This window comes from Frigidibacter sp. MR17.24 (assembly GCF_037095655.1).
Classification (GTDB): Bacteria; Pseudomonadota; Alphaproteobacteria; order Rhodobacterales; family Rhodobacteraceae; genus Frigidibacter.
Map to the genome: position 1 here is coordinate 239175 of NZ_JBAWKE010000005.1, position 42264 is coordinate 281438.

The 42264-nt window shown below is 70.0% G+C and carries 40 protein-coding genes and 1 pseudogene (1 of these 41 cut by a window edge); 19 read left to right on the plus strand and 22 right to left on the minus strand.

Going from position 1 to position 42264, the window contains the following annotated elements:
* From V8J39_RS16910 to V8J39_RS16945, 8 genes are all read right to left on the minus strand, one after another.
* Positions 1-457: the 5' end (the start) of a LysR family transcriptional regulator gene (locus V8J39_RS16910; RefSeq protein WP_336462122.1), read on the minus strand. 518 nt of this gene lie to the left of the window's left edge; 457 of the gene's 975 nt are visible here — the first part of the coding sequence; its start codon is at positions 455-457; the stop codon falls past the left edge of the window.
* Positions 458-1123 carry an aspartate/glutamate racemase family protein gene (locus tag V8J39_RS16915; RefSeq protein ID WP_336462123.1) on the minus strand — a complete coding sequence of 222 codons (666 nt, stop codon included), beginning with the start codon at positions 1121-1123 and terminating at the stop codon, positions 458-460.
* The gene (gene hydA / locus V8J39_RS16920) at positions 1123-2577 is read right to left on the minus strand and encodes a dihydropyrimidinase (RefSeq protein WP_336462125.1); all 1455 of its coding nucleotides are present in this window, start codon (positions 2575-2577) and stop codon (positions 1123-1125) included. The genes V8J39_RS16915 and hydA overlap by 1 nt, the downstream gene beginning before the upstream one ends.
* A 32-nt stretch (positions 2578-2609) precedes the next feature.
* Complete coding sequence (locus V8J39_RS16925) at positions 2610-3536, minus strand: N-carbamoyl-D-amino-acid hydrolase (RefSeq protein WP_336462126.1); 927 nt, start codon at positions 3534-3536, stop codon at positions 2610-2612.
* Positions 3537-3561: 25 nt separating this feature from the next.
* Entirely contained in the window at positions 3562-4230 is a 669-nt protein-coding gene (locus V8J39_RS16930; RefSeq protein WP_336462127.1) for an amino acid ABC transporter permease, read from the minus strand.
* Between the two features lie 9 nt (positions 4231-4239).
* On the minus strand, positions 4240-4908 hold the full coding sequence (locus V8J39_RS16935; protein ID WP_336462128.1) for an amino acid ABC transporter permease: 669 nt from the start codon (positions 4906-4908) through the stop codon (positions 4240-4242).
* Positions 4908-5645 (minus strand): amino acid ABC transporter ATP-binding protein, encoded by a 738-nt coding sequence (locus V8J39_RS16940; protein WP_336462163.1) that lies wholly within the window; start codon positions 5643-5645, stop codon positions 4908-4910. The genes V8J39_RS16935 and V8J39_RS16940 overlap by 1 nt, the downstream gene beginning before the upstream one ends.
* Positions 5646-5739: 94 nt before the next feature.
* Positions 5740-6621, minus strand: coding sequence for a transporter substrate-binding domain-containing protein (locus V8J39_RS16945; RefSeq protein WP_336462129.1), 882 nt, complete (start codon positions 6619-6621; stop codon positions 5740-5742).
* Positions 6622-7155: 534 nt separating this feature from the next.
* Between V8J39_RS16945 and V8J39_RS16950 the strand changes: the two genes are divergently transcribed.
* The 14 genes from V8J39_RS16950 (at position 7156) to V8J39_RS17015 (ending at position 21614) form a co-directional block, all read left to right on the plus strand.
* Positions 7156-7980, plus strand: coding sequence for an ABC transporter substrate-binding protein (locus tag V8J39_RS16950; RefSeq protein WP_336462130.1), 825 nt, complete (start codon positions 7156-7158; stop codon positions 7978-7980).
* Positions 7977-8831 carry an amino acid ABC transporter permease gene (locus V8J39_RS16955; RefSeq protein ID WP_336462131.1) on the plus strand — a complete coding sequence of 285 codons (855 nt, stop codon included), beginning with the start codon at positions 7977-7979 and terminating at the stop codon, positions 8829-8831. Before V8J39_RS16950 ends, V8J39_RS16955 begins: the two co-directional genes overlap by 4 nt.
* Complete coding sequence (locus V8J39_RS16960) at positions 8831-9595, plus strand: amino acid ABC transporter ATP-binding protein (protein ID WP_336462132.1); 765 nt, start codon at positions 8831-8833, stop codon at positions 9593-9595. The genes V8J39_RS16955 and V8J39_RS16960 overlap by 1 nt, the downstream gene beginning before the upstream one ends.
* Positions 9596-9625: 30 nt before the next feature.
* Entirely contained in the window at positions 9626-10507 is an 882-nt protein-coding gene (locus V8J39_RS16965) for a polysaccharide deacetylase family protein (RefSeq protein ID WP_336462133.1), read from the plus strand.
* Between the two features lie 25 nt (positions 10508-10532).
* Positions 10533-11906: an amidohydrolase family protein gene (locus tag V8J39_RS16970; protein ID WP_336462134.1), complete on the plus strand. Its 1374-nt coding sequence runs from the start codon at positions 10533-10535 to the stop codon at positions 11904-11906.
* Between the two features lie 36 nt (positions 11907-11942).
* Positions 11943-12842: a LysR family transcriptional regulator gene (locus tag V8J39_RS16975; protein WP_336462135.1), complete on the plus strand. Its 900-nt coding sequence runs from the start codon at positions 11943-11945 to the stop codon at positions 12840-12842.
* 143 nt (positions 12843-12985) lie between these two features.
* A complete protein-coding gene (locus V8J39_RS16980; RefSeq protein ID WP_336462136.1) occupies positions 12986-14056 on the plus strand; it encodes an ABC transporter ATP-binding protein in 1071 nt (356 codons plus the stop codon).
* Between the two features lie 72 nt (positions 14057-14128).
* Positions 14129-15250 carry an extracellular solute-binding protein gene (locus tag V8J39_RS16985; RefSeq protein WP_336462137.1) on the plus strand — a complete coding sequence of 374 codons (1122 nt, stop codon included), beginning with the start codon at positions 14129-14131 and terminating at the stop codon, positions 15248-15250.
* Between the two features lie 59 nt (positions 15251-15309).
* Positions 15310-16152 (plus strand): ABC transporter permease, encoded by an 843-nt coding sequence (locus V8J39_RS16990; protein WP_336462138.1) that lies wholly within the window; start codon positions 15310-15312, stop codon positions 16150-16152.
* On the plus strand, positions 16152-16925 hold the full coding sequence (locus V8J39_RS16995; RefSeq protein WP_336462139.1) for an ABC transporter permease: 774 nt from the start codon (positions 16152-16154) through the stop codon (positions 16923-16925). The genes V8J39_RS16990 and V8J39_RS16995 overlap by 1 nt, the downstream gene beginning before the upstream one ends.
* 16 nt (positions 16926-16941) lie before the next feature.
* Entirely contained in the window at positions 16942-17703 is a 762-nt protein-coding gene (locus V8J39_RS17000; protein WP_336462140.1) for a DUF1028 domain-containing protein, read from the plus strand.
* A gap of 596 nt (positions 17704-18299) precedes the next feature.
* Positions 18300-19106: an NADPH-dependent oxidoreductase gene (locus V8J39_RS17005; RefSeq protein WP_336462141.1), complete on the plus strand. Its 807-nt coding sequence runs from the start codon at positions 18300-18302 to the stop codon at positions 19104-19106.
* A gap of 56 nt (positions 19107-19162) precedes the next feature.
* Positions 19163-20473: a hydantoinase/carbamoylase family amidase gene (locus V8J39_RS17010; protein ID WP_336462142.1), complete on the plus strand. Its 1311-nt coding sequence runs from the start codon at positions 19163-19165 to the stop codon at positions 20471-20473.
* A gap of 130 nt (positions 20474-20603) precedes the next feature.
* Positions 20604-21614, plus strand: coding sequence for an IS30 family transposase (locus tag V8J39_RS17015; RefSeq protein WP_336462164.1), 1011 nt, complete (start codon positions 20604-20606; stop codon positions 21612-21614).
* Between the two features lie 145 nt (positions 21615-21759).
* Here the strand turns inward: V8J39_RS17015 and V8J39_RS17020 are convergent.
* From V8J39_RS17020 to V8J39_RS17080, 13 genes and pseudogenes are all read right to left on the minus strand, one after another.
* A pseudogene (locus tag V8J39_RS17020) lies at positions 21760-23109 on the minus strand (ISNCY family transposase); the annotation flags it as partial.
* 208 nt (positions 23110-23317) lie between these two features.
* Positions 23318-24853, minus strand: a complete 1536-nt coding sequence (locus V8J39_RS17025) for a fumarate hydratase (RefSeq protein ID WP_336462143.1) — start codon at positions 24851-24853, stop codon at positions 23318-23320.
* Positions 24853-25989 carry a zinc-dependent alcohol dehydrogenase family protein gene (locus V8J39_RS17030; protein WP_336462144.1) on the minus strand — a complete coding sequence of 379 codons (1137 nt, stop codon included), beginning with the start codon at positions 25987-25989 and terminating at the stop codon, positions 24853-24855. Before V8J39_RS17030 ends, V8J39_RS17025 begins: the two co-directional genes overlap by 1 nt.
* A 119-nt stretch (positions 25990-26108) precedes the next feature.
* Complete coding sequence (locus V8J39_RS17035) at positions 26109-26906, minus strand: glucose 1-dehydrogenase (RefSeq protein WP_336462145.1); 798 nt, start codon at positions 26904-26906, stop codon at positions 26109-26111.
* Positions 26899-28368 carry an aldehyde dehydrogenase family protein gene (locus tag V8J39_RS17040; RefSeq protein ID WP_336462146.1) on the minus strand — a complete coding sequence of 490 codons (1470 nt, stop codon included), beginning with the start codon at positions 28366-28368 and terminating at the stop codon, positions 26899-26901. Before V8J39_RS17040 ends, V8J39_RS17035 begins: the two co-directional genes overlap by 8 nt.
* Positions 28365-29042: an ABC transporter ATP-binding protein gene (locus V8J39_RS17045; RefSeq protein WP_336462147.1), complete on the minus strand. Its 678-nt coding sequence runs from the start codon at positions 29040-29042 to the stop codon at positions 28365-28367. Before V8J39_RS17045 ends, V8J39_RS17040 begins: the two co-directional genes overlap by 4 nt.
* On the minus strand, positions 29035-29793 hold the full coding sequence (locus tag V8J39_RS17050; RefSeq protein ID WP_336462148.1) for an ABC transporter ATP-binding protein: 759 nt from the start codon (positions 29791-29793) through the stop codon (positions 29035-29037). Before V8J39_RS17050 ends, V8J39_RS17045 begins: the two co-directional genes overlap by 8 nt.
* Positions 29790-30779, minus strand: coding sequence for a branched-chain amino acid ABC transporter permease (locus V8J39_RS17055; RefSeq protein WP_336462149.1), 990 nt, complete (start codon positions 30777-30779; stop codon positions 29790-29792). Before V8J39_RS17055 ends, V8J39_RS17050 begins: the two co-directional genes overlap by 4 nt.
* Positions 30779-31684, minus strand: coding sequence for a branched-chain amino acid ABC transporter permease (locus tag V8J39_RS17060; RefSeq protein ID WP_336462150.1), 906 nt, complete (start codon positions 31682-31684; stop codon positions 30779-30781). Before V8J39_RS17060 ends, V8J39_RS17055 begins: the two co-directional genes overlap by 1 nt.
* A gap of 87 nt (positions 31685-31771) precedes the next feature.
* Positions 31772-33094, minus strand: a complete 1323-nt coding sequence (locus tag V8J39_RS17065; RefSeq protein ID WP_336462151.1) for an ABC transporter substrate-binding protein — start codon at positions 33092-33094, stop codon at positions 31772-31774.
* Positions 33095-33310: 216 nt separating this feature from the next.
* Positions 33311-34300 carry a LysR substrate-binding domain-containing protein gene (locus V8J39_RS17070; protein ID WP_336462152.1) on the minus strand — a complete coding sequence of 330 codons (990 nt, stop codon included), beginning with the start codon at positions 34298-34300 and terminating at the stop codon, positions 33311-33313.
* Between the two features lie 59 nt (positions 34301-34359).
* Positions 34360-35073, minus strand: coding sequence for a class I SAM-dependent methyltransferase (locus V8J39_RS17075; protein WP_336462153.1), 714 nt, complete (start codon positions 35071-35073; stop codon positions 34360-34362).
* A gap of 4 nt (positions 35074-35077) precedes the next feature.
* Positions 35078-36217 carry a CaiB/BaiF CoA transferase family protein gene (locus V8J39_RS17080; RefSeq protein WP_336462154.1) on the minus strand — a complete coding sequence of 380 codons (1140 nt, stop codon included), beginning with the start codon at positions 36215-36217 and terminating at the stop codon, positions 35078-35080.
* A 417-nt stretch (positions 36218-36634) separates the two neighbouring features.
* Here V8J39_RS17080 and V8J39_RS17085 point away from each other — a divergent pair, with 417 nt between their 5' ends.
* The 5 genes from V8J39_RS17085 (at position 36635) to V8J39_RS17105 (ending at position 41902) form a co-directional block, all read left to right on the plus strand.
* Complete coding sequence (locus V8J39_RS17085; protein WP_336462155.1) at positions 36635-37528, plus strand: MBL fold metallo-hydrolase; 894 nt, start codon at positions 36635-36637, stop codon at positions 37526-37528.
* 150 nt (positions 37529-37678) lie between these two features.
* Positions 37679-38497, plus strand: a complete 819-nt coding sequence (locus V8J39_RS17090) for an HpcH/HpaI aldolase/citrate lyase family protein (protein ID WP_336462156.1) — start codon at positions 37679-37681, stop codon at positions 38495-38497.
* Positions 38494-39858, plus strand: coding sequence for an MmgE/PrpD family protein (locus V8J39_RS17095; protein ID WP_336462157.1), 1365 nt, complete (start codon positions 38494-38496; stop codon positions 39856-39858). Before V8J39_RS17090 ends, V8J39_RS17095 begins: the two co-directional genes overlap by 4 nt.
* A gap of 23 nt (positions 39859-39881) precedes the next feature.
* Positions 39882-41042 (plus strand): acyl-CoA dehydrogenase family protein, encoded by a 1161-nt coding sequence (locus V8J39_RS17100; protein WP_336462165.1) that lies wholly within the window; start codon positions 39882-39884, stop codon positions 41040-41042.
* An 11-nt stretch (positions 41043-41053) separates the two neighbouring features.
* The gene (locus V8J39_RS17105) at positions 41054-41902 is read left to right on the plus strand and encodes an FAS1-like dehydratase domain-containing protein (protein WP_336462158.1); all 849 of its coding nucleotides are present in this window, start codon (positions 41054-41056) and stop codon (positions 41900-41902) included.
* 270 nt (positions 41903-42172) lie between these two features.
* On the opposite strand, the gene V8J39_RS17110 is transcribed toward V8J39_RS17105, so the two are convergent.
* The coding region (locus V8J39_RS17110; RefSeq protein ID WP_336462166.1) for an electron transfer flavoprotein subunit alpha at positions 42173-42264 on the minus strand (92 nt) is incomplete at its 5' end.

Consider the following 42264-nt stretch of genomic DNA (forward strand, 5'->3'; position numbering starts at 1 on the left):
CGATGTCCGCCTGCCCCGTCTGCACCGCGTGCAGCACGTTCTCGAGCCGGCGCACGTCATAGCTGACCGTCACGTCGGGCCGTCCCGCCAGAAAGTCGCGCAGCGCCACCCGCGCGATCGAATAGCCCGGCGGCGGCGTGGCGATCACCCGCAGCCGTCCCGACCGCCCCGACCGCAGGTCGCGCGCCCGCATCGCGACCGACCGCACGATTCCGAACAGGGGCCGGATCTCTTCGTAAAGCGTGCGCGCCTCGGCGGTCGGTTCGAGGTGACGGCTGGTGCGCTCGAACAGCGTCAGCCCCAGCTGGGTCTCCAGCTGCCGCAACCCCGCCGAGACCGCGGGCTGCGAGATCCCAAGGCTTTCGGCCGCGGCGACGGTGGTGCGATGGGTCATCATCGCCGCGAAGATCTCGAGCAGTCGCAGCGAGGCCTGGGGCAGGCGGTCGCCCTCGCTCATCTAGCGGCCCTGCACGACCGCAAGCGCCATCGCCGCCGCCGCGCAGACCGGGTCGACCACCGCGAGCCCGGTGTCCGCCGCCAGCCGCGCCCGGATCGGCGCCATGCCCGCGCAGCCCAGCACGATCGCGCCCGCGCCGCGCCGCCCCAGCTCGGCCGCCGCCTCGCGCACCAGCGCATAGACCGCCTCGTCGCGGCCCGAGGCCTCGGCCGAGACGCCGGGCAGCGCCAGCTCGTCGGCAAGGCGCGACCCGACGCCCATCTGCGCGATCTTGCGCAGGTGGCGCGGGATCGAGCGTTCCGACAGCGCGATGATCCCGAAGCGGTCCGCCAGCGCCAGCGCCGACAGGATCCCCGCCTCCTGGCAGCCGATCGCGGGCGGGGCGCCCGGCTCGGCGCGCAAAAGGTCGAGGCCGGGGTCCGAGAAGCAGGCGGTGATCACCGCGTCGGGCCGCGGTCGCGCGCGCAGGTGTTCGAGCACCCCGATGCCGCCGCGCGCGACATCCTCCTGGGTCGAGATCGTCGCCGGCCCCTCGGGCAGGCCGACGCAGGTGAAGGTGACACCGGGCGGCGTCATCGGCGCCACCGCCGCCGCGATCCCCTGGGTCACCGCGACCGAGGAGTTCGGGTTGATGATCAGGATCTCGGCTGGCGTCGTGGCGGGCATCAGCGCAGCTCCGTTCCGAAGTTCTGGCCCGGGTCGAATTCCTTGACCGGGGCGCCCGGGCGCGCGCGGTCGTCGACCGGGGCGCGGCCGAAGAACCGGCCCTGTCCCTCGGTCGCCTTCAGCACGCCGTTCTCGACGATCACCGCGCCGCGGGTCATCACGATCTCGGGGCGGCCGGTCAGCTCGGCCCCCTCGAGCGGGGTGTAGTCCATGTTGTCATGCTGGTCGGCGACGGTGACGGTATAGCGCGTGTCGGGGTTCCAGATCGCGATGTCGGCATCCATGCCGGGCGCGATCCGGCCCTTGGTGGTGCAGCCGAACACCCGGGCGGCATTGGTCGAGCCCAGCCCCACGAATTGCTCGAGCGTGATGCGGCCCTTCAGCACCCCTTCCGAGAACAGCCACGGCAGCCGCAGCTGGATCCCCGGCATCCCGTTCGAGATCTTCGGATAGGGCGCCTCGGCACCGTTGAGGAACTTGCCCGTCGCATCGGCGCGGTAGGGCGCGTGGTCCGAATTCACGCCGACAAAGGTGCCCATGCGGATGTGGTGCCACAGCGCCTCCTGCGTGCCGGCGTCGCGCAGGGGGGGCGAACAGATGTATTTCGCACCCTCCATGCCCGGCCGGTCGAGGTCGTCGCGGGTCAGCGACAGGTATTGTGGGCAGGTCTCGGCATAAAGCTTCGCGCCGTTGAACTGTTCGCGCCGCACGATCTCGGCCCCGCCGGCGGTCGAGACGTGAACGATGAACAGGCTCGCGTCCGCGAGCTTGGCCAGCTGAACCGCGCGGTTGATCGCCTCTTCCTCGGCCAGCTCGGGGCGCGAGATCGCGTGATAGCGCGGCGCGGTCAGGCCGCGATCCGCGAGCCGCGCGTTCATCCACTTCACCATGTCGTTGTTCTCGGCATGGACCATGGTGATCGCGCCGTGGTCGCGCGCGACCGTAAGGATGTCGAGCATCCCGCGGTCGCCGATGTTCATCAGGTCGTAGGTCATGAAGACCTTGAACGAGGTGATGCCGCGGGCGAAGGCGCGCGGCAGCTCGTCGTGCAGGACCTTCTCGGTCGGGTCCGAGATGATCAGGTGATAGCTGTAGTCGATGACCGAGCGCGCGCCGCGCGCGTCGTAGGTGGCGATGACGTCGTCGACCGACTGGCCGCGCTGCTGGGCGGCGAAGGGGATGAAGGACGAATTGCCGCCGAAGGCCGCCGAGATCGAACCCGAGAGGTAGTCGTCGGCGGTCATCACGCCGCTGGAGCTTTCCTGCGCGATATGGGCATGGGTCTCGATCCCGCCGGGCATGACGATGCGCCCGCCCGCGTCGATGCGGCGCGCACCGCCGGGGATCGTCTCGGCCACGGCGGCGATGCGGCCGTCCTTGATGCCGATGCAGCCCTTCGCCGTGCCTTCGGTCGTGGCGATCTCGCCGTCGTGGATGACGATGTCGAAGTCCATCGGGGACCTCCCTTGCTGTGTGTCTGGCCGCCTCACTCGGGCTGGCTGGCGCCGGTCTGGGCGGTGATGCGCCCGTAATGCTCGATCCGGCGGTGGGCTGCAAAGTCGAACACTGTCGAGGCGCCGAAGGCGCAGCGGTCGAAATCGGCCTCGGCCACGATCAGCTCGTCGCCTTCGCCCGTCGCCCGGGCCACCACGTAGCCGTCCGGGTCGACGATCACCGAACCGCCGATCATGTGGTTGCCGTCCTCGGTGCCGCATTTCGCCACCGCGATCGCCCAGGTCGAGTTCTGGTAGGCACCCGCGCACATCGACAGCTCGTGGTGGTAGATCCGCCGCGCGGGCCCCTCGTCCTTCGACAGGTTGTTCTGCGAGGGCGTGTTGTAGCCGATCGCGACCAGCTGCACCGACTGCAGCCCCAGCACCCGCCAGGTCTCGGGCCAGCGACGGTCGTTGCAGATCGCAAGGCCCATGTTCACCCCCTGCATCTTCGTCACGTTGAAGCCGGTGTCGCCGGGCAGGAAGTAGCGCTTTTCCAGGTGCTGGTGGCTGCGCTCGGGCTCGTATTCGGCATGACCCGGCAGGTGGGTCTTGCGGTAGGTCAGCCGGATCTCGCCCTCGGGCGAGACGAGGATCGCGGTGTTGTAGTGCAGCCCCTCGGGCGTCAGCTCGCAATAGCCGAAGGTGAAGCCCATGCCATGGGCCTTCGCCCGCGCGAACAGCGGGGCCGTCGCGGCATTTGGCATCTCGGTCTCGAACCAGTGGTCGAACTCGGCCCGGTCCTCGACGTAGAAGCGCGGGAAGAAGGTGGTCAGCGTCATCTCGGGATAGGCGATGAACTGGACGCCCTGCGCATGCGCCTCGTCCATCAGCGCGAGCATGCGCGCGACGACGGCCTCGCGGCTTTCGTCCTTCTGGATGCCGCCGATCTGGGCGGCGGCGATCTTCAGCTTGGTCATGGGGTCAGCTTCCGGGAATGAGGGGTCAGTGGATCGCCAGCCCGCGCTGGAAGCGCGAGATGACACGGACCAGCGGCCACAGCACCACGAGGTACATCGCGGCCGCGAGGATCAGGGGCGAGGAATTGTAGGTCACCGCCCGGGCCATGTTGGCCGAATAGAGCAGCTCTCCCAGCGACACGACCGACGCGAGCGAGGTCAGCTTGACCACCTCGACCACGTTCGACATCAGGTCGGGCAGCACGTTGCGGATCGCCTGCGGCAGGATCACCGAGGCCATCGCCTGGCCGCGCGACAGGCCGGTGGCGCGCGCAGCCTCCATCTGGCCGCGGGGGATCGAGTTGATGCCGGCGCGGAAGATCTCGGCGAAATAGGCCGAGTTGTTCAGCAGAAACGCCACCGCGACCGCGCCGAAGGGCGACAGCCGCAGCCCGGCAAAGGGCAGGCCGGAATAGACGAAGACCAGCAGCACCAGCGGCGGCAGCGCGCGGAAGAGGTCGATGAAGCCAAGCGCCGGCCAGCGCAAGGCCCGGGTGCGCGCGCCGGTGGCCAGCGCCAGCGCGAGCCCCCCCGCCAGCCCGAGGCCGATCACGACGGCGCAAAGCTTCAGCGTCATCGCCGCGCCCTTCAGCAGCAGCGGCAGCGCCTGACGCATGATGTCGAGGTTGAAGAAGGCGTCGAGGAAAGCGTCCATGTCCGGGCCTCAGGGCTGGTAGGCGAAGCGCCGCTCGATCCGCCGCGAGGCGATCATCGCGGGCACCAGGATCACGAGATAGGCGAGCGCGGCCATGGTCAGCGGCGTGGCCGACCCCGAGGTCGACTGTGCCGAGCCGGCGACCGAGACGACCTCTTTCACGCCGATGACCGACCCGAGCGCGGTGGTCTTCGAGATCGTCAGCGCGCGGTTGACCAGCGACGGGATGCCCATCCGCAGCGCCTGCGGGAAGATGATGTGCGCCAGCACCGCCGGGCGGCCAAGCCCGGTGGCCGCGCCCGCCTCCCACTGGCCGCGGGGCAGGGCGGTGATGCCGGCCCAGAAGATCTCCTCGGCGAAGGCGGCAAGCACCAGCGACAGCACGATCCACAGCACCGCAAGCGCCGGCAAAGTCAGCCCCAGCGAGGGCAGGCCGAAGTACAGGATCAGGATCAGCACCAGCGGCGGCAGCGCGCGCAAGAGGTCGGCGAACAGGATCACCGGCCAGGCCAGCACCCGCAGCCCCGTGGTGCGCAGCGCCGCCAGCGCCGCCCCCAGCACGAGGCCGGTCGCGGTGATCACCACCGACAGCCACACCGTCACCCACAGCGCGCCGAGGATCGCGGGCAGGTACTGCGCGATCACGTCGGGGTTGAAGAAGATCGTGCCGAAGCCCATCAGGCGGCCTCGCCCTGCACGCGCGACAGGAAGGCGCGCAGCCGCTCGGACTTCGGCGCGCCGAAGATCTCGTCGGGTGTGCCCTGCTCGACGATGACGCCCCCGTCCATGAACACCACCCGGTCCGCGGCGGCGCGGGCAAAGGCCATCTCGTGGCTGACGACCAGCATGGTCATGCCGCGCTCGCGCAACTCGCGCATCGCCTGCAGCACCGAGCCCACCAGCTCTGGGTCGAGCGCCGAGGTCGGCTCGTCGAACAGCATCACCCTGGGGTCGAGCGCAAGCGCCCGCGCGATCGCCACCCGCTGCTGCTGCCCGCCCGAAAGCGAACCGGGCATCGCCTCGGCCTTGTGCGCCAGGCCCACGCGCTCCAGCTCCTGCAGCGCGCGCCGGGCGGCCTCGGCCCGGGGCCGCTTCAGCGCCTTCATCTGCGCCAGCATCACGTTGCGCTGCACGCTCATGTGCGGGTAGAGGTTGAAGCCCTGGAACACCATCCCGACCTTCAGCCGCATCTGGTCCAGCATGCGCTGGGGAATGCCCAGCATCGGCTGGCCCTCGACCAGGATCGCGCCGCCGGTCGGTTCCTCCAGCCGGTTGCAGCAGCGCAGCATCGTCGACTTGCCCGACCCCGAGGGGCCGATGACGAACACCAGCTCGCCCTTGGTCACCTTCAGGTCGATGGCGCGCAGCACCGTGTTGTCGCCGAAACGCTTTTCCAGCGCGACGATCTCGAGCATGGGCGGAGGGGATGCGGTCATGTCGGGGTCCGGATCTGCGGGGGACGTGAATCGCGGGCGGCCGGCGCCCGCGATCGATCGGTTGGCGGGCGGCTCAGCCGAAGGTGCAGCCGACCTCGTGCGCGGCGTCCTGATACCCCTCGAACTCCGGCACGCCGTAGCCCTTCGTCGGGGTCACGATGGTCTCGCCGGCCTTGGGCGTGATCTTGAACCACTTCTCGGACAGGGCGGCCATGGTGCCGTCGGACTTCAGGCACTCCAGCACCTTGTCCATCAGGTTGCGCGTGGCGTAGTCGTCGCGCCGGAACGCGAGCGACCAGGTCAGGCCGGTCGGCACGTCGAAGGCATAGTCCAGCGCCGGGTTCTGCTGCCCGGCCCAGGCGGCGACGGTCATCCCCGCAAGGCTCGCGTCGGCGCGGCCGCTGGTGACGGCCTCGAAGGCGTCGGCCTGGGTGCCGAAGACCAGCACGGTCAGGTCCATCTCGGCGGCGTGGTCGTTCAGCCAGGTCTCGTAGACCGAGCCCTTGTTGGCGCTGATCGTCTTGCCCTTCAGGTCGTCGAGGCTGGTGAGGCCGGCACCGGCCTTGGTGGCGACGCCGAAGTTCGAATCCATGAAGCCCTCGGTGAACAGCATGGTCTTCGCGCGCTCTGCCGTCACCGTGGTCGGCGCGCCCATGTAGTCGAGCGTTCCCGCCGCCATCGCCGGCACCAGCCCCGAGAACTGCATCGCGCTGATCTTGATCGGCACGCCCAGCTTCTCGGACATCGCGGCGGCGAGGTCGATGTTGAAGCCCTGCACGCTGCCGTCGAGCTTGGGGAAGGCATGCGGCGCGAAGGTGCCGTCGACGCCGGCGACATAGCCCTCGGCCTTGATCGGCGCGACCTCTGCCGCGGGCTCCTCGGCGCGCAGGGGCGCGGCAAGGGCCAGCGCGGCACCGGCGATCAGGGCGAGGGAGGCGAAGTTCGTGGTTTTCATCTGGCTCTCCTGTTGGGCGGTGCCGGGGGAGGACAGCCGCAGCGCCAACCGGCGCCGGTTTTGCGGCTAGGCGCCACATAAACCAGCATTATCAGTCGAATATTTATATAATCAGGTATAATAGTATAAGCGCCTCGCAGTCGAACGGCCATTGCTCACATCCGGCAAGCGATTGTTAATAAATGAAAATGCCGATCTCGTTCAGGGCGGGACTGCCTGGCGCGGGCCACGGTGCGGCTGCACCTCGTCGACGGCCCGCCACCTCGTTTGCAGGCAGGTCGCGCAAGAAATGGGCCGATTGAAAACCCGCGGCCGGGCACGGGCGAGTCGCACCACCGATCCGGGCGGCGGCAGGGCAGGGCGGCGCATTCGAATAACATGGCATTATTCGATGGCCATGTTTTTTTATTTCACTCTGAAGTTGGGCCATGGTGCTTTTCCCCTGCCGAACGGACAGCACGCGGCGGCCCGCCGCAACATCGCGCCGCAAGATCCGCCGGGACAAAGAAAAACAGCGATAGACAGGGTTTTTTCATGCTCAACAAGGCTCTTCTCGCCGCCGGCGCGACGGTGCTGATCGGTGCCGCCGCGCAGGCCGCCGATCTTCCGGCGCAGATCACGGATCGCGGCCATCTCAACCTGACGGTGAACGGCACCTATGCGCCGATGGAATACACCGACCCGGCCACCGGCAAGCTCACCGGCCTCGACATCGACCTTGCCAAGGCCATCGCCGCGAAGCTGGGCCTCGAGATCGAGTTCAGCGACACCGCCTTCGCCCAGCTGATCCCCTCGCTCGAGACCGGGCGGACCGACTTCATCATCAGCGGCCTGTCCGACCGCGCCTCGCGCCGCGAGACGATGGACTTCATCGACTACCTGCGCACCGGTGCGCAGTTCCTCGTCGGCGACGGCAGCGAGATCACCTCGGTCGAGCAGCTCTGCGGCAAGAAGGTCGGCACCACGCGCAGCACCTCGTTCCCCGAAGAGATCCAGAAATGGAGCGCGGCGAACTGCGAGGCCAAGGGCGCCCCGGCGGTGGTATATGTCCCGGCCGAGAACAGCATCGACGCCCGCACCCAGCTGAAGCAGGGCCGCATCGACGCCGCGGTGCAGGGCAGCGAGACCATCCCTTACGCGATGCAGAACGAACCCGACACCTTCCGCGCCGTCGGCGAGCCCTTCACCCTCGGCTATCAGGGCATCGCCTTCCGCAAGGCCGATACCGAGCTGCGCGCGAAGATCCAGGAAACGCTGCAGGCGCTGCTCGACGACGGGACCTATCTGAAGATCCTGACCAGCTACGGCCTGCAGGCCAACGCGGTCGAAGAGCTCAAGATCAACGCGGCCCCGCAATGACTGCACGCGGCGGCGTCACGCCGGGCTTCCCCGATCTCGGCGGCCTTGCCGTGGCCCGTCGCCCCTTCTGGGGGCGGTGGATCGCCGCGGCGGCGGTCCTGACGGCACTGGGGCTGATCCTGAAGGCCTTCGCCGAGGGCCAGATCGAATGGAGCTATGTGGCGCGGTTCCTGACCGCGCCGACGATCCTGTCGGGCATCGTCAACACCGTCGTCATGGCGGTGCTGGCGATGGCGCTTGGCACGGTGCTGGGGATCGTGGTCGCGCTGATGCGGCTGTCGCAGAACCCGGTGCTGGTCGCCTGCGCGGCGGGCTACACCTGGCTGTTCCGCGGCACGCCGCTGATCCTGCAGCTGCTGTTGTGGTTCAACATCGCGCTGATCTTCCCCACGATCGGCCTTCCCGGCATCTGGTCGGCCCCCGCGGTCGAGGTGATGACGCCCTTCGTCTCGGCGCTGCTGGGGCTGGGCCTGAACCAGGGCGCCTACACGTCCGAGGTGATCCGCGCCGGCATCATCTCGGTCGACGAGGGCCAGCACGACGCCGCGCGCGCGATCGGCATGGGCCGGCTGACCGCGCTGCGCCGCGTGGTGCTGCCGCAGGCGATGAAGGTCGTGCTGCCGCCGCTGGGGAACGAGTTCATCTCGATGATCAAGACCACCTCGCTCGCCAGCGTGATCCAGTTCCCCGAGGTGCTGCACAGCGCCCAGAACATCTACTACGCCAATTCGCGGGTGATCGAGCTGCTGATCGTCGCCGGCTTCTGGTACCTGGCCGTGGTTTCGGTGCTGACCCCGGTGCAGATGCTGCTCGAGCGGCACTTTTCCCGCGGCTCCGGGAGGACGCGCTGATGAACACCCCGATGGTCGCCTTCCGCGGCGTCCACAAGTCCTTCGGCAGCTTCGAGGCGCTGCGCGGCGTCTCGCTCGACGTGATGCCGGGCGAGGTGATGTGCCTGATCGGCGCCTCGGGCTCGGGCAAGACGACGCTGCTGCGCTCGGTCAACCAGCTGCACCCGATCGACGCCGGCGGCATCTGGCTCGACGGCGAACTTCTGGGCCTGCGCGAGGAGGGCGGTCGCCTGCACCGGCTGTCCGAGGCGGAGATCGCCCGCCAGCGCTCGGGCACCGGCATGGTGTTCCAGCGCTTCAACCTGTTCCCGCACATGACCGCGCTCGGGAATGTCGTCGAGGGGCCGCTGCGGGTCCAGCGCCGGCCGAAGGCCGAGGTGCGGGACGAGGCGATGGCGCTTCTCGAACGGGTCGGGCTGGGCGACAAGGCGGGCAGCTATCCCGTCGCGCTGTCCGGCGGCCAGCAGCAGCGTGTCGCCATCGCCCGCGCGCTGGCGATGCGCCCCAAGCTGATGCTGTTCGACGAGCCGACCTCGGCGCTGGATCCCGAGCTTGTGGGCGAGGTCCTCGCGGTGATGCGCGAGCTGGCCGCGAGCGGCATGACGATGATGGTCGTCACCCACGAGCTTGGCTTCGCGCGCGAGGTGGCCGACCGGGTCATCTACATGGACCGCGGCGCCATCGTCGAGGCCGGCACCCCCGCCGAGGTGCTGGGCACCCCGCAGGAGGAGCGCACGCGCGCCTTCCTCTCCAAGGTCCTGTGACGGGCCGCTTCCTGCTGAACGGATCAGAAGATGACGAAGATCGAAACCCTCGACGACCTGCCGCTCCGGCCCGCGAACATGGCCGACCCGGCGCCGGTCCTGCCCTGGCCGGGGGCCAGGGGCGCGGCGATGTTCCTGTCCTTCGACGTGGACGCGGAATCGGCCTGGACCGCCAAGGACCCGGCGCATTACGAAAAGCTCGTGACCATGAGCTTCGGCGGCTACGAGGCCCGTGTCGGCACCGGCAAGTGCCTCGAGCTGCTGGACCAGCTGGGCATGAAGGCCACCTTCTTCATCACCGGCTGGACGGTCGAGGCCCATCCCGCGATGTGCGAGGCGATCCTGCGCGCGGGCCACGAGATCGGCCACCACGGCTATCACCACCTGCTGCCCGATCCCGGCTCGCCGCGGCTGGTCGAAGAGGTCGATCGCGGGCTCGAGGTGCTGAAGGCGCGGCTCGGCGTGGTGCCGCAGGGCTACCGCGCGCCGTCGGGCGAATTCTGCGAAGAGCTGCGCGTGCTGTTGCGCGACCGCGGGCTGGTCTACACCTCGTCGTTCCGCGACGACGTGCGCCCCTATCGCCACCGGCTGGCCGACGGCAGCCGCGGCACGGTCGAACTGCCCGTGACGGCCAGCTACGACGACTGGATGCTTGGGCTGTCGGCGCGCTTCAGCCCGCGGCCGATCTTCCCGCGCGAGCATGTGCTGTCGATCTGGCGCGACGAGCTTGACGAGATCCGCGACTGGGGCGGGATGGTGACCACCGTGCTGCACCCGCAATGCTCGGGCCGCCCGATGCGGCTGCGGCTGCTGCGCGAATTCCTGACCTATGCCGCCGGATGCGACGACCTGTGGATCGCCACGGGCGCCGAGATCGCCGCGCATTTCACAGCCCACGAACCGGCCGCCTGAGCGCGACCCGGAAAGGATCATCCCCATGCAGACAACCGCGATCTTCGGCAGCCACGTCGTCGTCCCCGGCGAAGCCGGCCCCAGCCTCCTGCGGGACCGCTGGGTGCTGCTGGAGGGCGACCGCATCGCCGCGATCACCACCGGCCGGCCCGCGGCGGACATCGTGTCGGACCGGCCCGGGCGGATGATCCTTCCCGGCCTCATGAACCTGCACAACCACTGCTTCAGCGAGGCGGTGGCGCGCAGCCATTCCGAGGACGGCAACGGGCGCAAGAACAACCAGAGCATCGTCTACACGGTGCTGCTGCCGCTGACGAAGACGGGGCTTGAGATCCTGTCGCCCGACGAGCGGATGGCGGTGGCGCGGCTGGGGATCCTGCAGCTGCTGAAGGGGGGCGCGACGACGGTGATGGAGCCGTTCCGCGCCGGCCTGACCGAGATGTTCGACGCCGCCGCCGAGATGGGGCTGCGCTTTTATGGCGCGCCCTACCTGTTCTCGACCGCCGATGCGCAGGCCGGGGCCGACGGCGTCGTGCACTATGCGGGCGACGACGGCGCGGCGGCCCTCGCGGAATGGGACGGGCTGCACGCCCGCTGGGACGGACATGCCGACGGCCGGATCCGGCTGGCGATGAGCCCCCATGCCACCGACACCTGCGGCCCCGACCTGCTGCGCGCCTGCGCGGCCCGCGCGCGCGCGCTTGGCGTGCCGATCACCACCCACCTCGCCCAGAGCCAGCGCGAGGTCGACACGATCCGCGCCCGCTACGATGGCCGCACGCCCGCGGAATACCTCGACTGGCTGGGCCTACTCGGCCCCGATCTGCTGGCGGCGCATTGCATCGCCTGTTCCGACAGCGACCTTGCGCTGATGGCCGCGCGCGACGTGACGGTGCTGAACTGCCCGCGCGTCTTCGCCCGCGCCGGCACCACGGCCGCCTTCGGCCGGTTCGCGGGCCACGGCCTGCGCACGCTGGTCGGCACCGACGGCTACAACATGGACCTGCTGGGCGAGGTGAACGCGGCCAGCATGATCTCGAAGGTGGTGGCCGGCCGCGCCGATGTCGCGACCTCGCCCGCGCTGCTGGACGCGGTGACCGCCCGCGCGGCCGAGGCGATCGCGCGCCCCGATCTGGGGCGGATCGCGGTGGGGATGAAGGCCGACCTGACGGTGGTCGACATGGGCCATCCGCACCTGCAGCCGTTCCACGACCCGCTGCGCGCGCTGGTGGCGCTGGCCAACCGCGCGAATATCGACGAGGTCTATGTCGACGGCCACCGCCGGATCGCGGCCGGGCAGTTGACCGGCGGCGACGAGGCGGGGATTGTCGCCGCCGGCGCCGCGGCGATCCAGAAGATCTGGGACCTGCCAGAGGCGCGCGCGGCCTTCGCGGGCTGACCACCGGCCCCGGGGCCGAGATGCGGGAAGACACGGATGATCAGCGCTCGCCAGCTCGAAGTGCTTTGCGCGGTGATCGAGGTCGGCACGACCTCCGGCGCGGCCGAGGTGCTGTCGGTCAGCCAGCCGGCGGTCAGCAACATGATCCGCCACATGGAGGACCAGATCGGCCTGTCGCTGTTCGTGCGCGAACGCGGCCGGCTTGAACCCACGCCGGAGGCGCTGCACATCGCCCAGGAGGCGCAGCACCTGTTCATGCAGCAAAAGCGCGTGGACAAGATCATCATGGGCCTCAAAGGCGGCACGATCGGCCGGCTGAACATCGTGGCGACGCCCTCGATCGGCTACGGGATCCTGCCGCAGGTGCTGGCCGAATTCATGAAGCCGCGGCCGCGGCTGCAGCTGTCGGTCGAGCTGGGCAGCGTCGACGAGATCGTCGAGCGGCTGGTCAGCGGACGCTCGGACATCGGCCTGTCGATCACCCGCCCGCGCCACACCGGCCTGTCGACCCGGCCGATGGCCGAGGGGCAGATGGTCTGCGTCTGCCCCGCCGGGCACGAGCTGGCGCTGTCGCAGCAGGTGCGGGTCGTCGATCTCAACCATGTCCAGCACATCTCCTATGCCGCGCACACGCCTCTCGGGCAGATGGTCGATGCCGTCTTCGTCGAAGCCGGGATCGAGCGGCGCTTCTTCTGCGAGGTCCGCCACACCTCGACCGCGCTCGAGATGGCGGCCAGCGGGCTCGGGGTCGCGCTCGTCGACAGCTTCGCCGTGCTCGGCCGCCACCGGCCCGAGATCGCCATTCGCCCGACGCATCCGCGCCTGCCGGTGACAGTCCATGCCGTCACCTCGAACCTGTTCCCGACCGCCAACATCGCGATCCGCTTCCAGCAATTCTTCAGCGAATTCGTGCAGGGCGCGACGCCCCCGGCCTGAGCCGCACCCGGCAGCGCAGCGAATAACCCTGGATTATTCCACCGGCCGGATTCTTTATTTCCTGAATGGGATCGGGCGTGGTCAACCTAGGGAAAGACCCAGCGCCAGCAACCTGTGCGCGACAAGTCAGGGACCCCGAGCGCATGAGCGAACCGATCCTTTCGATCCGCAATTCCGTCAAGGCCTACGGTCCGGTGACGGCGCTCGACCAGGTCGATCTCGACGTGCGCGAGGGCGAATTCCTGACGCTGCTCGGCCCGTCCGGGTCGGGGAAGACCACGCTGCTGACCGCGATCGCCGGCTTCTCGCCGCTGACGCGCGGCACGATCCGCCTGCGCAGCCGCGACATCACCCACGAGCCGCCCGAACATCGCGGCTTCGGCATGGTGTTCCAGGGCTATGCGCTGTTCCCGACAATGACCGTGCGCCAGAACGTCGCCTTCCCGCTGAAGGTGCGCAAGCGCCCCGCCGCCGAGATCGCGGCGCGGGTCGAGGAATGCCTCGGGCTGGTGCAGATGCAGGCCTTCGCCGACCGGATGACGACGCAGCTGTCCGGCGGCCAGCAGCAGCGCGTGGCGCTGGCGCGCGCGCTGTCGTTCTCGCCGCAGATCCTGCTGCTGGACGAGCCGCTCTCGGCGCTGGACAAGAAGCTGCGCGCCGACCTGCAGTGGGAACTGAAGGCGCTGCACGAACGGCTGGGGGTGACCTTCATCTATGTCACCCACGACCAGGACGAAGCGCTGTCGATGTCCGACCGGATCGTGATCCTCAAGGACGGGCGCATCCAGCAGCAGGGCACCCCGGACGAGCTGTACAACCGCCCCCGCACCCGTTTCGTCGCCGACTTCCTGGGCAAGTCGAACTTCATCGAGGTCGAGCTTCTGGGCCGCGACGGGCCGTGCATCGCCTGCCGCGCGGGCGGGGCGGTGTTCACGGTCGCCGCCGGCGCCGACGCGCCGATCCGCGGGGCCGGCAGCGTCGCGCTGCGCCCCGAACGCATCCGCCTGGCCGCGCCCGGCGTCGAGGCGATGCAGGGCACGATCCGCCAGGTCAGCTATCTGGGCGAGCGCTGCCAGGTGATGGTCGCGCACCCGGTGCTGGGCCAGATGCTGATCTCGCAGCCGACCTGGCAATCCGCCGTCGAGCCGCACCCCGGCACCGAGGTCAGCTTTGGCTGGTCGCCCGAGGCGGGCGTCCTGCTGGCCGCCGGCTGACGGGCTTTTCCGACGAAACCGCCTGCAAGCGGGGGCGCAAGATCCCCGTCGCACCCCAACACGGAGACTGAGATGAGCGATACCGACTTCAAGCGCGACCTCGCCGAGATCGCCGCCGAGCGTTTCAAGCAGGGTCGGCTGACCCGCCGCGGCTTCGTCACCGCGATGACCGCGCTGGGCGTGCTGCCCGCGCTGAGCCGGGGCGCGATGGCGCAGGCAAGCGAGATCGTGGTCGCGAACTGGGGCGGCCAGGGGTCGGTCGTCGTCGACGAGGTGCTGGGCAAGACCTACACCGAGCTGACGGGGATCAAGGTCTCGGTCGACGGCGGCGGCCCCTCGCCGGGCAAGGTGCGCGCGATGGTCGAAAGCGGCGCCGTGGTCTGGGACCTGTGCGACAGCGGCGCGGGCTCGGCCATGGTGATGAACGAGGCCGGCGTCATCCAGCCGATCGACTATTCGATCGTCGACCGCACCAAGGTGCTGAAGGGCACCGACCTGCCGTTCGGCGTGGGCAACTACGTCTTCTCCTACGTGCTTTGCTACAATCCGCAGATGCTGGACGGCAACGTGCCGAAGACCTGGGAAGACGTCTGGAACGTCAAGGACTTCCCCGGCATGCGCACCTTCCGCAAGTCGGTCCGCGGCCAGCTTGAATGCGCCGCCCTCGCCATGGGCATCAAGCGCGAGGAGGTCTATGACTTCCTCGACGAGGACGGGATCAAGGCCGCGCTCGAGAAGTTCCGCTCGATCCGCGACGACATCATCGTCTGGGGCTCGGGCGCGGACAGCGAGAACCTGTTCCTGCAGGGCGAGGTGGCGATGGGCAACATCTATTCGACCCGCGCCTTCCTGCTGAAGGACAGCATGGAAGAGGGCACCTTCGCGACCACCTTCGAGGGCGGCGTGGTGCAGCCCGGGATCTGGGTGGTGCCGAAGGACAACCCCGCCGGCACCGAGGCCGTGATGAAGTTCATCGCGCATTGCCAGGACCCGCAGCTGCAGGTCGAATGGTTCAAGGCGATGGGCAACGCGCCGATCAACCCCGAGGCGGCGTCGATGGTCCCGGCCGAGCTGGCGGCCTACAACCCCTCGTCGCCCGAGAACCTTGCCGTGCAGGTGATCTACAACGACGAGTGGTACGCCAAGAACCAGGTGTCGGCGGAAGAAGCCTACATCAACGCGCTGATCAACTGATCGTCTGATCGCCGGGGCGGAGGGCCAGCCTTCCGCCCGTCTCGACCGGGGGAGTTCCCATGCCGCGCCTCACCGACCGGGTCCGCTACTGGATGCTGGTGCTGCCCGCCCTGGCGATCATGATCGTCTTCTACATCTTCCCGGTGCTGGGCATCTGGCAGATCGCGGTGACCGAGCCGGAGACCGGCCTTGGCAACTTCGTGCAGATGTCCGGCTCGCCGGCGATCCGCACCAGCTTCTGGCTGACCTTCAAGATCGCGGGCATCACCACGCTGGGTTGCCTGGTGCTGGGCTATGTCGTGGCCTATGCGATCAGCAACTTCGCCCGCCGACTTCAGCCGCTGATGCTGGCGCTGGTGCTGCTGCCGTTCTGGATCTCGGTCCTGGTGCGGTCGTTCGCGTGGATCGTGCTGCTGGGCCGGTCGGGCATCGTCAACGGCGCGCTGCGCGACGCGGGCCTGATCACGCGGCCCCTGCCGCTGATGCACAACGAGACCGGGGTCCTGATCGCGATGATCCACGTCATGCTGCCCTTCGCCGTGCTGCCGATGCTGACCAACATGCGCGGGATCCCGGCGACCTACACGCAGGCCGCCCGCGGCCTTGGCGCCGGCGAATGGTACGCTTTCCGCCATGTCTACTTTCCGCAGACGCTGCCGGGCGTGATGTCGGCGGCGCTGCTGGTCTTCGTGCTGTCGCTGGGCTTCTACGTCACGCCGGCGCTGCTGGGCGGCGGGCGGGTGATGATGATCTCGGAATACATCACCTACCAGATCCAGGAATTCCTGAACTGGGGCCTCGGCTCGGCGCTGTCGGTCGTGCTGCTGCTGGCCACGGCCGCGGTGATCGCGGTCGCCGCGCGCTTCGTCAACCTTCGCTCGACCTTCCTGGAGCGTCGCTGATGACCGCCTCTCCGTTCCGCATCCTGTTCTCGACCGGCGCCTGGGCGGTGCTTGCCTTCCTGGTGCTGCCGATCCTCGTGGTGATCCCGGTGTCCTTCACCGACACGAGCTTCATCGGCCTGCCGCGCGACCATTTCTCGCTGCGCCATTACGAAACCTTCTTCAGCTCGCCCGAGTGGCTTGCCTCGGCCTGGACCAGCATCTGGATCGGCGCGGTGGTGGCGCTGGCGGCGACCGCGCTTGGCACCGCCTTCGCGATCGGCTGCTGGTTCCTGTCGGACCGCGCGGCGCTGGTCGCGCGCTGGGTGCTGATCACGCCGATCCTCGTGCCGCCGGTCGTGCAGTCGCTGGGCTTCTACCGCTTCTGGGTGCAGCTCGACCTGATCGACACCTCGTTCGGCGTGATCCTGGCCCACACGCTGCTGGGTCTGCCCTACGTGACGATCTCGGTCTTCGCGGCGCTGGCCAATTTCGACCGCCGCATCCCGCAGGCGGCGCGCAGCCTCGGCGCCTCGGTCTGGCAGACGGTCTGGGCGGTGGTGCTGCCCGCGGCGCGGCCGGGCATGATCACCGGCGGCATCTTCGCCTTCATCGTCAGCTTCGACGAGATCGTGGGCGTGCTGTTCCTGACCATGCGCAACGTCGAGACGCTGCCGAAGAAGATCTGGGAAGGCATCCAGGAAAGCATCGACCCGGTGATCGCGGTCGTGGCCACCGTCCTCGTCGCGATCACGCTGCTGCTGACCGCCGCCTTCGCCCTGAAACGCTCCTGACCCCGCGGGAGGACCCATGACCTTCTCCATCATCGCGCGCTGCGACCGGACCGGCGCCTTCGGTGCCGCGATCACCACCTCGGACCTCGCCGTCGGCTCGCGCTGCGTGCGGCTGAGCCATGGCCGCGGCGCGTTCCTGTCGCAGCACCGCACCGACAGCCGGCTGGGCGACCTTGGCATCCGCCTGATCGAGGCGGGCCAGTCGGCCGCGGATGCGGTCAGCGACGTCGTCGCCTCGAGCGGAACGATCGACTGGCGCCAGCTCGGGGCGATCGACGCGCAGGGGCGGGTCGGCGTCTATCACGGGCGGCGGATGTATTCGATCTATACCCATGCCGCCGGGCGCAACTGCCTCGCGCTGGGCAACATCCTCGCGAATGCCGAGGTGACCGAGCACATGGCCGGGGCGTTCCAGGACGCACCCGACCTGCCGCTGGCCGAGCGGCTGATGCGCGCGCTCGAGGCCGGGCGCGACGCGGGCGGCGAGATCCTCGGACCGCTGCGCTCTGCCGCGCTGCGGGTGACGGGCGAGCACGGGATCGACACCTGCGACCTGCGGGTGGACATCGCGCGGGCCTGCGCCGTCGCCGACCTGCGCGCCCTGCACGAGGCCTGGGGCGAACGCGCCGGCGCGCTGCGGCGCGTCGCGCTCGAACCCGACAGCGTCCCGGTCCAGCGCGCGCTGTTCGAAGCCAGCATCGACCGGATCAACCTGCTCGGCCTGTCGCGCCGCTTCCCGACCGAGGAGCACCGCGACAGCTGGACCGTCATCGGCTGATCCGGGGAGCGCGGGCCATGCAGTTCGACACCGTCACCCCCCGCGGCACGATCGTCACCGCGACCGAACGCGCCGCGGGCGACGCGGGCCCCGTGTCCGGCCGGATCGCCGCCCAGCGGTCCGCGGCGCTGTCAGCGATCCCTGTCGCGACGACCTTCGGCGCGCCCCGGGGCAGTGGTCATCGACCCTGGCGCGCTGAGGGGGCGGGAAGGGAAGGGTCATTTCGGCGCCCGGATCGCGCCCCGGGACCGTGACCATGCGCGCCGCTCCTGTGACCGACCCCGATGCTTCGGCCCGGATCACCGACGGGATCCGCACGGCGCCGCGGCCCCTCGGCGCGGGGATCGCGGTCGCCTGCCACACCAAGGGCCCGGCCCGGATGCGGACCGACGGGGATGCCGCGGCGGTCGGACCCGTCCCGCCCCTCGCCGGCTCTCCGGTGACAGACCCGGGCGGCGCCGGGGCGACGGGCGGTCCGGGCTGACGCCGCGGGGCCGGGGTGCGGGATCGCATCTGGACAAGGCCCGATCGAGGGCATTCTGGTTCGGGCATCCGCCGTCGGTGACGGGAATGGCCCGGCGGGAGAGATGGGGAAGATGAAACAGCTGTTCGAAAGCCGGGCGACCGATACACCCGCGCCCGATGTCGCGATGAACGAGGTGCTGCGCGGGCTGCTGGGCCGCAGCTCGTGCCGCGCCTATGCCGACCGCCCGGTGCCGCCCGGGACCCTGCAGGCGCTGGCGCTGGCGGCGCAATCCGCGCCAAGCTCCTCCAACCTGCAATGCTGGAGCGTGGTCGCGGTGACCGATCCCGGGCCCAAGGCCGCGCTGAACGCGGTCAGCGGCCAGCAGCGCCATGTCGACGAGGCGCCGGTGCTCCTGTGCTTCCTTGCCGACTTGTCCCGCGTCGAAACCCTCGCCGACGATGCCGGCATGCCCACCGACAGCCTCGCCTATCTCGAGATGTTCCTGATGGCCGCGATCGATGCCTCGCTCGCGGCGCAGAACCTTGCGACGGCGGCCGAGGCGATGGGGCTTGGCACCTGCTGCATCGGCGGGATGCGCAACGACATCGACACGGTCGGCGCGCTGCTGGGCCTGCCGCGGCGGGTGGTGCCGGTCTTCGGCATGACGCTCGGCTATCCCGACCCGGCGCGACCGGCCGCGGTCAAGCCGCGGCTGCCGACCGCCGCGGTCCTGCACCTCGGGCGCTACCGGACCGATGACCTTGCCGACCAGATCCGCACCTACGACCAGCGGCTCGCGGGGTTCGACCGGGAGCAGGGGCGACCCGTCGCGCCCTGGACGCAGCGCAGCGCCGAGCGGATCTCGGACCCCGCGCGGATGCAGGGGCGCCAGGACCTGCTTGCCAGGCTCGCCGCGCGGAGGCTGGCCTGCCGATGACCCTCTCTCACCCGTCCGCAGTCCCCCTGTTCCAGTCCGATGCGAAAGTTGGATCCATGGCATCCAAAGCCCAAATCACGCCCGCCCAGATCCGTGACGCCATCCTGGCCCAGCGCGACTTCGCCACCGGCTTCTTCGCCGATCTGGCCGCCGACAGCACCGACCCCGCCGGCGGCATCACCCGCGACACCTATGGCCGCGGCGAGAACCATGGGCACGCGGTGATGCGCGCCGCGGCGCGCGACAGCGGGCTCGACGTCACGGTCGATGCCGCCGGCAACACCTATGCCAGATGGCGCGCGGCCGGACCGGGGCAGACGGTGCTTCTGGGCTCGCATCTCGACAGCGTGCCCTCTGGCGGCAATTTCGACGGCGCGGCCGGGGCGCTCGCGGGGCTCGTCTGCATCCGCGCGCTGCGCGCGCTGGGGCTGGTGCCGCGGCTCGACATCTGCGCGATGGGCATCCGCGCCGAAGAAAGCGTGTGGTTCCAGACCTCCTACATCGGCTCGCGCGCGGCCCTCGCGACGCTGCCGGCCGAAACCTACGACACCGCGCGGCGGATCGACACCGGGCGCACGCTGGGCGAGCACATGGCCGACTGCGGCTGCGACGTCGCGGCCCTGCGCGGCGGGGCGCGCGCCCTTGATCCCGCCACGCTCGCGGCCTTCATCGAGCTGCATATCGAACAGGCGCCGTCGCTGGTGAAGCTCGGCCGGGCGATGGCCTCCTGCACCGCGGTGCCGGGCAATTTCCGCTACCCCGACGTGCGCATCATCGGCGAGCAGGGCCATGTCGGCACGCCGCGCCGCTTCCGCCGCGACGCCGCGATGGCCGGGGCAGAACTGGCGGCGCGGATGGACCGCTTCTGGGCCGAGCACGAGGCGGCGGGCACGCCGATCGCGATCACCTTCGGCCGTTTCCATACCGACGACAGGATCCACGGCCTCACCTCGGTGCCGGGGCTGTTCCACTTCTCGATCGACCTGCGGGCCTATGACGAGGAGATCCTCGCGCAGGCCGAGGCCTTCTTTCTCGCGCAGTGCAGCCAGATCGAGGCCGAACGCCAGGTCCGCATCGAGCTTGGCCCGCGCAAGTCGGCGCCGGTCGGCCATGCAAGCCCGGAGATCCGCGCGCAGCTGCAGGCGGCAGCCGGCTGGCTGGGGCAGGAGCTGATGACGATGGGCTCGCCCGCCTCGCACGACGCCGCCGCCTTCGCCGCAGCCGGGGTCCCGATGGCGATGCTGTTCATCCGCAACGCCAACGGCAGCCACAATCCGGACGAGGCGATGGAGATCGACGACTTCCTCGAAGGCTGCACGCTGATCGCCGCCCACCTGGCGCGCCAGTACGCCTCCGTCGGCACCTGACGCCCCGGACCGCCGATGACGGCAAATACATAATGCGAGTTATCCGGGGCCGCGGGGTGACAAGGGTGGATTCAAGTTGGAACTGCGACTTTGTCGTAAGATCAATGTCTTGCACAAAGGAGGAGTTCGCATGCCAGCCCCTTACCTGCATATCGGCCTCGACGAGCGGCGCAAGATCGCGCGCTGGCGTGAGGCAAAGGTGCCTGCGACCGAGATCGCAGCGCGGCTTGGCCGTCACCGCTCGACGATCTTCCGCGAGCTGCGGCGCAACCATTTCCATGATGCCGAGTTGCGCCACATCTCCGGCTATTACGCTGCCAATGCGCAGGCGATGGCCGAGGCCCAGCGTGCCAATCAGCGCAAGCTGATCCGCGATCCCGCGCTGCGCACCGCGGTCGTGGACCGGTTGCATGCGGGCTGGACACCCGAACAGATCTCGGGGCGGCTGAAGGTGGAGCGCGCCACAACCAGCGTCAGCCATGAGACGATCTATCAATATGTCTATTCAAAGGATGGTCATTCGATCGATCTCTGGCGCCACCTCCCCGACCATCGCCGCAAGCGCCGCGGCCGCGGTCGGCGCAAGCCGCAACACGCGAGGTTTGCTGACGAAATCTCGATCCGGCACCGCCCGGCCGACGTGGCGGCTCGGACTGTCTTCGGATCATGGGAATGCGATCTGATCCAGTTCCGCAAAGAGTTCGGCGGCACCAACCTGACCTCGCTGGTCGAGCGCGTCAGCCGGTTCACCGTGCTGATGAAGAATGCCGATCGCCGCTCGCGCCCGGTGATGGACGGGCTGATCGGCAGCCTCTCGCCGCTGCCGGCCCATGCCCGCCGCTCGATCACCTTCGACCGGGGGCTGGAGTTCTTGGCCTGGCCCTATCTGCAGGCCGGCCTTGGCGTCGAGACCTGGTTCTGTGACCCGCAGGCGCCCTGGCAGAAAGGCACTGTCGAGAACACCAACGGCCGGGTCCGCCGCTGGCTGCCGCGCGAGGTCGATCCGAAGACGCTCACTACCCGGCAGGTCAACGCGATCTGTCAACAGCTGAACGCGACGCCGAGAAAGTGCCTCGGCTATCGAACACCCGCCGAGGTCTTCCGCGACAAACTCATGGAAGGTGACACCGCCCTGCCCTAACCTCGCCAGCGACCAAGTCGCCCTTCAGCGTGAAACCACAACGCAAAGCTGAAACGTCAGCGTAGCTGCAAAGCGAAACTGTCACCGGAGCGATGTCGGGAGCGGCTGGGCAGGCCGGAGATCTCCACCAATCGCAGGTCTGTCCAGCCGCGGCGGCAGGGGTTCCGGTGAGTTTGCGACGGCGCGTCGGTGTCCGGTCGAGGCTGGTGCGACCGGTCTTCTTGTATCCGTTCTTCGCGCTCGACGGCGGCACACGCACATCGCGGACGACCTTGTCCTGCTCGGTCTTGATATAGGTCAGCACCTCCGCGAGCCGCTTGTTCTCGGTGATCGCGGCATGGGTGACACGCTGCGGGTGCGGGTCGAAAAGGCGGAAGGGAAGGGCCGTGCCCTTGTGACGCACCTGCAGCCGTCCGTCCGCAAATTCGTAGAGATCGACATAGGTCCCGGCCGCGGCGCGGGCCAGGTCGTTGTCCTCGAGGAGAAGCTTCTTGCGATCGTAAGTGATCGTCAGGGTCTTCGCGAGCAGGCGCTGGTCGCGCAGGCACAGCACTTCGCGCAGCGCATCCGGGGCGAGGTTCAGCGGCCGATGAAGGTTTGTGCTCTGCACAGGCGCCTGGGCGAAGCGGGCGTTGTGACGCGCGATGAACCCGGGCAGGGACGCATTGGCCGCAGTCCTGTCCGAGATCCCGGCAAGCCTGAGCTCCTTCACCAGCCGATCCTGCAGCGTGCGGTTGGCGCGTTCGACCCGGCCCTTGGCCTGGCTGGAATTGGCGCAGAGGATCTCGATGTTCAGTTCGGCCAGTGCCCGCCCGAACTGGGTCATCCCATTGGAATGCATGTTGGGTTTGGAGACCCGGAACACCGTGTGCTTGTCTGAGTAGAAGGCCACAGGGCGGCCGTGAGCGGCCAGATAGCGCTCGAGCGACCCGAAATAGCTGAAGGTGCTTTCCGAGGGCACGAACTCGAGATGCATCAACCGGCTCGTCGCATCGTCGATGAAGACCAGAAGCGTGCAGGGAGCGGCGCGATCTTCGAACCACCGATGTTCGGAACCGTCGATCTGGATCAACTCGCCGATACAGGCCCGGCGCAGACGCGGCTGATGCAGGCTGTGACGATGCTTGCGCGAAACCCAAAGGCCCGCCGCGATCATCCATTTGCGCAAGGTCTCGCGCGAGACAGTCAGGCCATGATCCTCGGCCAGCTTCTCGGCCGCGAGCGTCGGCCCGAAATCCGCATAGCTGTCCTGGACGAGGGTCAGCGCATAGTCGCGCCGCGCGTCATGAATGCGATTGCTCGCCGCGCGGCCGCGGGACCGGTGACGAACAGCACAGGCGCCGAGCTGCCGATACCGCTGATGCAATCGGAACATCTGCCGACGACTGACCGCGAGAATGCCGGCGCCTGCATCCACGCTCAACCGTCCATGCTCGACCTCGACAAGGATCTCGATCCGCCGCAACTCGCGCTCGCTCATCACAATCCATCCCATGATCGCCCTCCCTCGATCCCAACCGGGAAAGGGAGAGTGACACTTTCGCTTTGCTCATGGGTGACAATCAAGCCGCACCGCTTCCGAGCACACGGCTCGTGGATCCCCGAACCGGCCTGCAGCCGGGCCGGCGCCCCGCGACCGCCCTGTCGGCGACATCCTTGGCCCTGGCCGTGGGACGGCGCAGCCGTCACGCCCCCACCGTCCGTCACGGCCCGGCGCGGCCCACCGGGGCGTCGACCGCCGTCGCGAGGCCGCGCCATCGCGCCGGGCCCAGCCGGTGGATGGACCCGCCCCGGGCATCGACGGCGACGGTCACCGGCATGTCCTCGACGCGGAATTCGCGCACCGCCTCCATGCCGAGATCCTCGAACGCGACCGGGCGCGAGGCGCGGATCGCGCGCGCCACCAGAACGGCCGCGCCGCCGACCGCGATCAGGTAGGTGGCCCCGGCCGCGGCGATGCGCTCCACCGTGTCCGCACCGCGCTCGGCCTTGCCGATCATCGACAGCAGCCCCTGGTCGAGCACCATTTGCGTATAGCCGTCCATCCGCGACGACGTGGTCGGGCCGGCGGGGCCCACCACCTCGTCCCCGACCGGATCGACCGGCCCGACATAGTAGACGACACGGTCCTTCAGCGAGACCGGCAGCGCCTCGCCCCGGGCCAGCATCTCGGCCATGCGCCGGTGCGCCGCGTCGCGCGCGGTGAGGATGTGCCCCGACAGCAGCAGCCGCTCGCCGGGCTGCCACTGCGCCATCTCCGCGCGGGTCAGCCGATCAAGATCGACGCGGCGCGGCGCGTCCCCCGCCGCCGCGGCGGCGATGCGCGGGATCCGCGAGATGTCGGGCGGATCGAGATAGACCGGCCCCTCGCCCGTCAGCGTCACCTTCGCGTGCCGGTTGGCCGCGCATTGCGGCACGAGCGCGACCGGAAGCGAGGCCGCATGGGTCGGATAGGTGGCAAGCTTCACGTCGACCACCGTGGTCAGCCCGCCCAGCCCCTGCGCCCCGATCCCCAGCGCGTTGATGCGGCGGTATAGGTCGATGCGCCACTCCTCGGCGCGGCTCTGCGGGCCGCGCGCCAGCAGGTCGGACATGTCGATGTCCTCCATCAGCGCGGCCTTGGCGATCAGCATCGCCTTCTCGGCACTGCCGCCGACGCCGACCGAGATCACCCCGGGCGGGCACCATCCGGCCCCGAGGCCCTCGACCGTCGCGACCACCCAGTCCGCGACCGAGGCGGCCGGGTTCAGCGTGGTGAACCGGGCCTTGTTCTCGGACCCGCCGCCCTTGGCCGCGATCGCAAGCGTCAGCGCCCGGCCGGGCACCAGCGCGACATGGGTGACCGCGGGCGTGTTGTCACGGGTGTTGCGCCGCGCGAACAGCGGATCGGCGACCATCGAGGCGCGCAGCGGGTTGCCGGCATCGCGATAGGCCTGTCGGACGCCCTCGTCGACCAGCTCGGCCAGGCTGCGGTCGCCCTCGATCACCACCGACTGGCCGAGCGTCGCGAAGACGGTGACCATGCCGGTGTCCTGGCAGACCGGCCGCTGCCCCAGCGCGGCCAGCCGCGCGCTTTCCAGGATCTGCCCGATCGCGTCGCGCGCGGCCGGGCTGCGTTCGCGGCCATGGGCGGCGATCAGGTGCGAAAGATAGTCCGGCGCGTGGTAGACGGCGATGTACTGCAACGTCGCGCGCACCGTCTCGACGATGTCGTCGGCACGGATCAGCGTCGGGCGCATCAGTCGAACAGCACCACCTGCCGGATCGCCTCGCCGCGGTCCAGCAGGTCGAACCCCTCGTTGATCCGGTCGAGCGTCAGCGTCCCGGTCAGCAGCCGGTTCACCGGCAGCTGGCCCGCGCGGTACATGCGGATGAAGCGCGGTATGTCGCGCTGCGGCACGCACGACCCCATGTAGCTGCCCTTCACCGTGCGCTCGTCGGCGACGATGTTCACCGCCGGGATGCGGAATTCCGCGGTGGGTGCGGCCAGGCCCGCAGTGACCGTCTGCCCGCCGCGCCGGGTGATCTGGTAGGCGAGGTGGAAGGCCGGGGCGGCGCCCGCCAGCTCGACCGCGTGATCGACGCCGCCGCCCGTCGCCGCGCGGATCTGCGCCGCGGCCTCTGGATCGGCGGCGTTCCAGGTCCGCGTCGCGCCGAGATCGCGCGCCACCGCCAGCTTGTCGTCGGACAGGTCGATCGCCACGATCTCGGTCGCGCCGGCCGCGACCGCCCCCAGTAGCGCCGCGAGCCCCACGCCGCCAAGACCGACGATCGCCACGCTCTGGCCCGGCTGGACGCGGCAGGTGTTCAGGATCGCCCCGACCCCGGTCTGCACCGCGCAGCCAAACAGCGCCAGCTCGGCGAAGGGAATGTCGGGCGCGTCCACCTTCACCACCGAATGGCGCGACACCACGGCATGCTCGGCATAGCCCGAGACGCCGCAGTGATGGTGGATCTCGTGGTGGTCATGGCAGTCGTGCAGCCGGATCTCGCCGGACATCAGCACGCCGCGGCCATTCGCGGCCGCCCCGGGGATGCACAGCGCCGCCCGCCCCTCGGCGCAGGGCAGGCAGGTGCCGCAGCTGGGCTGGAAGGTCATCACCACCCGATCGCCCGGCGCGATGTCGCGGATCGCCGATCCGACCTCGACGACCTCGCCCGCCGCCTCGTGCCCCAGCACCATCGGCACCGGGCGCGGCCGGTTGCCGTTGATCACCGACAGGTCGGAATGGCACAGCCCCGCGGCGCCGATCCGGATCAGCAGCTCCTCGGGGCCCGGCGGGTCCAGCTCGACCTCCTCGATCACCAGTGGCCGGCTCTCGGCGAAGGGGGCGGTGGCGGGCGAGGCCTTCAGGATGGCGGCGCGGGTTCTCATGACGGACTCCTGCAGGGATCCCGCCCCCGCGGCGCAGGTCGCGCCGGGTGGCGGGGCGTCGAATTCAGCACGCGGTGGTCGGCGATCGGGGTCAGGCAGGGCGGGTCAGGCCGGGCGGTTCAGATCGTGCGTCCGCCATCGACCGGAAGCAACACGCCGGTGATGAACTCGGCATCGTCCGACGCAAGGTACAGCGTCGCCCGCGCGATGTCCTCGGGGCGCGACATCCGGCCCATCGGGATCGTGGCGATGAAACGGGCGCGGTTCTCGGGCGTGTCGGGGACGCCCATGAACGCCTCGAGCAGCCCGGTCTCGCCCATCACCGGGCAGATCGCGTTCACCCGGATCCGGTCCGGCGCAAGCTCCACCGCCATCGACTGCGACAGGATGTTCACCGCGCCCTTGGTCGAGTTGTACCAGGTCAGCCCCGGGCGCGGTCGGATCCCGGCGACCGACCCGATGTTGACGATCGACCCGCCGCCCTTGGCGCGCATCATCGGCACGATGATCCGGCTCATCAGGAAGATCGACTTCACGTTGATCGCGTAGACGCGGTCGAACTCCTCTTCGGTGACCTCCATCATCGGTTTGTTGCGATGGGTCCAGCCGGCGTTGTTGACGAAGATGTCGGGTGCGCCGAACCGCTCGACGACCGCGTCGACCGCGGCCTGCATCTGCGCCGCGTCGGTCACGTCGGCCGCGAGCGCGATCGCGCTGTCGCCGATCGACCCGGCGACCGCCGCCGCCGCATCCGCCCGCAGGTCGAGCACGCCGACCTTCGCGCCCTCGGCCGCGAAAAGCCGCGCGATGCCCTCGCCGAACCCACCGCCCGCGCCGGTCACCACCGCGACCTTGCCCTCGAGCCGTCCCTTGCCGAGGGCCGTGCCCTCGGTCCAGCTTCTGCCGTGTTCAGTCATGCTTGATCACCAGTGTCTTGAGTGCCGAGAATTCATAGAGGGCCTCGAAGCCCTTCTCGCGGCCGTGGCCGGATTTCTTGACGCCGCCGAAGGGAAGCTCGATCCCGCCCCCCGCGCCGTAGGCGTTGACATAGACCTGCCCGGCCCGGATCTGCCGCGCGACGCGGATCGCGCGCGCGGTGTCGCGGGTCCAGACCCCGGCGATCAGCCCGTAGTCGGTGCCGTTGGCCAGGGCGACCGCATCGGCCTCGTCTTCGAACGGGATCGCGGCCAGGACCGGCCCGAAGACCTCGTCGCGGGCAAGCGCGTTGTCGCGTGGCACCGGGCCGAAGACGACCGGATCGACGTAGAAGCCGCCCTCGGGCGCCGCCTCCTGCCGCGCACCGCGGGCGATGACCGGCACGCCCTCGGCCTCGGCCCGGGCGATGAAGGACTGCACCGCCGCCTGCTGGCGGGCGCTGATGATCGGGCCAAGGTCCGGCGTGTCGTCGGGCGCGCCTGCGCGCAGCGCGGCGAAGCGCTCGGCCACCATCGGCATCAGCCGGTCCCACAGCCCCTTGTGCACCAGAAGGCGCGCCCCCGCGGAACAGGTCTGGCCCGCGTTCTGCACGATCGCGCCGACGACGACCGGCAGCGCCGCCTCCAGATCGGCATCCTCGAACAGGATCTGCGGCGACTTGCCGCCCAGTTCCAGCACGCAGCCGATGTGGTTCTGCGCCGCCGCCGTCTGGATCATCACGCCCACCCGCGGCGAGCCCGTGAAGGCGATGAAGTCGATGCCCGGATGGTCGGCCAGCGCCTGGCCCGCCTCGTGGCCATAGCCCGGCACGACGTTGATCGCCCCCGGCGGGAAGCCGGCCTCGGCCGCCAGTTCGGCGATGCGCAGCGGCGTGAGGCAGGCGTCCTCGGCCGGCTTCAGCACCGTCGCGTTGCCCATCGCCAGCGCCGGGCCCAGCGTGCGCCCGATCATCTGCGCGGGGTAGTTCCAGGGGATGATGTGGCCGGTGACGCCCAGAGGGTCGCGCTCGCCGGTGACGTAATAGCCGCGCTGGAACGGGATCTGCTCGCCATGCACCTTGTCCGCCGCGCCGCCATAGAATTCGAAGTAGCGCGCCGCCGCCTCGATGTCGGCGCGCGCGGTCTTCATGGGCTTGCCGCAGTCGCGCGCCTCGAGCGCCGCCAGCTCGTCGAAATTGTCGAGGATCAGCTGGCCCAGCCGCGACAGCAGCCGCCCGCGCTCGGTCGCCGACAGCCGCGACCACGCGCCGCCCTCGAAGGCGCGGCGCGCGGCGGCCACGGCCGCGTCGATCTCGGCCGCGCCGCCCGCGGCGATCTCGGCGAAGACCACGCCCTCGGCCGGGGCCACCACCGGGATCGTGCGCGCGACGGCGCGCCATTCGTTGTCGATGAACACGCCCTTCGCGGGGGTCACCCGCGCGGCGCGGGGAAAGTCGAGTGTCATGCGGCGACCCTTTCCTTGGTGATGTCGCTGTCGATCTGGCCCCGCTCGACGGTGATGACGCGCGAGGCGAAGCTGTCCAGCAGCTCGGGGTTGGATTCGGTGATGATGATGGCCAGCGTCGGGTCGATCTCGCGCAGGCGGCCAAGCGCCTCGGCGTAGCGCCCCGCCAGCACCGGGGCGAGGCCCTGGAACGGCTCGTCCAGCATCAGCAGCCGCGTCGAGAGCATCAGCGCCCGCCCCAGCGCCACCATCTTGCCCTGTCCGCCCGAGACCGAGCCCGCCGGGCGCGGCCCCAGCGTCTCAAGCTCGGGCATCACCTGATAGATCCGGTCGAGCCTGCGCCGGGTCTCGGCCTCGTCGAGGCGCGCCACCCGGGCCGGCAGCAGGATGTTCTCTGTGATGGTGAAGCGCGAGAACAGCCGCCGGTCCTCGGGCGCGTAGCCGATGCCAAGCCCCGGGCGCAGGTGCGGCGCGACCGCGGCGAGATCGGCCCCCTGGAAGCGCAGCGTGCCCCGGCTGGCGGTGAAGCCCATGATCGTGCGCAGAAGCGTGGTCTTGCCCGCGCCGTTGCGCCCGACCAGCGCCACCGTCTCGGCCGGATCGACCGAGAAGGTGATGCCGCGCAGGATCGGGATCGCGCCGATCGAGGCGTCGACGGATCTCAGGTCAAGCATGTCCACCCCCGATCACGTTGCGGATCACGTCGGGGTCGTTCAGCACGACCTCGGGCCTGCCGGTCATCTGGATCACCCCCTGCGCCCAGACCGCGACCCGCGTCGCGTAGAGGCGCACCATCTCCATGTCGTGCTCGACGAAGACCGAGCTGACCCTGGCCGCGCGCAGCGCGTTCATCAGCACCTCCATCACCCCGAACTTGTCGGCCGAGGCGACGCCCGATGTCGGCTCGTCCATCAGCAGCACCTTCGGTTTCAGCGCGAGTGCCAGCGCGATGTCGACAAGCTTGCGCTTGCCCTCCGGCAGTTCCGAGGCCAGCCGGTCGCGCACGTCGGTGCAACCCACCAGCTCCAGCATCTCCTCCATCGCGCGCCGCTCGGGGATCGCGTGCAGGTCGCGCAGCGGGTTCCAGCGCCGGGCATGGGCCGCCCCCGCGATCAGCATGTTCTCAAGCACCGTCTGCTCGGTGAACAGCTGCGGGATCTGGAAGGCCCGGGCGACGCCGGCGCGGGTGATGCGCCGTGGCGGCTGGCCGGTGATCTCGCGCCCGCCCAGCGTCACCCGGCCGCCCTGCGGCGTCAGGTAGCCGGTGCAGATGTTGAGGAACGTCGTCTTGCCCGCACCGTTCGGCCCGATGATCGCAAGGTGCTCGCCCTCGTGCAGCGACAGGTCGATTCCGTCCGCCGCGATGATGCCGCCAAAGCGCAGCTTCAGCCCCTCGGCCCGCAGAAGCAGTTCGCCACCGCTCATCGCCGCACCTCCATGCTCTGCCGGCCGGTCTCCACCGGCTCGGACGCCGGCCGCGGGCGCCGCCGCGTCGCGCGCTGCCACAGTTCCACCAGCCCGCCCGGCGCCCACAGGATGATCGCGATCAGCACGACCCCCAGGATCAGCTGCCAGCTGTCGTCGAGGATCGCGGCGGCGAAGGTGCGCACGGTCTCGAAGATCACCGTGCCGGCGAAGGCGCCCGCCACATGGCCCTGCCCGCCCAGCACCGCGATGAACACCAGCTCGGCCGAGCGCGACCAGAACCCGTGTTCGGGCGTGGCCAGGCCCTGCACCGTGCCCATCAGCACCCCACCCAGCCCGCACAGCACCGCCGAGACGACATAGCCCGCCAGCAGCACGTGCCGTGCCGACAGGCCCAGGTATTCCAGCCGGGTCTCGTTCGTCTTCACCGCCCGCAGCGCCTGCCCGAGCGGCGAGCGCAGGTAGCGCCAGACCAGCAGGAAGCAGACCGCGGCGATCCCGAGCGAGACGTAGAACATCACGATGTCGAATTCCGCGCGCTTGAACTCGAACCCCATCAGCGTCGGGCGGCGGATGCGCATCCCGTCCGACCCGCCGGTGATGTGGAAGGCCTTTTCGAGGATCGAGTAGAGCACCATCGAGAAGGCGAGATTGATCATCCCGAAGAAGATGCCGCGATAGCGGGTGACGAACAGCCCGACCAGCAGACCCGCCACCATCGAGGCAGCCATCGCCGCCAGCACCAGCAGCGTCAGGTCGATGTCGCGCCAGGCCGACGACAGGAAGGCCGCGGCATAGGCGCCGATGGCGAAGTACATCGCATGGCCGAAGGACACCTGGTCGGCGCGGATCAGCACGAGGATCCCCAGCACCGCCAGGCTCTTGGCCAGGCACATGGTCACGAAGACCGTCAGGTTGTCGGCGTAGAACGGCAGTCCCGCGAGGACGGCGAGCAGCACGAGGAAGGCGATCAGGGCCGGGCGCATCAGATCTTCCTCACCGTTTCGCGGCCGAAGAGGCCGGAGGGGCGGACCAGCAGCACCAGCACCATGATGAGATAGGGCATGATCACCTCAAGCTCGGGGCTGAGATAGACGGCGAAGGACCGCGCGATGCCGATCATCAGCGCCGAGATCGCCGCGCCCTCGATCTGGCCAAGCCCGGCGGTCGCGGCGACGGCGAAGGACAGCACGATCATGTTCGCCCCCATCCCGGTGACGAGCGAGGTCGTGGGCGTGGCCAGCGCGCCGCCAAGCGCGGCGAAGCAGGCGCCTAGGATGAAGGTCATCAGGTAGACGCGGGTGGCGTTGATGCCGATCGCGGTCGCGGCCTCGCGGTCCTCGGTCACCGCAAGGATCTGCGCCCCCATGCTGGTGTGGCGCAGGAACCACCGCAGGCCGATCAGCACCGCCACCGCCGCCAGCGGCAGGAACAGCACCTGATAGGCGGTGTAATTGATGCCCAGCACCGAGACGTTGCCCAGCAGCGTCAGCGGCTCGGACATGTAATAGGGCTGCACGCCCCAGATCATCCGCTGCAGGTTCTCGAGGATCATGAACACCGCGAAGGTGACCAGAAGCTGCAGGATCGGCTCCTTGGAATAGATCCGCTGCAGCAGCAGCCGCTCGATCGCGCCGCCCAGCACGACCCCCACCACCACCGCCGCCACGACCAGCGCCGGGAAGGTCAGCCAGGGGTTGTACCCGGCCGCCACCAGCCACTGGCCAAGCGTCGCGGTGACATAGGCACCGATCGCATAGAGGCTGCCGTGGGCGATGTTGAGGATGCCCAGCACGCCGAAGATCAGGGTCAGGCCCACCGCCACCAGGAACAGCAGCGCCGCATAGGCGACCCCGTCCAGCAGCGCCAGGACGACAAGGTTCAGTGTCATGGCTTCATTCCAAGGGCCCGCGCGGGGGCACGATCGGGAAGAGGCGGCCCGGGCGTCGCCACGCGGCGGCGCCCGGTCGCAACCGGGTCAGCTCGGGTCGTAGGCCTTGCCCTCGAGATCGAGCGTGCCGGGCTCGAACTCCGAGATCCAGTCGAGCGAGGTGGTGCCGACCGGCGGCATCAGGCTTCCGCCGTCGTAGATCTCGATGTCCTTGATGACGCGGAACGGATAGGCCGGGTCGGTGCCGGTGGTGCCCACCAGCTGCGCCTCGACCGACTGGCCGTCCTCGCGCACCGTCAGCGGCCGGCCGAAGCCCTGGAACTCCAGCCCGACCATCGCCTCGGCCACCTGATCCTTGTCGGGCCAGCCGCCGGTGGTCTCGATCGCCTTGTCATAGGCGGCCTCGAGCGCGGCGAAGGCCTGCGCCATGTGGTAGACCGAATAGATCGGATAGGACCCGGTGCGCGCCTTGAAGTCGTCGGTGAACTGCTTGAACTCCGGCTCGTCGCGGCGTTCGGGATGCAGGAAGTAGTGATCCCCCCGCGCCGCCACGATCACGCCGTCAGGCAGCGCGTCGCCCAGCCGCTCGAGCGAGCTTTCGGCAAGGGCCAGCACGAAGGTCGACTGCTCGAACAGCCCGCGCTGCTGGGCCTGGCGCACGAAGGTGTCCAGATCGCCCCCCCACGAGGTCGACAGGATCACGTCGGGCTTCAGCGCCTGCAGCCGCGACACCTCGGCCGAGAAGTCGGGCGCGCCGAAGGCGGGGAAGAGTTCCGCCACCACCTCGACGTCGGGGCGCTCTTTCTTCAGCGCCTCCGAGAAGATCTGCCAGCTGTCGCGGCCCCAGGCATAGTCCTGGTTGACGACGGCGATGGTCTTGAAGTCGGGATGGGTCTTGAGAAGGTAGGCCAGCGGCGCGAGAACCTCGGGCGTGGCATTGGCCTGGGTGCGGAAGACGTAGTCGTAATCGTCATCCTCGAGGATCTTCTGGGTGCCGCAGTCCCACATGAAGTTCAGCACTTCAAGATCCTCGGCCAGGGGCGCGATCTTGTTGCAGATCCCCGACGAGATCGAGGCGAACATCACGTCGACGCCCACGTCCTCGGCCAGGCGCCGGTACTCGGCCAGCAGCGTCTCGAGCCCGGCCCCCTCGTCGATGAAGGTCAGCTTGACCGGAACGCCGTCGATGCCGCCGCGGGCATTGAGCTGTTCGGCCAGCATCTCGGCCGCGTGGCGCGCGGGCACGCCGAAGACCGAGGCCGGGCCCGAACTGTAGGTGGTGATGCCGATGTTCAGCTCTGCCGGCTTGTCCTGCGCCAGCGCAGCCCCTCCGGTCAGCGCAGAGCTCAGCAGCAGCGCGGCGGCAACAGAGCCGGGGCCGCGCCGAAAAGGCGTGGTTGTGAAATGCATTTTGTTCTCCTCCCGCTCCCGGAACACTGGTTCCTCCCTCGGGAGCTGCAGCGATCATCGCAGCCAGATCCGCCCCGGTTCAAATTGAGAATAATGCTGGCCCCCATAACTTCCCTGTCTGGATGACGCGTTTGCTGCAGCCACGACTTATGGCCCGCGTGGAACGGGACGGCGTCGTACGACGGAGTGGATGGCTTGGCCGGGCGGGCCGGAAGATCAGCGCGCGGGGGCCGCGCTGCCTTGGGTGCTCCCCTGGACGATCCCCTCGGCGGCCGTGGCGCCGGCCCAGGTCCCGGTCGCCAGCAGGTCGCGCAGCACGTCCTGGATCAGGTGGTGCACGGCCGAGACGGCATTGGTCATCGGTCGGTCCTCGGAATGCGCGAGGAAGGCCGAGCGCCGGATCTGCGGCGCCTCGATCGACCAGCACTGCATCTCGCCCGCCGCCAGCTCGCGCTTGATGCCGTTGCGCGGCAGGATCGAGCAGCCGAACCCCGCCCTCACCAGCTCCTTGATGTTGGAATAGCTGTCGACCTCGATCGCCACGCTCAGCCGGCTCTGCCGCGCAAGCGCCGCCTCGTTCAGCAGGATCCGCAGCCCGTGCGCCTGCCCCGGCACGATCAGCGGGATCTCGGCCAGGCGCGCGAAGGGCAGCGCCAGCCCCTCGGGCGGCAGGCCCAGACCCGCGGCGTCGACCCGGCGGCAGAAGAACACCAGCTCCTCCGACAGCACCTCGAGCAGGGCGAGGTTCTGCCCCTCGGACTGGCCGTAGACCAGCGCGAGGTCGATGCGCGCATCCGTCAGCCACTCGGCGACGAAGCCGCTCATCGCCTCGGCCAGACGCAGCTGGATCGAGGGATAGCGGCGGTGCGCGGCGACGATCAGCGGCACCGAGAGGATCTCGCTGATCGTGCCGGGCAGGCCGACGCGCACCACCCCGGCCGGGTCGCTGTCATGGCCGCGGATCTCCTCCTCGGCGATGGTCATCTGGTTGAGGATGATGCGGGCATTGCGCAGCAGGATCTCGCCCGCCTCCGTCGGGGCGACGCCCTTGGGGCTGCGGTACAGCAGCGCCGTGCCCAGGTCCCGCTCCATGTTGCGCACGTGCAGCGACAGCGCGGGCTGGGCGATATTGAGGAACGACGCCGCCTGCGAGAACGACCCCTGTTCGACGATGGCGATGAAATAGCGAAGCTGCCGGAGATCCATGGGGTGATCGTATCCGGCCCGCGACGGGCGACAAGGGTCTGCCCGCCGGGGCGCGCGGGCTAGGGCGCGCGACGCAGCGTCCAGCAGATGATCGGCTGGGTCAGCACCGCCTGGCCGTCGCGCAGCTCGATGTTCTCGCGCCAGGCCCGGCGCAGCGACGCCCGGTTCTCCTGCGCAAGCCGCTCGCGCTCCGGATCGGCCCGCATGAGATAGGCGACGAAGGCCTCGAGCCCGTCGAACCGCGTCTCGCGGTCCCAGCGCTTGAGGTCCACGAGTTCCGCCCCCCGCGCCGCGATCACGGCCTCGATCGCGGCGACGGCCTCGGCCCGGACCGCGGTCTCGTCCTCGACCGGCTGCATCACGCGAAAGAAGCTGCCCGCCGCCGCCGGCTCGCAGATCACCAGATGCCCGGCCGCGGCCAGCGCCCGGGCCAGTGCCGGCTGCATCGCCGGCCCCGGCACGTGGTGCAGCGAGTTGACCATGATCGCCGCGTCGAAGCCGCCAAGCTCGGGCGGCAGGGCCTCGATCCCGATCGCCTGGAACCGCGCGGCGGGCGCGATGCGGCGCGCATGGTCGATCTGCGCCGCGTCGGGGTCGATGCCGGTGACCTCGAACCCGCGCGCCACCAGCTGCCCCGCGATCATGCCGCCACCGCAGCCGATGTCGAGCACCCGCCGGGCGCCGAGCGCGCGAAGCTCGTCGGCCAGCGCCTCGGCGACGTCGTGCTTGAGCGTCCGGCCCCGGCGCAGCGGATCGGCATTCAGCGCGGCCATCGCCCTACTCCGCCGCCAGCGGGCCGAACTCGCGCAGCACCGCCTCGGTATGTTCGCCAAGGGCAGGCACCGCGCCAAGGTCGGGCGGCGTGTCGTCGATCAGCGCGCCGGGGGCCAGCATCCGCACCGGGCCGGTGGGGCTGTCGATGGTGACGTAGCGGTTCTGGGGATGGCGCGACAGATCCTCGAGATCGGAGACGCGGCCGAAGGCGATGTTGGCCGCGTGCAGCCGGGCGGCAAGCTCGTCGCGGCTGTGGCGGGCGAAGAGTTCGGCGATCAGCCCGTCCAGCGCCGGGCGATGCGCGACCCGCGCGGAATTGTCGGCAAAGCGCGGGTCGCTCGCGATCTCGGGCCGCTCCAGCACCTTGGTGCACAGGTTGGCCCATTCGCGTTCGTTCTGGATCGAGAGCAGCACCAGCTTGCCGTCACTGCCCGCGAAGGCGCCGTAGGGCGCGATCGTCGGATGGCTGAGGCCCGAGCGCACCGGCGTCTTGCCGCCGTAGACGTATTGCAGGTAGGGCACGTTCATCCAGTCGCTCAGCGCGTGGAACAGCGAGACCGCGACATGGCGGCCGCGGCCGGTGGTGTGCCGCGCGTACAGCGCCTGCAGCACCGCCTGATGCGCGGTCATCCCCGCCGCGATGTCGCAGACCGAGACGCCGACCCGCGCCATCTCCTCGCCGCTGCCGGTGATCGAGGACAGCCCGCTTTCAGCCTGCACCAGCAGGTCGTAGGCCTTCAGCTCGCGGAACGGACCGTCGTCGCCATAGCCCGAGATCGAGACGGTGATGAGCCGCGGATTGCGGGCGCGCAGCGCCTCGGGGTCGAAGCCCAGGCGCTCGATGGCCCCGGGCGCGAGGTTCTGGATGAACACGTCGGCCGCGTCGATCATCCGCGCGAGCGTCGCCTTCGCCGCCGCGTCGCGCAGGTCGAGGCAGACCGATTCCTTGCCGCGGTTGAGCCAGGCGAAATAGGCGCTCTCGCCGTGGACGAGCCGGTCGTAGCCGCGGGCGAAATCACCCTCCGGACGTTCGATCTTGATCACCCGCGCGCCGGCCTCCGCCAGGCGCGAGGCGCAATAGGGCGCCGCGACCGCCTGTTCGACAGAGACGACGAGAAGTCCGGCGAGGTCTTTGGGGGCCATGTTCGGGTCCGTTTCGAAGGTCCCCCGCCGGGCGCGGGGGGTCCCCGAGACGATCCGCGATCCAAGCGATCACATCAAATAACAGCTTTCTACGGCCACCATAACGGGAATGTATGGCGCGCCGCCAAGGCCCGCCCTGCCCTGCCGCAACCCGCCGGCACGGGACGCGGCCTGTCCACGCCGGTGCCGGACTCCGCCGGGGCGCGCCCGGCAGCGGAAACCTTTCGTTATCGGCGCCATCGCAAATCGCTCTTTGGGCCGGGTTTCGCGCCGGGCTTACGCTCGTCCCGCGCTCCGTGGAGGACGGGGCGAGTGGAGGACAAGTTATGGCACATCTGACCACGCCGGCGCTGAGCCGCCGGCACCTGCTTCTGTCTGCCGGCGCCGCGGGACTGGCGGCGGTGGCGCCGCCGGCCCTTGCCAAGGCCCCGCCGCTCGGGACCACGGTGCCGGGCTGGTACCGCTTTCGCGATCGGCGACATCGAGGCCACGATCATCTCGGACGGGCTGCTCGACCTCGGGTCGGCCAACGCCCAGTTCCCGGCCGCCCCGCCCGAGGACATCGCCCGGATCATGGCCGAGGAGTTCCTGCCGGTCGACCCGATGATGCTCGAGCAGAACGCGCTGGTGCTGAACATCAACCAGCGGGTGGTGCTGTTCGACAGCGGCATGGGGTCGGACCAGCTGTTCGGCGACAAGGCCGGGCGGCTGATCCGCAACCTCGCCGCCGCCGGGATCGCGCCCGAGCAGGTCGACGACATCGTGCTGACGCATGCCCATTGCGACCACTGCTGGGGCATGGTGGGCGACGGCGGCGCGCTGAACTTCCCCAATGCGCAGGTCCACATCTCGCAGGCCGATTTCGAGTTCTGGACCGACGAGGCCAAGCTTTCGGCCGAGGGCTTCCTGCCGACCTTCGTCAAGGGCGCGCGCCGCAACCTGATGCCCTATCGCGACCGGATGCTGTTCGTCACCGACGGGCAGGAGGTGCTGCCGGGCGTCACCGCGATCTCGACCCCCGGGCACACGATGGGCCACATGTCCTACGCGATCAGCTCGGGCAACGAAAGCTTCCTGAACGTGGGCGACGTGGTGCACCACACGGCGCTGCTGTTCCAGAACCCGACCTGGGAATTCGCCTTCGACAGCGATCCTAAGCTTGCCGCGCAGACCCGGGTCAGGCTGTTCGACATGGCCAGCGCCGACGAGACGCGCATGATCGGCTACCACTTCCCCTTCCCCGGTCTCGGCCACATCCGGCGCGAGGGCGACGCCTTCGACTATGTGCCGATCCCGATGACCCATGGCTGAGCGCCGGCCCTGACCCGCGCCTGACCTGCCCCGGCGCCGGCGCCGTACCGCGCCGGGGCATACATTTCCGATATGGCCTATCAGTTTAAATTGTATTCGCAATTATAGCCTCCAGCGCGAATTCTGCGGTCACCCCAAGGAGTCCGCCCGATGACCGCAGCGATTGCCCGGATCTGCCTGCCCCTGTTCGTGCCCGGCGACCGGCCCGAACGCTTTGCCAAGGCCGCCGCCGCGGGCGCGGACGCGGTCTGCATCGACCTCGAGGATGCGGTGTCGCCCGCGGCCAAGGCCGGCGCCCGCGCCCGCCTGGCGCAGGAGATCGCCGCCGCCGCCGCGGGCGGGCCGGTCCTGCTGCGGGTCAATGCCGCCGACACGCCCTGGCACGGCGAGGACCTTGCCGCCGCGGCGGCGCTGCCGCTTGCCGCGATCATGCTGCCGAAGGCCGAAAGCGCGGCGCAGGTGCGCGCGGCGGCGGCGGGCGGACACCCGGTCGTGGCGCTGATCGAAAGCGCCCGCGGGCTCGACCGCGCCGCCGAGATCGCGCAGGCCGCGGCGCGGCTTGCCTTCGGCTCGATCGACTATGCCGCGGACCTTGGCATCGGGCACACGCGGTTTGCGCTGGCGCAGGCGCGGGGGGCGCTGGTGCTGGCCTCGCGCCTCGCGGGGCTGCCGCCGCCGATAGACGGCGTGACCACGGCGATCCGGGACGCGGCGCTGATCGAGGACGATGCCCGCCACGCGGTCGAGATGGGCTTTGGCGGCAAGCTGCTGATCCATCCCGGGCAGATCGCGCCCGCCCGCGCCGGCTTCGCCCCCTCGGACGAGGAGACGGGCTGGGCCCGGCGCGTGCTCGACGCCGCCGGGGACGGTGCGGCGGTGGCCGTCGACGGCGCGATGGTCGACGCGCCGGTGATCGCCCGCGCGCAGGCGCTGCTGGCACGGGTGCAGGACCCGGGAGCATCGGCATGAGCATCACCGCACGCCTTGCCGCCTTCGCCGCCGACCACCCGACCGACGCGCTGCCGCCCGAGGTGCCGCAGCGGGCGCTGGCGCTGACCATCGACCTGATCGGCTCGGCGATCCGCGCCGCGAACCAGTCGGAATCGACCCCGGCCGTCCTTGCGATGCTGCGGCGCATGGGGATGGAGGGGGGCGGCGACTGCACCGTCTTCGGGCTCAACCGCCGCTACGGCCCGGCGGCGGCCGCGCTGCTGAACGGCACCTTCGGCCACTCGCTCGACTTCGACGACACCCATGCCGACAGCTCGCTGCACCCCAGCGCGCCGGTGGTGCCCGCCGCGCTCGCGGCGGCCGAGGTGACCGGGGCCTCGGGCGCCGAGACGCTGGCCGCGATCGTCATCGGCTTCGAGGTCTGCTGCCGTCTCGGGATGGCGCTGGACCCGACCGCGCATTACGCCCGCGGCTTCCATCCCACCGCGACCGCCGGCACCTTCGGCGCGGCGGCGGCGGCAGGACGGCTGTTCGGGCTTGGCCCCGCGCAGATGGCCTCGGCCTTCGGGGTCGCGGCCAGCCAGGCCTCGGGCTCGTTGCAATTTCTTGTCAACGGCGCGTGGAACAAGCGCTATCAGGTCGGCGAGGCCGCGATGAAGGGGCTGATGGCCGCGACCCTCGCCGCCGAGGGCTTCGTCGGCGCGGCCGAGGCGATCGACGGCCTGCACGGCTTCCTTGGCGGCTATTCCGACGGCGCCGTCCCGGCCCGGGCCACCGAGGGGCTGGGCACGGTCTGGGAGACGATGCGGATCGGCGTCAAGCCCTACCCCGCCTGCCGCTACACCCATGCCGCGGTCGACGGGCTGATCGCCCTTGCCCGCGACCACGGCTGGCAGGTGGACGAGGTCGCGTCGGTCACCGTCGGGCTGCACCGCAACGGGATCACGCTGGTCGGCGCACCGCTCGCCGAGAAGCGGCGCGCGCGCAGCGTGGTCGAGGGCCAGTTCTCGATGCCCTTCGCCGTCGGCGTCGCCCTGATGCGGGGCCGCTTCGGCTGGGACGACTACGACCTTCTGGGCGCGCCCGAAGTCGATGCGATCGCCGACCGGACCGAGGTGGTCCGCGACGAGAGCCTCGAGGGCCTGCGCCATCCCTTCGGCGCGACCCTCTCGGTCGTCGCGCGCGGCCGCACCCATGCGCTGCGCATCCCCGACCCCTCCGGCGAGCCCGAGACCTTCCCCGGCCCCGAGGCCTGCGCCGCGAAATTCGCGGCCCTGGCCACGCCAGTGCTGAACGCGGGCGCCGACGACCTTCTCGCCCGGCTGCGCGCGCTCGGTCAGGCGGCCGACCTGCGCGCGCACCTGGCGCACCCCCGATGACAGGAGTTCCCGAGTTGAAAGACATCCAGTCCGCTTCCGAGTCCTATCCCGAGATCCGCGAGGGCATCCGCGCGCTCTGCGAGGGCTTCCCGGCCGAATACCACCGCAAGATCGACGAGGCGCGCGGCTATCCCGAGGACTTTGTCGACGCGCTGACGCGCGAGGGATGGATGGCCGCGCTGATCCCCGAGGCCTACGGCGGCTCGGGCCTGGGCCTGACCGAAGCCTCGGTCATCATGGAGGAGATCAACCGCGCGGGCGGAAATTCGGGCGCCTGCCACGGCCAGATGTACAACATGAACACGCTGATCCGGCACGGGTCCGAGGAACAGCGGCAGACCTACCTGCCCAGGATCGCGACGGGCGAGCTGCGCCTGCAGTCGATGGGCGTGACCGAACCCACCACCGGCACCGACACGACCAAGCTCAAGACCACCGCGGTGCGCCGGGGCGATCGCTATGTCGTCAACGGCCAGAAGGTCTGGATCAGCCGGGTCCAGCATTCCGACCTGATGATCCTGCTCGCGCGCACCACCCCGGTCGACCAGGTCGCCAGGAAGTCCGAGGGGCTGTCGATCTTCCTCGTCGACGTGAAGGAGGCGATGCGCAAGGGCATGGAGGTGCGCCCGATCCTGAACATGGTCAACCACGAGACCAACGAGCTGTTCTTCGACGATCTCGAGATCCCGGTCGAGAACCTGATCGGCGAGGAGGGCAAGGGCTTCAAGTACATCCTGACGGGGCTGAACGCCGAGCGCACGCTGATCGCGGCCGAATGCATCGGCGACGGCTACTGGTTCACCGACCGCGCCACCGCCTATGCCCGCGAGCGGCGGGTCTTCGACCGGCCGATCGGCCAGAACCAGGGCGTGCAGTTCCCGATCGCCGAGGCCCATATCGAGATCGAGGCCGCGAACCTGATGCGCTACGAGGCCTGCCGGAAGTTCGACGCGGGCCTGCCCTGCGGGGCCGAGGCGAACATGGCCAAGTACCTGGCCGCGAAGGCCAGCTGGGAGGCGGCGAACGTCTGCCTGCAGACCCACGGCGGCTTCGGCTTCGCCTGCGAGTACGATGTCGAGCGCAAGTTCCGCGAGACCCGGCTCTACCAGGTCGCGCCGATCTCGACCAACCTGATCCTGAGCTACGTGGCCGAGCATGTGCTGGGCCTGCCGCGCTCGTTCTGACGGAGGCCCCGATGGACACCGCCCTGGATGTCGACCACCTGCGCGGCTGGATCGGATCGACGCACGAGACCACCGACACGATCAGCCCGCGGCTGGCGCGAAGCCTCGCCGCGGTGCTGGACCAGCCCGGCGCGCTTGCCGAGGGCGATCCGGCGCCGCCCGGGATCCACTGGTGCCTGTCACCCGAGATCGCGCCGATGTCCGCGCTCGGGCCCGACGGCCATCCCGCGCGCGGCGGCTTCCTGCCGCCGGTGCCGCTGCCGCGCCGGATGTGGGCGGGGGGCGAGCTGGCCTTCACCGACGCGTTCCGGGTCGGCGACACGGTGCGGCGGCACTCCGAGGTCGAGGAGGTGGTGCTGAAGCAGGGCCGGACCGGGGCGCTCTGCTTCGTCACGCTGCGCCACCGCTACACGACCGGGCGCGGCCCCGCGCTGACCGAGCGCCACGACATCGTCTACCGCGCGCTCGAGGCGCCGGCGGGCGGCACGCCCCCGGCGCCCGACCTGCCCGCGCCGCAAGAGACGTTCAGCGTCGCCGCGACGCCGGTGCTGCTGGCGCGCTATTCCGCCGTGACGTTCAACGGCCACCGCATCCACTACGACCGCGACTATTGCCGCGACGAGGAGGGGTATCCCGGGCTCGTGGTGCACGGGCCGTTGCAGGCCACGTTCCTGCTGGGGCTGTCGGTGCGCATGCTGGGCGGGGCGATGCCGGCGCGCTTCGGCTTCCGCGGCACCTCGCCGCTGTTCGACGGCGGCGCGTTCCACGTCAACGGGGCCACGCGCGGCGCGGGACAGGAGCTTTGGGTGCAATCGGATGCGGGCCGCGTCACCATGCGCGCCGAGGTCACGCCGGCCTGACCTCGCCCGGGCCCGCGGGCCGGCGGATGTCGGCGCGGGTCCCGCGCGCGCGCCCCCCGCAGGGGCATGGGCTCCGGTCACGTCGCGGGGCCGCGCGCCCGATCGGCCCGGACCGCGGCCAAACGGGGCCCGAACCGGCAGCCATCCCGGGGCGCATGTCCCCGATGCGCCTAGGGACCACGACGGCCGCCGGTCCTTGCCGACGCCGACGGATCCGCTGTTCGCGACCACAGCCGACGTGACGGCCAGGCGTGATGGGCGGGCCGGCAATCAGACCTTCTGGGTCAGTTCCGGGACGAGCTGGAAGAGGTCGCCGACCAGGCCGTAATCGGCGACCTGGAAGATCGGGGCTTCCTCGTCCT

Excerpts from the sequence above, each read along its gene's own strand:
- V8J39_RS16915 (WP_336462123.1), bottom strand. The coding sequence starts at position 1,123 with ATGCCCGCCACGACGCCAGCCGAGATCCTGATCATCAACCCGAACTCC.
- hydA (WP_336462125.1), bottom strand. The coding sequence starts at position 2,577 with ATGGACTTCGACATCGTCATCCACGACGGCGAGATCGCCACGACCGAA.
- V8J39_RS16925 (WP_336462126.1), bottom strand. The coding sequence starts at position 3,536 with ATGACCAAGCTGAAGATCGCCGCCGCCCAGATCGGCGGCATCCAGAAG.
- V8J39_RS16930 (WP_336462127.1), bottom strand. The coding sequence starts at position 4,230 with ATGGACGCTTTCCTCGACGCCTTCTTCAACCTCGACATCATGCGTCAG.
- V8J39_RS16935 (WP_336462128.1), bottom strand. The coding sequence starts at position 4,908 with ATGGGCTTCGGCACGATCTTCTTCAACCCCGACGTGATCGCGCAGTAC.
- V8J39_RS16940 (WP_336462163.1), bottom strand. The coding sequence starts at position 5,645 with ATGCTCGAGATCGTCGCGCTGGAAAAGCGTTTCGGCGACAACACGGTG.
- V8J39_RS16945 (WP_336462129.1), bottom strand. The coding sequence starts at position 6,621 with ATGAAAACCACGAACTTCGCCTCCCTCGCCCTGATCGCCGGTGCCGCG.
- V8J39_RS16950 (WP_336462130.1), top strand. The coding sequence starts at position 7,156 with ATGCTCAACAAGGCTCTTCTCGCCGCCGGCGCGACGGTGCTGATCGGT.
- V8J39_RS16955 (WP_336462131.1), top strand. The coding sequence starts at position 7,977 with ATGACTGCACGCGGCGGCGTCACGCCGGGCTTCCCCGATCTCGGCGGC.
- V8J39_RS16960 (WP_336462132.1), top strand. The coding sequence starts at position 8,831 with ATGAACACCCCGATGGTCGCCTTCCGCGGCGTCCACAAGTCCTTCGGC.
- V8J39_RS16965 (WP_336462133.1), top strand. The coding sequence starts at position 9,626 with ATGACGAAGATCGAAACCCTCGACGACCTGCCGCTCCGGCCCGCGAAC.
- V8J39_RS16970 (WP_336462134.1), top strand. The coding sequence starts at position 10,533 with ATGCAGACAACCGCGATCTTCGGCAGCCACGTCGTCGTCCCCGGCGAA.
- V8J39_RS16975 (WP_336462135.1), top strand. The coding sequence starts at position 11,943 with ATGATCAGCGCTCGCCAGCTCGAAGTGCTTTGCGCGGTGATCGAGGTC.
- V8J39_RS16980 (WP_336462136.1), top strand. The coding sequence starts at position 12,986 with ATGAGCGAACCGATCCTTTCGATCCGCAATTCCGTCAAGGCCTACGGT.
- V8J39_RS16985 (WP_336462137.1), top strand. The coding sequence starts at position 14,129 with ATGAGCGATACCGACTTCAAGCGCGACCTCGCCGAGATCGCCGCCGAG.
- V8J39_RS16990 (WP_336462138.1), top strand. The coding sequence starts at position 15,310 with ATGCCGCGCCTCACCGACCGGGTCCGCTACTGGATGCTGGTGCTGCCC.
- V8J39_RS16995 (WP_336462139.1), top strand. The coding sequence starts at position 16,152 with ATGACCGCCTCTCCGTTCCGCATCCTGTTCTCGACCGGCGCCTGGGCG.
- V8J39_RS17000 (WP_336462140.1), top strand. The coding sequence starts at position 16,942 with ATGACCTTCTCCATCATCGCGCGCTGCGACCGGACCGGCGCCTTCGGT.
- V8J39_RS17005 (WP_336462141.1), top strand. The coding sequence starts at position 18,300 with ATGAAACAGCTGTTCGAAAGCCGGGCGACCGATACACCCGCGCCCGAT.
- V8J39_RS17010 (WP_336462142.1), top strand. The coding sequence starts at position 19,163 with ATGGCATCCAAAGCCCAAATCACGCCCGCCCAGATCCGTGACGCCATC.
- V8J39_RS17015 (WP_336462164.1), top strand. The coding sequence starts at position 20,604 with ATGCCAGCCCCTTACCTGCATATCGGCCTCGACGAGCGGCGCAAGATC.
- V8J39_RS17025 (WP_336462143.1), bottom strand. The coding sequence starts at position 24,853 with ATGCGCCCGACGCTGATCCGTGCCGACGACATCGTCGAGACGGTGCGC.
- V8J39_RS17030 (WP_336462144.1), bottom strand. The coding sequence starts at position 25,989 with ATGAGAACCCGCGCCGCCATCCTGAAGGCCTCGCCCGCCACCGCCCCC.
- V8J39_RS17035 (WP_336462145.1), bottom strand. The coding sequence starts at position 26,906 with ATGACTGAACACGGCAGAAGCTGGACCGAGGGCACGGCCCTCGGCAAG.
- V8J39_RS17040 (WP_336462146.1), bottom strand. The coding sequence starts at position 28,368 with ATGACACTCGACTTTCCCCGCGCCGCGCGGGTGACCCCCGCGAAGGGC.
- V8J39_RS17045 (WP_336462147.1), bottom strand. The coding sequence starts at position 29,042 with ATGCTTGACCTGAGATCCGTCGACGCCTCGATCGGCGCGATCCCGATC.
- V8J39_RS17050 (WP_336462148.1), bottom strand. The coding sequence starts at position 29,793 with ATGAGCGGTGGCGAACTGCTTCTGCGGGCCGAGGGGCTGAAGCTGCGC.
- V8J39_RS17055 (WP_336462149.1), bottom strand. The coding sequence starts at position 30,779 with ATGCGCCCGGCCCTGATCGCCTTCCTCGTGCTGCTCGCCGTCCTCGCG.
- V8J39_RS17060 (WP_336462150.1), bottom strand. The coding sequence starts at position 31,684 with ATGACACTGAACCTTGTCGTCCTGGCGCTGCTGGACGGGGTCGCCTAT.
- V8J39_RS17065 (WP_336462151.1), bottom strand. The coding sequence starts at position 33,094 with ATGCATTTCACAACCACGCCTTTTCGGCGCGGCCCCGGCTCTGTTGCC.
- V8J39_RS17070 (WP_336462152.1), bottom strand. The coding sequence starts at position 34,300 with ATGGATCTCCGGCAGCTTCGCTATTTCATCGCCATCGTCGAACAGGGG.
- V8J39_RS17075 (WP_336462153.1), bottom strand. The coding sequence starts at position 35,073 with ATGGCCGCGCTGAATGCCGATCCGCTGCGCCGGGGCCGGACGCTCAAG.
- V8J39_RS17080 (WP_336462154.1), bottom strand. The coding sequence starts at position 36,217 with ATGGCCCCCAAAGACCTCGCCGGACTTCTCGTCGTCTCTGTCGAACAG.
- V8J39_RS17090 (WP_336462156.1), top strand. The coding sequence starts at position 37,679 with ATGACCGCAGCGATTGCCCGGATCTGCCTGCCCCTGTTCGTGCCCGGC.
- V8J39_RS17095 (WP_336462157.1), top strand. The coding sequence starts at position 38,494 with ATGAGCATCACCGCACGCCTTGCCGCCTTCGCCGCCGACCACCCGACC.
- V8J39_RS17105 (WP_336462158.1), top strand. The coding sequence starts at position 41,054 with ATGGACACCGCCCTGGATGTCGACCACCTGCGCGGCTGGATCGGATCG.